The sequence below is a fragment of the Aeromonas sp. R2-2 genome (genome assembly GCF_040908355.1).
Lineage (GTDB): Bacteria > Pseudomonadota > Gammaproteobacteria > Enterobacterales > Aeromonadaceae > Aeromonas > Aeromonas veronii.
Window position 1 is genome coordinate 1 of the sequence record NZ_JBFODQ010000022.1, and the last position, 56,900, is coordinate 56,900.

Below are 56,900 nucleotides of genomic sequence, written 5' to 3' on the forward strand. Positions count from 1 at the left end.
CCATAACAAGAGGGAGGCCCGTTGGCCTCCCTCTTCTCATTTGCATGCCGACCGGCGGATTAGCGTTTGCGCCAGACGGTGAGCTGGGCCACCGTGTGCTGGTATTTGCGGGCGGTCTCGCGGATGACGAAGGGCACATCCCGCGGCGGGCAGTGCTCCTCGAATTCGGCCGCCAGCAGCCGTTGCAGCGCCTGATAGGTGGTGAGCGCCTCGCCGTTTTCACGAATGCCGCCGAGCCAGTTGGCGGGCGGGGTATATTCCGCCAGCCAGGTATAGGGGCTGGTGAGCACCAGCAGGCCACCGCTGCGCAGCCGGGGTGCTATGTCCCGCAGGAAGCGGGCGGGCTCTCGCAGCCGGTCGATGAGGTTGGAGGCGAGCACCAGATCGTAGTGGTCATATTTGGGCTTGAGGTTGCAGGCATCCCCCTGACTGAAGTGGATGCGCTCAGCCTGACTTGCCCCCAGCCCGTGGCTCGACAGGCGTGCCTCGCAATACTCCACCAGTTCACCCTCCAGCGGAATGGCGTAGCGGAAGCTGTCCTGGCTGGCGAGGGCCAGCGCCACATCGATGAAGCGGGCCGAGTAGTCGACCCCGTCCACATGCTGGAAGTGGCGAGCCAGTTCGAAGCTGGCGCGGCCGGTGGCACAGCCGATATCCAGTGCCCGCTGGTGGTTGCTGCACAGCTCGCCAGCAAGATCAGCAAGCGTCTTGGCGTAGTTGGCGACCCCGAAGTGGCTGGGGCCGTACTGGAAGTCGAGGTACTGAGCGACGAGCGTGTCGGTTTCATAGGGATTCACGATAACGGGTTCCTGATAACGGGAGACCAGATAGCGGAAACCCGCATGCTGGAAGAAGTGACGCCGGAAGGCGTAACGGGATGATTTGAGCGCTTCGTTGCCCGTGCTGATCCAGCTGCCCCCCTTGATCAGGGTGTGCTTGCCATCAAAGGTGGGGGTAGAGAAGTCGTCGTAGAGCGGGTGGATTTTAAAGCCGTCGAAACCGTCGATGGCGGTGCTGGTCCACTGCCAGACATTGCCCACCAGATCAAAGAACTCCCCTTGCGGGCAGGCATCCACCGGGCAGGAGGAGGCGAAGCGGGTCAGATTGATATTGCCGGGGACCTGTGTCCAGTCCGGCTGATCGCCGGGTAGCTGCTCGCGCAGCAGCATCCACTCCGCCTCGCTCGGCAGCTGGATGGGGAGTCCGGTCCGGGCCGCCTTCCAGCGACAGAAGGCAGCCGCTTCCAGCTGGTTGACCTCGACTGGCCAGTCCCAGGGCATGGCGACCTGCTCGGTCATCAGCCGCAGCTGCAGTTGTTCGGGTTTGGCGGGGTCGCCGACCCAGAAGGTGGGCATCTGCGCCTTGGCGTACTGGCACCAGCCCCATCCCTCCTCATCCCACCACTGTTGCTGGCCGTAGCCGCCCGCCTGGACGAAGGCGAGGTACTCGGCATTGCTCACCAGCATGCGGCTGGCCTGAAATGGGGCCAGCTCGATCTGGCGCTCGCCATATTCGTTGTCCCAGCCGTAGGTGGCGTCCTGCTTGCCAAGGCGCACCTTGCCGCCGGCCACCGGCAGCAGGCTGTTGGCGGGCACCTGGTCAATGCGGTGGCGGGCTTCGGGGCAGGCGGGCCAATAAGGCTGCGGCCGCACCCAGGCGAGCGGCAACTGGCGGATCAGCACGCTGGAGGTCTCGAGGTGGATGCGCTCGTGCTCTATCCCCATCAAGATGACCCAGGCCGGGCTCTGCCAGTCGATGGGCAGAGTGAGCGGCATCTGGCGAATAAAATCGCACACCAGCGAACGGACTTTGGCCCGATAGCTGCGTAGCTCGCTGACTTTGGGCCAGTCGTAGTGGGTCTCGTCCAGATCGTCCCAGCTCATCTCGTCCACCCCGATGGCGACCATGGCCTCGATGCGGGCATCCAGCCGCTGGTCGATCAGGCGCGCCGCCAGCAGTTTGTTGATGAAGAAGGCGGCGGTGTGGCCGTAGTAGAAGATGAGCGGATGGCGCAGCGGGATCGCCTTGTTGAACCAGGCCCGCTCATCGGCCAGACAGTCGAACAGTGAGTCGTAGAGATCGAAGGTCTGGCAGAAGTAGGCGAGCAGCTCGCGCCGTTTCTGCTCGGGGTCGCTGCCGGTCAGCAACGGGGTGCGAGTCGGCTCCGGCAGACCGGTGGCAGTGGAATAGAGAGGGCTTGCTTGGGTCACGCTCTGACTCCTTGTTGGCAGTGAAAACTGACAAGACAGTGGTAATGACATTACCGCAATGGAGAGCTTGGTACGCACGAAGTACCACTATTGGCTCAACAGACCGGCAGGGCAATCCAAAACTTCCACGGCTTGTCAGCATAGTGACCGGCAGGACGACCCGCCAATCAGCCACAATCATATCCGTTCGAGAATGGTTATTTTCACCAAAATATGGTCTAAATGGCTTTCTTAATTCTTCGGTTTGTTCTGGGTGAAATAGTTATTTCCTTTTGAATCATTAGGTTAATTTTTGGCTCACTCTTTGCAGAGCATGAAAACCAATTGGCCCGGGATGGCCAACACATAAGGAGGAGAGTAGCGATGAAATGGATGATGGTTGTCATGTTGATGGCAGGGCTCAGTGGTTGTAACTGGCTGGATCAGACCAGAGTGACCGGAACGGGGGCTGTGGTCGAGCGCCAGCAGGCGCTCGGTGATGGGGTGACCCGGGTGCTGGCGGGTGTACCTGCCACCCTCCATCTGGTAGCGGGGGAGCCGCGCGGAATCCTGATCAAGGGGCAGGAGAACCTGCTGCCCTATCTGGAGCTGACCGAGAGCGGCGACAAGCTGGAGATCGAAGTGAAGGAGGGTTACCGGCTCGATCCTACCGAGCCGCTGGAGCTGACCATCACCTTGCCTGTGCTGAACGAACTGGCATTGGCCGGGACCGGCAACGGCAATCTGAGCGGCTTCAAGGGCGATGAGCTAGTGCTGTCGGTGGCTGGTACCGGTGACATCGTCGCCAGTCAGCTGGAGCTGAAACGGCTGGAAGGGAATATCGCTGGCACCGGCAGTCTGGAGCTGGGCAGCGGTTCGGCACAGGCCATCGAGCTGAACATTGCCGGCTCTGGTGATGTGCTCGGGAGCGAGATGCGCGGCAACGAGGTAGAGGTCAATATCGCCGGCAGCGGTGATGTGGCGGTACGGGCGCAGGAGACGCTGAAAGTCGGCATCGCCGGTTCAGGCAACATCGCCTACTGGGGCGATCCCAAGGTGGAGCAGCAGATCGCAGGCTCCGGCGGAGTGACCCGAGCGGGCAGCTGAAGCCAACCGATCACCACAACTGAAACAGGCCCGTCACGGGCCTGTGTTGATCAGAGGTGGCGGGCGTGAAAGCGTAGGTGCGCCTCGATAAAGCTCGCCACGAAGTAGTAGCTGTGGTCATAGCCCTTGTGGCGGTTGAGCTCCAGCGGCCACTCCTTGCTGGCGGCAACTTCGGCCAGCGCATCGATATGCAACTGCCCGGCTAGGAAGGGATCATCCAGCCCCACATCTACCAGGGTTGGTAGCGGCGTGACCGGCTGGTGGCGCAGCAGCTGGCAGGCATCCCACTCCTGCCACAACAGCGGATTGCTGCCGAGGTAGGCGCCGAGCGCCTTCTGGCCCCAGGGGCACCGGCTTGGATGGCAGATCGGGCTGAAGGCCGAGACCGAGCGGTAGCGACCCGGCTCCCGCAGCGCGGCGATCAGCGCACCGTGACCGCCCATGGAGTGGCCGCTGATGGCGCGGCGGGTCGAGACCGGGAAGTGGGTCTCTATCAAGTCTGGCAGCTCGCGGGTAACGTAGTCATACATCTGGTAGTGTGCCTGCCAGGGGCTCTGGCTGGCATTGACGTAAAAACCGGCTCCCATGCCGAGGTCATAACCGGGGTCGTCCGCTACGCCGTCGCCGCGGGGGCTGGTGTCCGGCGCCACCAGGGCGATGCCAAGCTCGGCGGCGATACGCTGGGCGCCCGCCTTCTGCATAAAGTTCTCATCGGTGCAGGTGAGGCCGCTGAGCCAGTAGAGCACGGGCACCTTCTGGCCGGTGAGGGCCTGAGGCGGCAGATAGATGGCAAAATTCATCTCGCAGCCGAGCACGCTGGCGCTGTGGCGATAGCGCTTGTGCCAGCCGCCGAAGCTCTTGTTGCTGCTGATAATCTCCAGATTCATCGAAGGACTCCTTTACCCCGCCCACGATGGCGGGCGGGGCGATCATGCTCAGTAGTGGATGACGGTGCGGATGCTCTTGCCTTCATGCATCAGATCGAATGCCTCGTTGATCTGCTCAAGCCCCATGGTGTGAGTGATGAAGTCATCGAGGCGGAACTCGCCCTGCATGTAGCGCTGCACATAGCTCGGCAGTTCGCTGCGACCGCGTACCCCGCCGAAGGCGCTGCCGCGCCAGACCCGGCCGGTCACCAGCTGGAACGGACGGGTGCTGATCTCCTGACCCGCTCCGGCGACGCCGATAATGACCGACTCGCCCCAGCCCTTGTGGCAGCACTCCAGCGCCGCACGCATCACCTTGACGTTGCCGATGCACTCGAAGGAGAAGTCGACGCCGCCATCGGTCAGCTCGACGATCACCTCCTGAATCGGTTTGTCGTAATCGTTCGGGTTGATGCAGTCGGTGGCGCCCAGCTTGCGGGCCAGTTCGAACTTGCTCTCGTTGATGTCGATGGCGATGATGCGACCGGCCTTGGCCAGACGGGCGCCGATCACTGCCGAGAGGCCGATGCCACCCAGCCCGAAGATGGCGACACTCTCACCCTCTTTCACCTTGGCGGTGTTCATCACTGCGCCGATGCCGGTGGTGACGCCGCAGCCGAGCAGGCAGACCTCTTCCAGCGGGGCGGCCGGGTCCACCCTGGCGATGGAGATCTCCGGCAGTACCGTGTATTCGCTGAAGGTGGAGGTGCCCATGTAGTGATAGATGGGCTGGCCATCTTTCGAGAAGCGGGTGGTGCCGTCCGGCATCAGCCCCTTGCCCTGAGTGGCGCGGATCTTCTGGCACAGGTTGGTCTTGCCGGATTTGCAGAACTTGCACTCGCCGCACTCGGGGGTGTAGAGCGGGATCACGTGATCGCCCACCTTGACGCTGGTGACGCCTTCGCCGACGGATTCGACGATGCCGCCCCCCTCGTGGCCGAGGATGCAGGGGAAGACCCCTTCCGGATCTTCACCGGAGAGGGTGAAGGCATCGGTGTGACAGACGCCGGTCGCGACGATGCGCACCCGCACCTCGCCCGCTTGCGGCGGCATGACTTCTACTTCTTCGATGGAGAGGGGCTGACCCGGGCCCCAGGCGATGGCGGCTTTACACTTGATGCTTTGAACCTGTGCCATGAATGACATCCTTCTTGTTGAGCAGGGTGAACAGAGATGAGTTCGGGCATTCAGTGTAGTTTCCCGCAGATTTGGTGATAATGAGGGCAAATCTCAAATCACTTTTACACACAGGTAATAATGTTCGGCTGGGAAGGGATCTGTGAATTTGTCAGCGTGGCGGAGCAGGGGGGCTTTACCCCGGCTGCGCGCAAGCTGGGAGTGTCGGTGGCGCAAGTCAGCCGTCAGGTGGCACAGCTGGAGGATCGGCTGCAGGCCAAGTTGCTGCTGCGCACCACCCGTCAGGTGCGGCTCACCGAGCTTGGCGAGATCTACTATCGCCACTGCCGCCAGCTGCTGGACAACCTCTACGAGGCGGAGCTGGCGGTGGGGCGCCATCAGGCGGTGCCGCAAGGGTCGCTGCGCATCACGGCCCCCGTCTCCTACGGCGAGAGCCGTATCGCCCCGCTGGTGAATGACTTTATGGTGCGCTTTCCCCAGTTGGAGGTGACCCTCAACCTCACCAACCAGCTGCTGGATCTGGTGCATGAAGGCTACGATCTGGCGCTGCGGCTTGGCCACCTCAAGGATTCGACGCTGGTGGCGCGCAAGCTGGCGCAGCGGGTGCCCTATGTCTGCGCCTCACCGGCCTACACCGCCCGCCACGGCATGCCCAACAGCCTCTCCGAGCTGACCCGCCACACCTGCCTGGTGGGCAACAGCGACGAGTGGCACTTCACCCTGGATGGCCGCCCCCACAGCGTGCGGGTGCGCGGCCTGTTGCAGTGCAACAGCGGCCATGCCCTGCTGGACGCGGCGCTCAAGGGGATCGGCATCATCCAGCTGCCGGACTACTACGTGAGCGACCATCTGGCCCGAGGGGAGCTGATCGAGTTGCTGCCTGAACTGCGGGCCCCGGCGGAGGGAATCTGGGCCCTCTATCCCCACAACCGCCACCTCTCCCCCAAGGTGCGGCTGCTGGTGGACTATCTGGCCGAGCGGCTGAGCGACCCTCACCAACCGGCGCTGGTGATGCCGATAGGCTAGGGCTCTCCCCAGCCGTTGACTCACCGGCGGCGGGCGACAGGTGCGATGGCCTGAAAATAAAAGAGCCCTTGAGGAATCAAGGGCTCTTTTGCAGGTAACAACCGGATAGTCAGCGACCCATCATTCGATGTTCTGGATTTGCTCGCGCATCTGCTCGATGAGGACTTTCAGCTCGACTGCGGACTGGGTCACTTCGGCGTTGATGGACTTGGAGCCCAAGGTGTTCGACTCGCGGTTGAACTCCTGCATCATGAAGTCGAGACGACGGCCACAGGCGCCACCCTTTTTCATGATCTTGTTGGTTTCGCTGATGTGCATCTCCAGACGATCCAGCTCTTCGGCCACGTCGATCTTCTGGGCCAGCAGCACGATCTCCTGCTCGATACGGGCCGGATCCAGCTCCACCTTGGCTTCGGCCAGACGGTCGGTGAGCTTCTGGCGCTGCCACTCGATGATCTGCGGCAGGTGGACGCGCACCTTCTTCACTTCCACCTGAATACCGGCCAGACGCTGTTCGATCAGGGCTTTGAGGTTGGCCCCTTCGCTGGCGCGGGAGGCGAGGAAATCTTCCATGGTCTGGTCAAAACCGCCGAGCAGCTCGGTGGCGACCGCGTCCATGTCCTGCTCGGCGGCAGCCATGACGCCCGGCCAACGCAGTACGTCGACCGGATTGAGCTGGCCCTGACCCGCCTCTTTCATTACCCAGCTGGCGCTGTCGATGATCAGCTTGGCCAGCTCTTCATTGATATGGAGCTGGCTGGCTGCGGCCTGAGCGGCCTCGAAGCGCAGGTTGCACTCCACCTTGCCGCGCTGCAGTTTGGCGCGGAAACGCTCACGCAAAACCGGCTCCAGGCTGCGCAGTTGCTCCGGCAGGCGAATGTAGGTTTCCAGATAGCGCTGGTTTACCGAACGAATTTCCCAAACGGCTGTGCCCCAGTCGCCCTTGAATTCCTTGCGGGCGTAGGCGGTCATGCTGTGAATCATTGATTGTTCCGGGCTTGATGAAGTGTGCGGTCAGTATACTCAGCCCGGCCCTGCTCGTCAGCCGATGCCGTGGTTTTAGCGGCTGATATTTGGGGCGGGATCACTTATAATCCCCCGCCAATTTGAGCCAGCCCAGAGGTCCGTTCCATGTCACGTCCAAGCGATCGCAGTGCCGCGCAACTTCGCCCGGTTACCATTACCCGCAATTTCACCAAACATGCAGAAGGCTCAGTGCTGGTGGAGTTCGGTAACACTCGCGTGCTCTGCACCGCCAGCGTTGACACCAGCGTGCCGCGCTTCCTGAAAGGGAAGAACCAGGGCTGGGTGACTGCCGAATACGGCATGCTGCCGCGCTCCACCCACTCCCGGATGAACCGTGAAGCGGCCTCCGGCAAGCAGAGTGGCCGTACTCTGGAGATCTCCCGTTTGATCGCCCGCTCCCTGCGCGCGGCGGTAGACCTGACTGCGCTGGGCGAGCACTCCATCACAGTTGACTGTGACGTGCTGCAAGCCGATGGCGGCACCCGCACCGCCTCCATTACCGGTGCCTGCGTGGCGCTGGTGGATGCGCTGAACTGGATGGTCGAGAAGGGCATGATCAAGCAGAGCCCGCTCAAGCAGATGATCGCCGCCGTCTCCGTCGGCATGTATCAGGGCGAAGCCATCTGCGATCTGGAGTACATCGAAGACTCCGCCGCCGAGACCGACATGAACGTGGTGATGACCGAAGATGGTCGCATCATCGAGGTGCAGGGCACCGCGGAAGCCGAGCCCTTCACCCATGAGGAGCTGCTGGAGATGCTGGCGCTCGCCAAGGGCGGCATCGCCGACATCATTGCGCTGCAGAAGCAGTCGCTCTCCTGATTTTAAAAACGCGGCATTGACCGCGTTTTTTTATACCCCCACACAAGACAACGACAAGCCAAGCAAGGAGCCAGAATGAAAGCCTACCAGCGTCAATTTATCGAGTTCGCCCTGGAGAAACAGGTCCTCAAATTCGGTGAATTTACCCTGAAATCCGGTCGTAAAAGCCCCTACTTCTTCAACGCCGGTCTGTTCAACAGCGGCCGCGATCTGGCCCGTCTCGGCCGCTTCTATGCCGCCGCTCTGATGGATGCCGGTATCGAGTTCGATGTGCTGTTTGGCCCGGCCTACAAGGGGATCCCCATCGCCTCCGCTACCGCGGTGCAGCTGGTGGAGCTGCACGATGTGGACGTGCCCTGGTGCTTCAACCGCAAGGAGGCCAAGGATCACGGCGAGGGTGGCAATCTGGTGGGCAGCCCGCTCAAGGGGCGCATCATGCTGGTGGATGACGTCATCACCGCCGGTACCGCCATCCGCGAATCCATGGATCTGATCCAGGCCAACGGCGCCTCGCTGGCGGGCGTGCTGATCGCGCTGGACCGTCAGGAGAAGGGCAAGGGCGAGCTCTCCGCCATTCAGGAAGTGGAGCGTGACTACGGCGCCCACATCATCGCCATCATCCAGATGAGCGACCTGATCCAGTATCTGGAAGAGAAGCAGGCCGAGCAGCCGGAGCTGGCGGCGCAATTGGCTGCCATGAAGGCTTACCGCGCCCAGTACGGTATCTGAGCTCCGCTCACACCGCGCAATAGCTGAATGCGGCGCCCGTTTGCTCTCTGGCAGCAAACGGGCGCCGTTTTTTTCATCTGCAAAAAGTGGATCATGTGGCTTGAGCTTGCCCTTACAGTAAAGGTTAGGGTTTGCCAGTCGGCGTTTTGTGGTGCCGACGGGTTCCGGGGAGGAACAACATGACCACTCATCTTCAATCACCCATTCATCTGCAGTTGCCGCTCAGCGGCATGAGCTGCGCCAACTGCGCAGGCCGCATCGCGACCGCCCTCAACAAGCTTGAAGGGGTCGAGGCCACAGTCAACTTCGCGCTGGAGCAGGCGGCCATCGAGTTGGCCAGCCCCGACCGTCTGCCAGTGGTGCTCGACAGCATCAAGAGTCAGGGTTACGACTACGGCAGCGAGACCTTTTTGTTTCAAATTACCGGTATGACTTGTGCAGGTTGTTCGGCTCGACTGAACAAGATGCTGGCCGCGCTGCCCGGCGTTATCTCGGCCGAGGTCAATTTCTCCATCGAACAGGCCCGGATCGTGCTGGTCCCCGGGATGCAGACCCCGGCCGCTTTGCGCGAGCAGATCGAGGCGCTCGGCTTTGGCGCCCAGCAGGCGCAAGGCTCGGCCAGCGGCCGCCGCCAGCAGTTGCTGGAGCGGGAAGCGCAGGAGGCCGCCACTGCCCGTCAGGCGCAAACCCGGGTCATCGTCTCGGCTTTGCTCACCCTGCCGCTGCTGGTGGGGATGCTGGCCATGGCCGGACTGTTCCCCTGGCATCTTCCCGCCTGGTTGGAGCTGCTGCTCGCCACCCCGGTGCAGTTCTGGATCGGGGCCCGCTTTTATCGCGGCGCCTGGCTTGCCATCAAGAACCGCGCAGCCAATATGGATGTGCTGGTGGCAACCGGTACCAGCGCCGCCTACTTCTACAGCCTCTATCTGCTGCTGACGTTGGGGATGGCCGCCAGCGGCAAGCTCTATTTCGAGGCGAGCGCCATCATCATTACCCTGATTTCTCTCGGCAAGTTGTTGGAGGCAAGAGCCAGACGCAGCACCCAGTCCGCCATTCGCGAACTGATGGCGCTGCGGCCGGAAACCGCCACCGTCTGGCGTGGCGAGAGCTGGCAGAGCGTCGCCATCGACGAGGTGCTGCGCGGTGATCGGCTGCGGGTGCTGGTGGGAGAACGGGTGCCGGTGGATGGCAAAATCGTGAGTGGCGCCAGCGAACTGGACGAGTCGATCCTCACCGGCGAGAGCCTGCCTGTGCCGCGCAGTGCGGGCGACAAGGTGCTGGGCGGAGCCATCAACCGCTCCGGCGTGCTGGAGATCGAAGCCACTACCGTGGGAGAAGATTCCAGCCTCAGCAAGATCATCGCACTGGTGGAGAGTGCCCAGATGGGCAAGGCACCGCTGCAGCAGCTGGTGGACAAGGTCTCCGCCGTGTTCGTGCCGGTGGTGATGACCATCGCCCTGTTCACCCTGCTGGTGTGGTACGCCATCAGCAACGACTTCGGTCAGGCCCTGCTGGCGGCTGTGGCGGTGCTGGTGATCGCCTGCCCTTGCGCGCTGGGGCTGGCAACGCCGGCGGCCATCGTCACCGGTACCGGAGTGGCGGCGCGCCACGGCATTCTGATCAAGGATGTGGATACCCTGCAGAAGGCCCACGCCATCAAGGCGCTGATCTTCGACAAGACCGGCACGCTCACTCAAGGCAAGCCGGTTCTGGCCAGCTGGAGCGGCAACGACGAGCAGCTGCGCCTCGCCGCCGCCCTGCAGCAGGCGAGCGAACACCCGCTGGCGCTGGCGATGCGCGAGGCGGTCGGCAGCGGGGTGGCACTGCCTCAGCCCGACGCGGTCGAGGTGCGGGTCGGTGCCGGTATAGTGGGTCAAGTGGAGGGTCACAGGGTCGCTATCGGCAATGGTTCCCTGCTAGCCCAGCTCGGCATTAAACCGCCGCAACAGGATGAACAAGTCGCCGATGGGGCGACCCGGGTTTGGGTGGCCATCGACGGCGTGGTGGCCGGCATCGGGGCGCTGGCCGATACCCTGCGCCCCGAGAGTCCGGAAGCCATCGCCACCCTGCGCCAGCGCGGCATCGCCAGCTGGCTGGTGAGTGGTGATGCACCGGCGCCGGTGGCCCATATTGCAGCCAAGCTGGGGCTGGACGGGGCCTTTGACTCCGTGCTGCCAGCGGGCAAGGTGGAGAAAGTGGAGGCGCTGCGGGCGCAAACCCGCGGGCTGGTGGCCATGGTGGGGGACGGGGTGAACGATGCCCCGGCACTGGCGGCGGCGGACGTCGGTATCGCCATGGGCTCCGGCTCCGATGTGGCGATGGAGACCGCCTCCATCACCCTGATGCGATCTGACCCGCGGTTGGTGGCCGATGCCATCGATATCTCGGCGGCGACCTGGCGCACCATACAGCAGAATCTGTTCTGGGCCTTCGTGTTCAACATCATCGGTATTCCGCTGGCGGCACTGGGCTACCTCAGCCCCGAGCTGGCGGGGGCGGCCATGGCCCTGAGCAGCATTACCGTTTTGAGCAATTCCCTGTTATTGAAACGCTGGCAGCCCAGGGCGGCGCACGGGCCAGCATCCAACCCGATCAGTAAGGAGGCATAAATGAACATCAGCAAGGTTGCCAAGGCCACTGGGCTGACCGCCAAGACCATCCGTTATTACGAGAGCATTGGCCTCATCACAGCCCCGGTACGCAGTGACAACGGCTATCGCAGTTACACCGAGGGGGCGTTGCGGGAGTTGCGTTTCGTCAAGCGGGCGCGGGAGACCGGCTTCAATCTGGAGGAGTGTCAGGAGCTGCTGGCGCTCTATCGGGACGAGCACAGAACCAGCGCCCAGGTGAAGAAGCTGGCGCAGGAGAAGATCGTCGATCTGCGCGCTCGCATCGCCGGGCTGCAGGCCATGCTTACCTCCCTGGAAGGGTTGGTTTGCTGCTGCCACGGGGATGAAAATCCCGAGTGCCCGATCCTCGACGAATTGGAGAAGGGGTGAGCAAGGACTCACCTGCCAGCGCAGAAGAAATCGATATTGATTGATTAACTTCTTAATAAGCGGCGCTTTATTGTTGCGGGTCAGGGGGTAATGGTAGACTGCTCGGCTCTTGTACAGGAGTACTCAGTTGACCCAGAGTGTGACACGCCAGGTTAAGCAGGCCATCATGGCCCAGCTCTATACCCATGCATCGTTCAGCCTCCCCTGTTTGGGCGTGTTGGCATTTGGCTGGAGTCTGCTGTTTCACGACTATCTACCCGCCATCGAAGCGCTCGGTTGGCTGGCAGGCACTTTCCTGTGGCTGCTGGGTCGGGGCTGGCACCTGCGCTGGCGCCGAGCCCGCCTGCACCAGACGCCGTTGCCGGTGTTGGAGCGGGAGCTCTTTATCGGAGCCACCATCACCTCCATCATCTGGGCCCTCGGGGTGCTGCTCTATATGGACAAGCTGCCCGATACCTACCGGGCCGCCATGATGATGCTCTCCAGCCTCATTCTTACCGGCAGCGCCATCATGCTGTTTGGCAGCCGCCGTACCCTCTATGGTTCCGCCCTGCCGCTGGGCATGGCGATGCTGTTCGAGCTGGGCAATGGCAACGAGCAGGAGCGGATCGTCTCCTGCATGCTGGCGGGCTATCTGTTTGTCTTTCTGCCAACTCTGTTGCGCCGGATGCGGCGAGATCAGATCGCCTCGCTCCACCACCGTTTCTCCAACGCCGAACTGGTGGCCGAACTGAAGGCGGTCTCCGAGCATTTGCGTCTCACCTCCCGCCTCGACGGCCTGACCGGCATCGCCAACCGCGCCCATCTCGACGACTCTCTGGAGCGGGCCTGGCGGCGCTGCCATCGCGCCCGGGCGCCGTTGTCGCTGGTGCTGGTGGATGTGGATTACTTCAAGCAGTTCAACGATCTTTACGGCCATCAGCTGGGGGATGACTGCCTGCAACAGGTGGCGGGGCTGCTGGCCGAGGTGGAGCGGCGCGAGGACGATCTGGCGGCCCGGTACGGGGGTGAAGAGTTTGCCTTGCTGCTGCCCTGCACCGGCATGCAGGGGGCATTGCAGGTGGCGGACAATGTGCGGCAGGCACTCAAGGAGCTGGCCATCCCGCACCAGAAGTCACTGGTCTCCGGTCGGGTCACATGTAGTTTTGGTGTTGCGACACTGATACCGGACAACAGCATGAAAATCGCCGATTTGATCCAAAAAGCGGATGCGGCACTCTATCAGGCCAAGCATAATGGGCGGGATCGAATCGAAGTAGCCTTGATGGGTAAGGTTGCCTGAATTTAACGTGACAGATTAAAGAGGTTGTCTATGCAATGTCATCGTATCGAAGAGCTGCTGGAGTTGTTGCAGCCTGCCTGGATCAAGGAACAGGATCTCAGCCTGGTGCAGTTTGTTGCCAAACTGGCCCAAGAAGCGGGATTTGAAGGGCCTCTGTCCGAGCTGACCGACGACATGCTGATCTATCACCTCAAGATGCGGGAATCCGACAAGCAGGCGATGATCCCCGGTCTGGCCAAGGATCATGTGCCCGATTTCAAAGAGGCACTGCTCAAGGCTCGCGGAATCAAGTGAATCTTTAGCGGAAGCGCATCACCTCGTGGTGATGCGCTTTTTTGTTGCCGAAAATTGCGATCCAACCCCAATATTAGATACATCTAATCCACACAATTAGCATGCTGTTTAAGATATAATCCGCTCCATAACAAATAAGGGAGCGATGTCTTGCAATGGCCGACCACGATAAAATCGATATCAAGGACGTCACCGACAAGGGCGTAACCGGGACCTTCAACCCCAATACGTTCAAAGCCAGCGACGACAGATTCAACCCGGGCAACCGCATCTATGTGCGGGCCCAGAAAGGGTATTGGCAGCGGATGCGCAAGGCCATGGGCTGGTTCTTTGTGGCGCTGTTCGTGCTGCTGCCCTGGCTGCGTTACGACGGGCGACAGGCGGTGCTGTTCGACCTCGGTCACCAGCAGTTCCATATCTTTGGCGCCACCATCTGGCCGCAGGATCTGACCCTGCTCGCCTGGCTCTTCATGATCGCCGCCTTCGGACTCTTCTTTATTACCACCTTCCTCGGTCGGGTCTGGTGTGGCTATCTCTGCCCGCAGACGGTCTGGACCTTCATGTTCATCTGGTTTGAAGAGAAGCTGGAAGGGCCCGCCAACAAGCGGCGCAAGCTGGACGAGGCGCCCTGGAGCGGCGAGAAGCTGGCTCGCAAGGGAGCCAAGCATCTGGCCTGGCTGGCGATCTCGCTGGTGACCGGCCTGACCTTCGTTGCCTACTTCCAGGATGTAACTGAACTGGTGCCGGACCTCTTCACCCTGCAGGCCAGCGGATGGGTGCTGTTCTGGGTGATCTTCTTCACCATCATCACCTACGGCAACGCTGGCTGGATGCGTGCCATCATGTGTATCCACATGTGCCCCTATGCCCGCTTCCAGTCCGCCATGTTCGACAAGGACACCTTCATCGTCGGTTATGACACCAAGCGTGGCGAGACCCGTGGCGCCCGTTCCCGCAAGGCGGATCCCAAGGCGATGGGGCTGGGTGACTGTATCGACTGCGATCTCTGCGTGCAGGTCTGCCCGACCGGTATCGATATCCGCGACGGCCTGCAGTACGAGTGCATCAACTGCGGTGCCTGCGTCGATGCCTGCGACCAGACCATGGAGCGGATGGGCTACCCGAAAGGGCTCATCAGTTACACCACAGAGCACAAGCTGGCCAACGACTCCACCCATGTGGCGCGGCCCAAGTTGATCGGTTACGGGCTGGTGATGGCGGTGATGCTGGGGGTATTTGTCTACAACGCCATGTCCATCATGCCGATGGGGCTCGATATCCTGCGGGATCGCAACCAGCTGTTCCGCGAAAACAGCGAGGGGCTTATCGAGAACACCTACACCCTCAAGATCCTCAACAAGACCCTGCAGTCCCAGACCTACCAACTGGATGTGGAGGGCTTGCCCGAGTATCAGTGGTTCGGCCCCCGTGAAGTGACCCTGAAGGCGGGCGAGATCTACACCCTGCCGGTCAGTCTGGCGGTCGATCCCTACAACCTGAAACGGCCGGCGCTGGATATCCAGTTCGTGCTGAAACGGGAAGGGGCGGCGCCCGATGACAGCAAGGGCAACCTGCGCCAGGGCAGCAAGTTTATCAGCCGGTTGTAACTGCGTGTGGCTGCGGGCCGGGCGTGACACCAGTCCGGTCACCAGCGAGCACGGCAATGGCGGGTAGTAGTGATAGAATGGGGCGCAACGGCGCCCCTTTCTTATGGTGGATGACATGCGTTTCAACTATTCCGACCTCAATCCCGACCTCATCATGGATGCGCTCGATCTCAGTGGCCTGCGGCTCGACTCCGGCCTTATCGAGCTCAACAGCTACGAAAACCGGGTCTATCAGTTTCAGGATGAGGATCGTCGCCGCTATGTGGTGAAGTTCTACCGTCCCGGCCGCTGGAGCCGGGCCCAGATCCTCGAAGAGCACGAGTTTGCCACCCGTCTCGCGGAGGCTGAGATCCCGGTCGCCGCACCGCTCGCCTTCGCGGGCGAGACCCTGCTGGAGCACGAGGGCTACCCCTTTGCCATCTGGCAGAGCGTCGGTGGCCGCCAGTTCGAGGTGGATAATCTCGACCAGCTTGAGTGGGTGGGGCGTTTCCTCGGCCGCATTCATCAGATCGGTGCCAGCAAGCCGTTCCACCATCGGGTGCGACTCGATGTGGAGAGCATGCTGCATGAACCGCGTCAGCTGCTGGCGTCTGGCGAATGGCTGCCAAGCGGGCTGGCGAAGCAATTCTTCGGGGTGCTGGACGAGCTGATCAAGCATGTCAGCGACGCCATGACCCTGGATGTGGCGCAGATCTCCCTGCATGGCGATTGCCACCCGGGCAACATCCTGTGGCGCGATGGCCCCATGTTTGTCGACCTCGATGATTGCCGCACCGGCCCCGCGATTCAGGATCTCTGGATGATGCTGAGCGGCGAGCGCCACGAGCAGCAGATCCAGCTCGACACTCTGCTGGCGGGCTACGAGGAGTTTATGGAGTTCGACTCACGGGAGCTGGCGCTGATCGAGCCGCTGCGGGCGATGCGCATCGTTCACTACATGGCGTGGCTGGCGCGGCGCTGGGAAGATCCCGCCTTCCCCCGTCACTTCCCTTGGTTCAATACCGATCACTACTGGCGTCAACAGATAGCGACACTGCACGATCAGCTGGAGGCGCTGAAGGCACCGCCGTTAACCCTGATGCCAAACTGGTGAAATAGAAGGGATCTTGCGCGGCAAGGGGGACTCGATCTCCGGCCCTGACCATTGACGTCAGCATGGCGAAACAATAGGCTTGGCACTGCTTCGGTTCGCCGGGCGTGCCTCACAGTGATCCCTTAACAGGAAACATCATGAAAAAAGTTCTATTTTTCCTTGCTGCCATGCTGATGATCCCCATGGTTCACGCCGCCCCCGAGTTCAAGGAAGGCGTCAACTACGATGTGGTCAAACAGACTGGCAGTGCCCAGCCGGAAGTGATGGAGTTTTTCTCCTACTACTGCCCGCACTGCGCCACCTTCGAACCGATCGTTGAACAGTTGAAGGCCGGGTTGCCTGAGGGTGTGCCCCTCAAGAAGAACCCGGTTGCTTTCCTCGGTCGCGAGATGGGCCCCGAGATGCAGCGTGCCTATGCCGTTGCCAGCCTGCTCAATGCCGAAGCCAAGCTGACTCCGGCTATCTTCACCAAGATCCACACCCAACGTCAGCCGCCGATGAGCCGTGACGATGTGAAGAAGATCTTCGTGGACAACGGCGTACCGGCTGAAGAGTTCGACGGTGCCGTCGACAGCTTCGCCGTCTCCGGCATGGTCTCCCAGTTCGATCGCAACACCGAGAGCTACAACATTCGCGGTGTACCGGCCTTCCTGGTGAACGGCAAGTACATGGTGAAGATTGAATCCATCACCTCTCAAGAGCAGTTCAACAAGCTGGTGCAGTTCCTGCTGGCCAAGAAAGACTGATACCTTTTGAGTTGATTAAAAAAGCCCGCCGGTGTGAACCGGCGGGCTTTTTGTTTTCTGATTGTCGGGAAGATCAGACCCCGACGTGGAACGCCTGTTTGAGGTTGCGGATAAACTCCGCATCCCGGCAGAGAGTCTTGCCCGGGCTGTCGGAGATCTTGGCAACCGGGCCGCCATTGCACTCGATCAGCTTGAAGACGATGTTCATCGGGTTGACACCGGGCAGATCGCAGGTGAGCTTGGTGCCGATGCCGAAACTGGTGTTGATGCGGCCACGGAAGTGGCGGAACAGCTGCACCGCCTTGTCGAGGTTGAGCCCGTCGGAGAAGACCAGGGTCTTGTCGGTGGGGTCGATGCCGAGCCGCTGATAGTGGCTGATCGCCTTCTCGCCCCACACCACGGGATCGCCAGAGTCGTGGCGCAAGCCCTGATAGCTGCTGGCCAGCTCGAAGTCGAAGTCCCGCAGGAAGGCATCCATGGTGATGCAGTCGGTCAGGGCGATACCGAGATGGTCGGTGAACTCGTCCAGCCAACTGGTGAGGGCGGCACGCTGACTGTGCTCCAGCGGGAAGCCGAGCTGCTGGTGCGCCTGGAACCACTCATGGGCCTGGGTGCCGACCGCGGGCAGCTTGTACTTCTGGGCCAGCATATAGTTGCTGGTGCCGCGAAACGCCGGCAGCCGCTCCTTGAGGCGACCCACTACCGCATCCTGTACCGCGTGGGAGAAGCGGCGGCGGGTGCCGAAGTCGATGAGGTTGAACTCGCTCATCTCGTCGCGGCTCAGCTCCTTCTCCAGCTTGTCGATCTTCTGATCGAGTCGATCCAGCGCATGGCTGACGCCGAACTGGGGGTAGCGGAAGCGGTTGCGCATCTCGCTGATGATGGCGAGCACCGGGATCTCCCACAGGATCACATCCTGCCAGGGGCCCTCGACCCGCACATTGATGCGGCCATCCTGCTCGAACACCTTGAGCAGGGAGGCGTCGAGCGGCTTGCGGCGCAGGTGGTCGAGGTAGTCAGGGGTGAAGAAGGGACGCTCGGCCAGAAAATCGAGCTCAGGCCTGGTCAGTCGCAGGGATCCGGCGAGGCGCAGTTGCTCCTCGATCTGCCCCATCATGGGCAGCAGATCCTCTTCATTGCGGCTGTGAAACTCGGCCACCACCTCGGCATCCGGATAGCGATGGAACACCGCCTGCTGCATATGCAGCTTGTAGGCGTCGGTGTCGAGCAGGCTGGTGAGGATTGGAGGCATATCAGGCTCCTCGCAGACTGGTGAGCACGATGGAGCTCCCCTGCCGCATATGTAACGTGCAGGCGTCGGTGTCGAGCAGGCTGGTAAGAATCGGTGGCATATCAGGCGTCCAGCAGGCGTTGTACATCGATCAGGGTCTGGGCCAGTTCGGCGCCAGCCTCGATCATCTGGGTGTGGGCGCTGGCAACCGTCGCGGGTGCAATGCCACGGCAGGCATCGAGATGGACGATTACCCGGAAACCGGCGCGGCGCAGTTGCAGCACGCTGGTTTTGACACAGTAGTCGGTGGCAAGGCCGCCGACCAGTACGGTATCGACCTGGCGGGCTTGCAGGAATTCGATGAGTCCGGTGCTGCGCCGTTCAGCCAGGTCGTGGAAGCAGGTGCCGTAGGGATGCAGATCAGGCTCGACCCCCTTCCAGACGAAGAAGTCATAGTCGATGGGAGCGGGCAGGCCGTCTAGCAGCTCGAAGCCTTTGCTACCCGGTACGCAGTGCACCGGCCAAGTGAGGTCGGCGTTGGGCAGATCCAGCGGCAACAGCATGCCTGCGGGGTCAGAAACGGCCCAGTCAGCATTGGCAGGGTGAGAGTCTTTGCTGCCGATCCGCAGCGTGGCGAGGGTGGCCTGAGCGTTTAGCGCAGCCACAATATCATCACCGCCCGCGACGGGCAGTTCGTTCGGGCAGAGGGGGGTAAAGCCCTTCTGCGCATCAATATCCAGGCTGGCGACGGTTCCCATGATTGGCTCCTGCACATACTATTCGTGTGATATTATCTACCAAACATTAATGGAAGGCGAGCAGGGCGATCGGCATGCTGAGAATGAGTCTGGATATGGTGGTGCTGCGGTTGCATGAGGAGCGGCTCGAGCTGCTGCTCGAGACCCGCGATCGCCCCCCCTTTGCCCACTGCTGGCAACTGCCGGCGCTGCGCATCGACGAGACCCGGGATCGGGATCTGGATGCCGCCCAGCGCCGCCTGCTGGCGGAGTGGGGGCTCGGTCACTGCTACAGCGAGCAGGTCTGCACCCTTGGCAATCTGGAGCGGGATCCCCGCGGCTGGTCCACGACCTTGGTCTATCTCTGCCTGGTGGATCCGGAAGTGGAAGCGATCCATGGCTGCTGGCATCCGCTCGCCAACCTGCCGGGGCTGAGCCTCGCCTTCGACCATGTCCAGCTTATCGCCAAGGGGCTGGAGCGGCTGCGGATCAAGAGCCGCTACAGCACCCTGCCGCTGCAACTGCTGGGGCCCGAGTTCACCCTCTCCGAGGTGCAGCGCGCCTTCGAAATCATCCTGCAGACCCCCATGAATACGGCGGCATTTCGCAAGCGGATCCATCGCGCCGACATTCTGGTAGACACCGGCCGCAAGCGCACCGGCAAACAGCGCCCCGCCATCCTCTACCGGCTGGAGAGCCCCTGCTGCGTGATGTTCGATCAGGTGATGCACGGAGCGGAAGCGTGAGTGAGGCCGGCGTGCACAAGGTGCTGGTGAGTGCCTGCTTGCTCGGTCAGCCGGTGCGTTACGACGGTCAAAGCAAGGGGATTGTCAGCGACTGGCTGAGTGCGCTGGGTGCCGAGGGGCGGGCGCTGGCCTTCTGCCCCGAAGTGGCGGGCGGTCTGCCGACCCCGCGCCCTCCTGCCGAGCGGCAGGGCGAGCGTGTAGTGACGGCGAGCGGGCTGGATGTGACTGAAGAGTTTGATCGCGGCGCCGAGCTGGCGTTGGCTATTTGTCAGGCGCAGGGCATTCGCTTCGCCCTGCTGAAAGAGGGGAGCCCCTCATGTGGCAGCGGCCGTATCTATAACGGCCGCTTTGAAGGTGTTTCTGTGGCGGGCGAGGGCAAGACCACTGCCCTGCTGCGCCGCCACGGGATTGTGGTCTTTTCCGAAGATCAGTTGGCCGAGTTGGCTTCTGCGCTCTCTTTGGATTCCTCCCCGGATTTGGCGGCAACCGGCAGCGGCGCCTGACCGCTCTGCCACCCCTCCAGCACCTCGTCCTTCTCCTGCCAGCGCTGGTTTAGCCACTCCTGAAAACCGCGCTTGAACTGCTTGTCGTTGAAGTAATCTCCTATCAGCTGCTCATTCACCGGCAGCTCCTCAATCCGCACCTGAATGCGTTTTACCCGCCCCATCAGGAAGTCCTTGAACGGGGTCTCGGCGTTGTCCGGATAGCGGATGGTGACGTTGATCAGGCTGTCGAACTGTTCGCCCATGGCGGCCAGTGTGAAGGCCAGCCCCGCCGCCTTGGGCGGCATCAGGTGACGATAGCGGGAGCGGGCCGCATCCCGTTTCTGCTCGGTGAAGCGGGTTCCTTCCACGAAGTTGATGACGGTAGTGGGGATGTGGCGAAACTTCTCGCAGGCGTTGCGGGTGGTCTCGATATCCTTGCCGCGCAGGTGCGGGTTCTTCAGCAAAAACTCCCGTGAGTAGCGACGCATAAAGGGCATATCGAGCCCCCAGCAGGCGAGCCCCAGCAGCGGGATGTAGATGAGCTCGTGCTTCATGAAGAACTTGGGCACCGGCAGCCTATCCCGGAACAGGTGGCCGAGCACCACGATATCGGTCCAGCTCATATGGTTGCTGATGATGAGATACCAGCCATCCTTGCGCAGCTTGGTATTGTCCTCCACCTGCCAGTCAATACGGGTGGTGAGGCGGATCACCAGCGCATTGCAGGCCAGCCACAGTCTCATGAAGCGGTTGTTGAGCCGGCTGCAGGCACGGCCAAAGGCCGGGATCGGCAGTACTAGTTTGGCCAGCGACACCAGCAGGATCAGGCTGGCGCACAAGGCGGTGAAAAGGATGGTCAGGCCCGCGCTGATGATCAGCACCAGCGGGCCGGGAAGCAGGGATAGCATGAATGTTTACTGCGCCTTGGTTGCCAGCAGTTGGCTCAGGGTCTGGTCCTTTTCGTGCCAGATCCCGTTCAACCACTGTTGAAACTCTTGTTGGAACTCGGGGTCATTGAAGTAATCCCCCACCAGCTTGCGGTCGATCGGCAAATAGCGGACCTGAACCTTGATTTGCCCGACCCGGCCACACATGAAGTCCCAGTAGCTGGGGATGCCGTCCGGATAGGCGATGGTGACATCCACCAGTTGATGCAACTGATCACCCATGGCGGCCAGAGTAAAGGCGATGCCCCCCGCTTTCGGGTGGAGCAGGTGACGATAGGGCGAACCCTGCTTCTGATGTTTGCCCTTGGTGAAGCGGGTGCCTTCGACGAAGTTCATCACACTCACCGGAATGTGGCGGAACCTGGCACAGGCTTTACGGGTTGTTTCTATGTCTTTTCCCTTCAGATGGGGATGCTTTTCCAGAAATTTCCTGGAATATCGCCGCATGAAGGGGAAGTCGAGCGCCCACCATGCCAGACCGAGAAAAGGTACCCAAATCAGCTCTTTCTTGAGGAAAAACTTCAGGAAGGGGATTTTTTGGTTAAAAACCCGCTGCAGTACCAGTATGTCGACCCAGGATTGATGGTTGGCAATCACCATATACCACTCATTCCGGCGCCCTTTGTCCACTCCGACCACCTCGAAAGGAGTTTTGATGATGGTTTTCTGGATCAGATTGTTGAAACCGATCCAGCAGCTGGCACAGCCATCCAGCAGCCAGTTGCAGAGGGTGCGCCACCCCTTGAGGGGGAGCAGGAGCTTGAGCAGACCCAGCGAGAAGATGGGGACAAACCAGAAGAGGGTGTTGAAAAAATAGAGCAGGGTGGAGAGGCTGCCGCGCAGTCGCTCTGTCAGCTTGTTGGGCATGAGTTGGGTCCGTCTTGCTGTCGATAAAGGGCCATCAAGTGGTCAGATCTGTGGCCATAATATCAGCCGATTGCCTGCGAGACCATTCAGAGCCTTTACGGGGTTGGACTCACCCTTTCCCTTCTGTCAGCTGCTGCGCAGTCGCGACAGCAGCCTGTCCATGGCCCGGTAGCCGAGCGCCTCGATAAGATGCTCCTTGCCGATGGCGGGTTGCCCGGCCAGATCGGCGATGGTGCGTGACACCCGCAGGATGCGATGCCAGGCCCGGATGCTGAGCCCCAGCTTCTGGATGGCGTTCTCCAAAAATTCGGCATCTTGCGGTGATAGTCGGCAAATATCCTCTATCTCGCGACTATCCAGCAGGTTGTTGAGCTTGCCGTTGCGGCTCAGCATACGCTCTCGTGCCACCAGCACCCGATCGCGGATCTGCTGGCTAGACTCCCCTCGCTCCGCCTTGCCGGTGAGGCTCCCCTTGGGCAGCAGCGGTACCTCAACTGTCAGGTCGAAGCGGTCGAGAAAGGGACCGGAGAGCTTGCCGAGGTAGCGAAGGATCTGATCCGGGCTGGAGCGGGTCTGGCCGTCGCCATAGTGGCCGCAGGGGCTGGGATTCATGGCACCGACCAGCTGGAAGCGGGCGGGAAAATCCACCTGCCGGGCGGCCCGGCTGATGGTGATGTGGCCCGTCTCCAGCGGCTCGCGCAGGGAGTCGAGCACCTTGCGCTCGAACTCGGGCAATTCATCCAAAAACAGCACCCCGTTGTGGGCCAGCGAAATTTCGCCGGGCCGCGGGTGGCTGCCACCGCCCACCAGCGCCACCGCTGAGGCACTGTGGTGGGGCGTGCGATAGGGTCTGTGGTGCCAGTGACCGGCGCGCGGGGTGAGGCCACCGATGGAGTGGATTGCGGCGGTCTGCTGCGCCTCCTGCTCGCTCAGCGGCGGCAAGATGCCGGGCAATCGGCTCGCCAGCATGCTCTTGCCGGTGCCGGGCGGGCCGATGAACAGCAGGTTGTGGCTGCCGGCGGCGGCGATCTCCAGCGCCCGCTTGGCCTGTGACTGGCCGATCACATCCTGCAGGTCCGGCACATTGGGCAGGCTCTCCGCGCTTTGGGGATCCGGCAGCGGCAGTTCGTACTGGCCTGCCAGCCAAGCTGTGACGGCCAGCAGCTGATGGGCGGTGCGCACTTCGGCATCCTGAATGAGGGACGCTTCGGGGCCGTTCTCCCGCGGTACCAGCAGAGTGCGCCCCGCATCCCGGCAGGCGAGCACGGCGGGCAGCACCCCGAGCACGGGGCGAATTTCGCCGGTCAGGGCCAACTCCCCCAAAAATTCATGATCGAGCAGGTATTTTGCCGGTATCTGCTTGGAAGCAGCGAGAATGCCGATGGCGATGGCCAGATCAAAACGGCCCCCCTCCTTGGGTAGATCGGCGGGAGCCAGATTGACTGTGATGTGCTTGCTCGGGAACTCGAAATTGCCGTTGAGCAGGGCGCTGCGCACCCGGTCTCGCGACTCCTTCACCGAGGTTTCCGGCAGGCCGACCATGTTGAAGGCAGGCAGGCCGTTGGAGAGGTGAACTTCCACTGTAACTTGCGGGGCCGCGATCCCGAGGCTGGCACGGCTATAAACCACAGCTAATGACATAAATCCCGTCCTTGAGTTGATATATGTTCTGACTAACTGCTTGTTGTTGGTTTTTTATTCCAGAGTTCCGGCTGAGGAATAGCCAAAATCAGTGGGTTGTCACAGAAAAAAGGCTTGCCCAATAAAAATCACCGTGCTAGTTCTAATAGCCATTCGCGGTAGAAACCGCCCCAATTTCACAGGATTTCCGGTTGTAACTATGAACATGGCCTCCCGTTTCGTCAGCATTATTGTGGTCCTAGTGGTGATTATTATCTCACCGCTCGGGGCTCGTTTAGCTGCACGGAACAAGGGATAGACCCACCACCGGACAGAACGAAACAAGCGACCCCCGAGCCTCACAGCCCGGGGGTTTTTTTTCGACCAAAGGACAGGATTTTCCACATGAACGGCGCGCAGTTTTTGGTACAGGCTCTCAAGAAACAGGGTGTGACCCAGGTGTTTGGTTACCCGGGCGGGGCCATCATGCCGGTCTACGATGCCCTGTATGACGGTGGTCTGTCCCATCAGCTCTGCCGCCACGAGCAGGGCGCCGCCATGGCTGCGGTGGGCTACGCCCGCGCCTCTGGTCAGGTGGGCGTCTGCATCGCCACCTCCGGCCCCGGCGCCACCAATCTGGTGACCGGTCTGGCGGAGGCGCTGCTCGATTCGGTGCCGCTGGTGGCCATCAGCGGTCAGGTGCCCTGTTCCGCTATCGGTACCGATGCGTTTCAGGAGGTCGACGTGCTCGGCATGTCCCTCTCCTGCACCAAGCACTCCTTCATGGTGACCGATGCCGCCGATCTGGGGCGCGTGCTGGCAGAAGCTTTCGCCATCGCCACCGAAGGGCGCCCCGGCCCTGTGCTGATCGATCTCCCCAAGGATGTGCAACTGGCCGCGGTGCCTGCCCAGAGCCCGCTGTTTGCAGTGGAAGAGCCGGAGGTGCTCAACCCCTCGGATCTGGCCGCGGCCCGCACCCTGCTGGCTGCCGCCGAGCGTCCGGTGCTTTACGTCGGTGGCGGAGTGGGCATGGCCAATGCCGAGCAGCAGTTGCGCGACTTTGCTGCCGCAACCGGCATGCCAGCAGTCACCACCCTCAAGGGGATCGGCGCGCTCGACCCCGATAGCCCCGTTTATCTGGGCATGCTCGGCATGCACGGCACCAAGGCGGCCAACTATGCGGTGCAGCAGTGCGACTTGCTGCTGGTGGTGGGTGCCCGTTTCGATGATCGGGTGACCGGCAAGCTGGAGGAGTTTGCCCCCGAGGCCAAGGTGATCCATCTCGATGTGGATGCCGCCGAGTTCGGCAAGCGCCGCGCCGCCGAGGTGGGTATCACCACGGATCTCAAGCAGGTGCTACCACGCCTTGCAATGCCCCTTTCCATCGACCCATGGCGTGAACACTGCGCCGCCATGGCCCGCGAATATGCGTTTCGCTACGATCACCCAGGTCAGGCCATCTATGCCCCGGCCCTGCTCAAGCAGCTCTCTGCCCGGCTGCCGGAGAGCAGCGTGGTCGCCTGCGACGTGGGTCAGCATCAGATGTGGGTAGCCCAGCACATGCGCTTCACCAGTCCGCGCAACCACCTCTCCAGTGCCGGTCTCGGCACCATGGGCTTTGGTCTGCCCGCCGCTATCGGCGCCAAGATGTCGCGCCCGGAGGATGAAGTGGTGCTGGTGAGCGGTGATGGCTCTTTCATGATGAACGTGCAGGAGCTCGGCACCATCCGCCGCGCCCAGCTCAAGGTGAAGATGGTGCTGCTGGATAACCAGCGCCTCGGCATGGTGCGCCAGTGGCAGGAGCTGTTTTTCGACGGCCGCTATAGCGAGACCATCCTCTCCGACAACCCCGATTTCGTCGCCTTGGCTGCCGCCTTTGGCATTCCGGGCGAGACCATCACATGCAAGGAGCAGATAGCCGGCGCCCTCGATCGCCTGCTGGCAAGCGAGAGTGCCTACCTGCTGCATGTGGCCATTTCAGAGGAAGAAAACGTCTGGCCCCTGGTTCCGCCGGGAGTCGCCAACCACCAGATGATGGAGCAACGCCCATGAACCCGCACACCCTTGCACAGCCAGCATTTGCACAACACACCCTGCATATCCACGCCCAGCCGAGACCCGAAGTGATGGAGCGGGTGCTGCGGGTGGTGCGTCACCGTGGCTTCGCTCTCTGCGCCCTCAACATGGAGCAGGATTGCCAACAGCTGCGGATCACGGTTACTGTCGAGTCGGTGCGTCCCATCCAGCAGTTGTGGAGCCAGCTGGTGAAGCTGGTGGACGTTTCCCGGGTCGATGCACTGGAACAGCAACCCCGGATCAGAGCTTAAGGAGCCAAGCCAATGTCACAGCCTTCCCAATCCGCCACTCACTCGCAATACATCTGGTTCAACGGCAAACTGGTGCCCTGGCAGGAAGCCCAGGTGCACGTGATGAGCCACGCCCTGCACTACGGCTCCTCGGTGTTCGAGGGGGTGCGTGCCTACGATACCCCCAAAGGCACCTGTATTTTCCGCTTGCAGGAGCACACCCGCCGCCTGTTCGACTCCGCCAAGATCTACTGGATGGACGTCCCCTACAGCGAGTCCGAAGTGAATGAAGCCTGCCGCACCGTGGTGCGCGAGAACGGCCTGAAGAGCGGCTACCTGCGCCCGCTGGCCTTTGTCGGCAACGTGGGGCTGGGGCTGCATCCGCCGCTGGATGCCAAGGCTGATCTGATGGTGGCAGCCCTGCCTTGGGGCGCTTATCTGGGGGAAGAGGGGCTGAAAAACGGGGTGGATGTCTGTGTCACCTCCTGGAATCGGCTCGCTCCCAACACCATTCCCACCGGCGCCAAGGCGGGCGGCAACTATTTGTCATCCCAGCTGATCAGCCGCGAGGCCAAGCGCAACGGCTTCGCCGAGGGGCTGGCGCTGGATGTGAACGGCTACCTGAGCGAAGGCGCGGGGGAGAACCTGTTCCTAGTGAAGAACGGCGTACTGTTCACCCCGCCCGCTACCGCCGCCATCCTGCCCGGCATCACCCGCGACACCATCATGACGCTGGCCCGCGATCTCGGTTATGAGGTGCGCGAGCAGGCACTGCCCCGTGAGGCGCTCTATGTTGCAGACGAGATCTTCATGACCGGCACCGCCGCCGAGGTGACCCCGGTGCGCTCCGTCGATCGGATGAAGGTGGGCGCTGGCAGCCGTGGCCCGGTGACCGAGCAGCTGCAGAATGCCTTCTTCGGCCTGTTCAATGGCCAGACCGAAGACAAGTGGGGCTGGCTGACGCCCGTCAACGACTGATAAGAGAGGGGAGGCGTCATGCCTCCCCGAGTCGCTTCCGGTGAGGGTGCCTGGCGGTGCCTTCACCAGGATCGATTCCGATCCACTCGTATCATCACTGCATAACGCATCGAGCCCATATGGGCATTCAGGGAGTAGAGACATGCCGAAGTTGAGATCCGCCACCACCACCCACGGACGTAACATGGCCGGGGCCCGCGCCCTGTGGCGTGCCACCGGAATGACCGATCAGGATTTCGGCAAACCCATCATCGCCGTGGTCAACTCCTTCACCCAGTTCGTGCCGGGCCACGTCCACCTCAAGGATCTGGGCCAGCTGGTGGCACGCGAGATCGAAGCCGCGGGTGGCGTTGCCAAGGAGTTCAACACCATCGCTGTGGATGACGGCATCGCCATGGGCCATGGCGGCATGCTCTACTCCCTGCCGTCGCGCGAGCTGATCGCCGACTCGGTGGAGTACATGGTCAACGCCCACTGCGCCGACGCCATGGTCTGCATCTCCAACTGCGACAAGATCACCCCGGGGATGCTGATGGCGGCCCTGCGCATCAACATCCCGGTCATTTTTGTCTCCGGCGGCCCGATGGAAGCGGGCAAGACCAAGCTCTCCGACCAGATCATCAAGCTGGATCTGGTGGATGCCATGATCCAGGGCGCCGATCCCAAGGTGTCGGACGCCCAGAGCGAACAGGTGGAGCGCAGCGCCTGCCCCACCTGCGGTTCCTGTTCCGGCATGTTTACCGCCAACTCCATGAACTGCCTGACCGAGGCGCTGGGTCTCTCCCAGCCGGGTAACGGCTCCATGCTGGCGACCCACGCCGATCGTGAGCAGCTGTTCAAGCTGGCGGGCCAGCGCATCGTGACTTTGGCCAAGCGCTGGTATGAGCAGGATGACGAGACCGCCCTGCCGCGCAATATCGCCACCAAGGCGGCGTTCGAGAACGCCATGGCGCTCGATATCGCCATGGGCGGCTCCACCAATACCGTGCTGCACCTGCTGGCGGCGGCGCAGGAGGCGGGCGTCGACTTCACCATGGCCGATATCGACCGCATGTCGCGCAAGGTGCCACAGCTCTGCAAGGTGGCACCCTCCACCCAGAAGTACCATATGGAAGATGTACACCGCGCCGGCGGCGTGGTCGCCATTCTGGGTCAGCTGGAAAAAGCGGGTCTGGTGCATGGAGATACCCGTACCGTGCTGGGTTGCTCCCTCGTCGAACAGCTCAATGAGTATGACGTCAGCCGCCAGCCGAGTCAGGAGGTGGTGGACTTCTACCGCGCTGGCCCGGCCGGGATCCGCACCACCAAGGCGTTCAGTCAGGATTGCCGCTGGCCGGAGCTGGATCTGGACCGCGCCGAAGGCTGCATCCGCTCGCTGGACAACGCTTACAGCCAGGAGGGCGGCCTCGCCGTGCTTTCCGGCAACCTCGCGGTCAACGGCGCCATCGTCAAGACTGCCGGGGTGGATGAGGAGAACCTCACTTTCCGTGGCCCGGCCCGGGTATTCGAGAGTCAGGAGAGCGCGGTGAGCGGTATCCTCGACGGCACAGTGAAAGCGGGCGAAGTAGTGGTGATCCGCTATGAAGGGCCAAAAGGGGGCCCCGGCATGCAGGAGATGCTCTACCCCACTACCTATTTGAAATCCATGGGATTGGGCAAGGCGTGCGCCCTGATCACCGACGGCCGCTTCTCCGGCGGTACCTCGGGCCTCTCCATCGGCCACGTCTCGCCGGAAGCAGCCTCTGGCGGCACCATAGGTCTGGTGGAGGATGGCGACATCATCAGCATCAATATCCCGGCCCGCAGCATGGTGCTGGAGGTGGCCGACAGCGTGCTGGCCGCCCGCCGCGTCGCCGTGGAAGCCCGTGGCTGGAAGCCGCTCGATCGTCAGCGTCAGGTCTCCTTTGCCCTGCGCGCCTACGCCATGTTCGCCACCAGTGCCGACAAGGGCGCGGTTCGCGATCGCTCGATGCTGGGGGAATAAATCATGGTCTCTGCGGCGGATTATCTACGCAAGGTGTTGCTCTCCCCCGTCTATGAGGCGGCGCGGGTGACCCCCCTGCAAACCCTGAAGAAACTTTCCGAGCGGCTCGGCAACCATGTCAGCCTGAAGCGGGAGGATCTGCAACCGGTCCACTCCTTCAAGCTGCGCGGCGCCTATCACAAGATCGCCACCCTGACCGAGGAGCAGAAGGCGCGCGGCGTTATCGCCGCCTCTGCTGGCAACCACGCACAGGGGGTCGCCCTGTCGGCCGCCAAGCTCGGCATCAAGGCGATCATCGTGATGCCCAAGACCACGCCGGATATCAAGATCGACGCGGTGCGCCGGCAGGGCGGCAACGTCATGCTGTTTGGCAACAGTTTCGACGAGGCCTACGGCGAGAGCCGCCGCCTCTCCGAGCTGGAGGGTTACACCCTGATCCCGCCGTTTGACGACGTCGAGGTGATCGCCGGGCAGGGTACCATCGGCAAGGAGTTGCTGGAGCAGGATACCCACCTCACTCACGTCTTTGTGCCGGTGGGCGGCGGTGGGTTGGCCGCCGGGGTGGCGGTCTATATCAAGCAACTGCTGCCGGATGTGAAGGTGATCGGGGTGGAGGCTGAAGGGTCTGCCTGTCTCAAGGCCGCGCTGGCGGCCGGCGAGCCGGTCAATCTGGAGCGGGTCTCGCTGTTTGCGGACGGGGTGGCGGTCAAGCGCATCGGCGAGGAGACCTTCCGCCTGTGCAACCAGTATCTGGACGAGGTGGTGACCGTCTCCAACGACCAGATCTGCGCCGCACTGAAAGACATCTTCGACGACTGCCGCGCCATCGCCGAGCCGTCGGGCGCCCTCTCGCTGGCGGGCCTCAAGGCCTACAGCGAGCGGGAGCAGGTCAAAGGGGGGCGGATGGCGGCCATTCTCTCCGGCGCCAACGTTAACTTCCACAGCCTGCGCTACGTGTCGGAGCGCTGCGAGATCGGCGAGAAGCGCGAGGGCATGCTGGCGGTGACCATCCCCGAGCGCAAGGGGGCCTTCCTCGACTTCTGTCGTCAGCTTGGCCCCCGCATGGTGACCGAGTTCAACTATCGCTACGCCGATGCCGAACAGGCGTCGCTGTTCGTTTCGGTGCGCCTCACCGGCGGTGACGAAGAGCTCGGCCAGATCATCGATCAGCTCGGTGGCAACGGCTATCCAGTGGTCAACATGACCGAGAGCGAGCTGGCCAAGAATCATGTGCGCTACATGATTGGCGGCCGCCCGGCCCGGCCCCTTGGTGAGCGTCTCTACAGCTTCAAGTTTCCGGAGCAGCCTGGCGCCCTGATGCGCTTCCTCGAGACACTGGGTTGTCGCTGGAACATCAGCCTGTTCCACTACCGTAACCACGGTGCCGACTACGGCCGCGTGCTCTGCGCCTTCGAGCTGCCGGATGAAGACGTGGCAGCCTTCCACGACTACCTGCGCGAGATTGGCTACGGCTGGAAAGAGGTGAGCGACGACCCCGCCTACCGGCTGTTTCTGGCCAGTTGAGCAAGGGGGGCTTCAACAACTCATCAGGAGGGAGGCGTTATGCCTCCCTTTTCTATTGCTGCGTGTGGATAGGTCCACTCCGTACGACGCAACGTCATGGTTTAACTGACAAAACAGTGTGAATAGGTACACAGGTGATTTTTACGCCTGATATTGCTGGCAAGCTCACACTCCTGATGGCTTGGTCATTTGAGGCTGCGTTCGGATGGGATACCCTGAATAGCGGAGAGGCCGCCTGACGGCTTCACACAGGGAAAGTGCGCACTCAGGCGCCCATAACGACTTATTGCAGAGGCGAAAATATGAATAAATCCATGCTTGCCGTATTGGTCAGTGGTTTGCTGGCGGCCGGAGCCGTGCAGGCTGCCGCTCAGGACAATACCTGGTATGTCGGTGGCAAGGCAGGTTGGTCCAATTACTATGGCGTTGACCACAACCAGTATGCCGAGTCGATTGCCCAGACGTTGGGTAATACCAGCGAGAACACGGATGATCTGGGTCTGGGCCTGTTCGCCGGTTACCAGCTCAACCCCAACCTGGGTTTCGAGCTGGGTTATGACTGGCTTGGCAAATACGACACCACTTCGGGCACTGGCGCCAATACCCTCAAGACCGAAGCCAAGAGCCAGATGATTCAGGCCACCATGAAGATCAGCTTCCCGGCAACGAACGTGCTCGATCTTTATGGCCGACTGGGCGGCGCCTATGCCTGGACGGATAGCGAGATCAGCTTCGCCAATAGCAGCGAGACCGGCAAAAAGCATGGCGCCGCCTTCGTTGGTGCGCTGGGTGCCGAATACGCCATCGATCGTGACTGGGCCGCCCGTCTGGAGTACCAGTACACCACGCCGCTGGGGGATGCCTCTCTCGATCGCTCCGGCATCGAGATGGATAACGGCCTGATTTCGTTCGGGATGCTCTATCGCTTCGGTCAGCAAGGTGGCGAGGTCGTAGCACCGGCGCCCGCTCCGGCCGCCGAACCGGCACCTGTAGCCGTGGTTGAGCCCAAAACCTTCAGTCTGAGTTCCGATGTGCTGTTCGAGTTCAACAAGGCGACCCTGAAGCCGGCTGCCAATCAGGCGCTCGATGCCCTGTTCAGCCAGATTGTGGCGGCCAATCCGAAAGATGGCGTCGCAACTGTCATCGGTTATACCGACCGCATCGGCTCCGACAACTACAACCTGGCCCTCTCCGAGAAGCGTGCCCAGAGCGTGGCCAGCTATCTGGTATCCAAAGGCTTGTATGCCGACAAGGTTCGGGTCGAGGGGCGTGGCAAGGCCAATCCGGTCACTGGCAACAGCTGTGCCAGCCGCTCCAAGCAGGAGCTGATCGCCTGTCTGGCACCGGATCGCCGGGTAGAAATCCATCTGGAAGGGGTCTCCCAGCCTGTCCAATAAGCAGAGCAACGGGATCGATAAATGTAAAAACGGGAGGCTTGGCCTCCCGTTTCTTATGGGGTGTTTACGATGTTGAGCCTCAGAGCCCGAACCGCGGGCGCAGGCGAATGCCGATGAGGCTGCCAGCGAGGGCCATCAGCATCCAGACCCAGCCGTGCAGGCTGCCGGAGGCGGTGCCGTCGAAGAAGCCGCCGAGGTTGCAGGCGCTGTACATGGCGCCCATCCCCATCAGCAGGCCGCCGAGGATGGATGCCAGACTGTTGCCGATCCGCATCGGGGCGAAGTTGCCGCCACCGCTGATGCAGCGCGCCAGCATGGCCCCCAGAATGCCGAGCCAGAACATGCCGACCATGGGGTTGATGAAGAGCGGCTGGGCCAGCTTGGGGTTGCCCTCGAACAGGCCGAACAGAGAGGCGCCGCGCAGCGCCATGTCATAGACAGCGCCGGTGATGGTCCAGGCCGAGCCGTGCAGGGCGACGACAGTGGAGTTGAGTATGGCGATGATGATGCCACCGGTCAGCACGGTGAAGCGGCCATCGCGCCAGAACAGGTTGCCGCCGCTGAAGAGGGGCTTGAGTTCGCCAGTACGCTTGAGTTCGCTGTTGCGAAACAGCAGGAACAGCGCGGCGACCAGCGCCAGGTTGAGCAGCATGCCGCTCCAGATATTGCCGGTCAAATCCTTGGCCAGCACCACATGGCTGGAGAAGGTGGCCTCCAGTTCGGGGCGGAACTGGTTGCTGATGAGGGTGCCGATGCCGTAGCAGATCAGCACCAGCCAGAAGCGGGGTTGCCCCTCGCCGCAGCAATAAAGAGTGCCGGTGGCACAGACGCCTGCCAGCTGCATGCCGATGCCGAACAGGAAGGCACCGACGATGAAAGGAATGCCGATAGCCATCACGTTACCCACCATGGCGTCGCCAAACAGGGCGTGGCTAAAGGAGAGGAAGGTGGTGAACAGCAGAATTTCGATGGCGATGGTGAGCAGGTGAACCCGCACATAGTAGCTGTTGCGCTTGGTCAGCATCTCACGCCAACCGAAGACGATGCCGAAGCGGCTGAAGGAGAGGGTGAAGCCGAAGCCAAATCCGATCAGGGCCATCAAAGCCCATTTCATACCAAAGGTGTTGCCGAGCCAGAGTAACGCTCCCCCCGCGATTGCCACGATGGGGAGCGACCATTTTCGATTCATGCCAGTTGATCCTTGTAGTTGGTTATTGGAGGGGCGGATCCTATTCCCTCAGGGAGTCCAATGCTACCCATTTAACCAGTGCAGAGAAAAAGGGGAGCGCTGACTCCCGTCAGTGTCGGGGATCAATGGCGGGTGGTATCGAGATGGAAGTGGTGAGTCTGTCTGGTCAGGATGCGGGCGTGCTGGGCGACCATGGTCGCCTCTTCGGCGGCCTGACTGGCGCTCTGGTTGGCCTCGGCCGCCAACCGCGACATCTCGCCGACCTGATGGTGGATCCCCTGCACCAGCCGGGTCTCATCGCTCATCAACTGGTCGACCTGAGCGATGCGTTGGTTGATCTCCTCGCAACTCTGCGCGATCCGGGCGACGCTCTGGCGCGCTGTCATCGTGTGAGTGACCGCCTGTTCGACCCGGGCCAGCTCGGTATCCATCTCGCTGGCGGCGCGCAGGCTGACATCCTGGATCTTGCCGATGATGGTGTTGATCTCGGTGGTGGCGCTGCCTGTTCGGGTCGCCAGCGAGCGTACTTCATCGGCCACCACGGCAAAACCGCGTCCCTGTTCGCCTGCCCGCGCCGCTTCAATGGCGGCGTTCAGCGCCAGCAGATTGGTCTGCTCCGCAATATCGTGAATAGCGCCCGCCAGCCCGGCAATCTGCTGCGAGAGGCCGGCCAGATCCGAAATGGTATGGGAGACCTGCTTCACTCCCGTGACTTGCTCCCCGATCACCTGTTCCACGGTGTGGATGGCGAGTGTCGCCTCTTGTGCCCGCTCTGCTGACTGCAGGGTTTGCTCCCCTACCTGATGCAGCTGGCTACCCGCTTGTTCAATGGAGTGGGTGAGCTGCTCGATGGCCTGTTCGATATGGTGGGCCGCCCCGACCTGTGCCTGACTGTCATCGGTGTGCCGTTGTGCCATGGCGGTCAGGCTGGTGGCGCGATCATCCAGCGTACTGGCGCTGCGCTGCAGGGACTCCACCAGGGTTGCCAGCTGGTCACGCATGGCCCCGATCTGGCGGATCAGCTCGCCGATGGCATCAAGGCCCGGCTCCGGCATGGGGCGGTTCAACTCCCCTTCGGCGATGGCGGCGGTGGCCTTGCCTGCGGCCAGCAGTCGCTGTTGGGTGGGGCGTCCCAGCCAGAAGATGAGCCCGGCCCCCAGCAGTGCAGCGCACAACAGCAGGCCGTAGCAGAGTCGGGTTGTGTTGGCGAGATGGGCCATCTGCTCGGCGGCATACTCGTTACCGCGGATGACGGTGGCGTCCACCCCTAGCCGGTGGGCGTTATAGAGGGTGTGCAGGCGTGCTGCAAGCGCGCCCGCCTGCGCCAGATCCCCCGCCTTGATGGCGGGGACAAACTTGTCGTTGAGCAACTGCCAGAACAGTTCCCCCTGCACTTTTTGCTCCCCCAGCAGCAGCTCCCTGAGGGGCTCGTTCAGGTTGCTCTCTTGCCAGAAGCGGTTACGGCTCTCGAACTCTTGCTGAAGCCGGGTGAGGGTTTGCAGCAGGTGCTCCCGCTCCTCCGGTTTGGCATGGAGCAGGGTGTAGACCTGCAACTGGGATTCGATGAGGTAGAGGGGCGGCGGCAGAATATCGGCTACCACATCCTTCCCCTGTCCCATCTGATCGGCTGCGCTCCGGACCGAATAAAGCCCGAAAAAGCTGATGGAGATCAGCGTGATAATGACCATGATCCCCAGAATCTGGCCAAAAAGCAGGGATCTGTCGTGAATGTGCTTGAGCATGTTGCCTCCATTCGGCTCCGTTCCATGGATAGCATAGCTCTCTGGCGGGATGGTGCGACTCGGGTGTGGTCTGTTGATGGTCAGTCGGCTCTGGAGAAGGGGAAGTCGCAGTCAGAAGGCCGCTGGTGGCACAAAAAAGAACCCCGGCCTATGAGCCGGGGTCGATGGTGGTGAGGCGGTGTCAGGTCCTGCTTGGCGCGGCTTTGCCGCTGCGCAGCCCATCCAGACTGAACAGTACCAGCGCGCTCCAGATGCAGGCGAAGGTGAGCAGTTTGTCCATCGCCAGCGCTTCCCCATAGAGGGTGACTGCGAGGATAAACATCAGGCTGGGGCCTATGTACTGGAAGAAGCCCAGGGTGGAGAGCTTGAGCCTGGTTGCGGCGGCGGTGAAGCAAAGCAGGGGGGCCGTGGTGACGGCGCCTGCGGCGATCAGCAGCAGGTTGAGGTGCCAGTCATTCTGGGTGAGATGGCTGGTGGGACTGTCGGCAAAGCCCCACAGATAGATGGCCGCTGGCGGCAGCATGATCATGGTTTCGATCAGCAGACCGGTGAGGGCATCGAGGGCCAGTTTTTTGCGCACCAGCCCATAGATGGCGAAACTCGACGCCAGCACCAGCGCAATCCAGGGCAAGGAGCCAAAGGCGATAAGCTGGATCGCCACCCCGGCAAAGGCCAGCGCCACCGCCCACCACTGCAGGCGGCGCAGCTTCTCGCTCAGAAACACCATTCCCAACAGTACGTTGAACAGCGGGTTGATGTAGTAGCCGAGGCTGGCATCCAGCATATGGCCGTTGTTGATGGCCCAGATGAACAGCAGCCAGTTGCCGCCGACGGTAACCGAGGTAAACGCCAAGGTGAGCAACACTTTTGGCTGGCGCAGCACCGCCTGCACCTTGTGCCACTGGCGCCCTGCCAGGGTCAGTACCATCAGCAGCACGCAGGACCAGATCATCCGGTGGGTCAGGATCTCGGCGGCCGGAACGGCAGAGATGGTCTTGAAATAGATGGGGGCTATGCCCCAAAGGGTATAGGCGCACAGGGCGTAGATGACGCCCTGACGCTGGATCTGTTGCGGCATGCGGATGACCTTTACTGAAGCGTTGGATGCGGGAAAACATCGCAAAAAATCAGTGTAGCGATCCTTTTGCGGGGAAAGAAGCGAATAAACGAAGTTTGAGGGGAAGGAAGCGAGTGGCTGGCCGGTCAACCTTTACCGCGGCGGATCTTGTCGACGTCCATCAACAACCACAACATCAGGGCGATGGCGGAGATCCAGGGGCCCCAGGTCACGTAGGCCTCGCCGTGCCCCAGCACGAAGAACAGCAGGGGCAAACCGATCACCAGAAAAAGTACGCTTCCCAGAAAAAATAGCATTTTTGTCTTTATATTTAACATGTTGGCTTTTTTATCATTATAAGGATTGAGCCCGGTGATGGAAGGCCAAAAATGCAAAAGGGGGATTTCTCCCCCTTTTTGATCCGATAGTGCTGCTTTGTCGTGTTATTCCAGCTGAATCCAGGTGCTTTTCAGCTCGGTGTACTTCTCCAGCGCATGAAGTGACTTGTCGCGACCGTTACCGGACTGTTTGAAGCCGCCAAATGGCATGGTCATGTCACCACCGTCCCAGTTGTTGACGAACACGGTACCGGCGCGCAGGGCGCGCGAGCCTTTCACCGCCTTGTTGAGATCCGCCGTCCAGATCGCCGCCGCCAGCCCGTAGTCGGTGTCATTGCCCAGCGCGATAGCCTCCTCCAGCGTATCGAAGCCGGTCACCGCCAGTACAGGGCCGAAGATCTCCTCGCGGAAGATGCGCATCTTCGGGGTCACGTCGTCAAAGATGGTGGGTTCGATATAGAAGCCGCCACTCTCCATATTGGTGCGGTTGCCACCCAGCAGCAGTTTGGCCCCCTCCTGCTTGCCAATCTCGATATATCGCAGCACCTGCTCCATCTGGATGTGATCCACCATGGCGCCGATGCGGGTCGCAGGGTCGAGCGGGTTGGCCGAGATCCACTCGCGGGCATGGGCCAGCAGTCGCTCCATAAATTGCGGTTTGATGCTGTTTTGTACCAGCAGGCGGGAGGCGGCGGTGCACACCTCGCCCTGGTTGTAGAAGATGGCGCCAGCGGCGCTCTTGGCCGCGGCGTCCAGATCCGGCGCATCCGCCAGTATGATGTTGGGGCTCTTGCCGCCGCACTCCATAAAGGCGCGCTTGAGGTTGGACTTGCCGGAGCACTCCACCAGATGTTTGCCGATCTTGGTGGAGCCGGTGAAGGTGATGCAGTCCACATCCATATGCATGGCCAGCGCCTCGCCCACGGTATGGCCAAAGCCCGGCAGCACGTTGAACACACCGTCCGGAATACCCGCCTCCTTGGCCAGACCTGCGATACGCAGGGCGGTCAGGGGGGATTTTTCGGAAGGCTTGAGAATGACCGAGTTGCCGGTAGCGAGCGCCGGGCCGAGCTTCCAGCAGGCCATCACCAGCGGGAAGTTCCACGGCACGATGGCTGCAACCACCCCGAGCGCTTCGCGGGTCACCAGCGCCAGTGCTGACTCCTCCACCGGGGCGACCTGATCGTAGATCTTGTCGATCGCTTCGGCGTTCCAGGCGATGCAGTTGGCGGCGGCGGGAGCGTCATAGCTCATGGCATCGCCGATGGGTTTGCCCATATCCAGCGACTCCAGCAGCGCCAGCTCAACCTTGTTGAGGCGCATCAGCTCGGCGAAGCGCTGCATGATCTGCTTGCGCTGTTTCGGTGGCAGGCCGCTCCAACGCTTGTCGTTGAAGGCGTCACGGGCAGCCTGTACCGCCAGTTCGGCATCGGCGGCATCGCACGCTGCTACCTTGGTCAGCAGCTTGCCGTTGGCCGGGTTGATGCAATCGAAGGTGGCGCCATTGACGGCATCCCGATAGCTGCCGTTGATAAAGGCTTGCGAGGGCAGGGTCAGATGGGCGGCCTTGTGTTGCCACTGGGCCAGGGTCAGGTCACTCATGTTCACTCCTTGAACCGGCAAAAGTCAGATTCCGCGTATCAATATGCTAAACATCCTGCCGCTTGTAAATCCATCTTGTAACAATTCATTAAACATTGCCCCCTGCCGACACGCGCCTGAATGTCAGAAACTGGCGGGGGTGTTGGCCGAAATCAGCACGCACTCCTGCTCGCCGCTATTGCGAAAACGGTGGGGGGTGCGGCTGTCGAAGTAGTAGCCATCCCCGGCGCCCAGCAGGTAGATCTGCTCGCCCACGGTCACTTCAACTTCGCCCTTGATGACAATGCCGCACTCTTCACCCTCGTGGCTCAGCATGTCGTCGCCGGTGTCGGCGCCAGGTGGCAGCACCTCCTGCAACATGCCGATGGCGCGGTTGGCTCGGCTGTGCCCGACCAGCCGGTAGCTGATGGGATGGGTGCCGAGATCCGGCATATCGGCGGCGCGGAAGATCACTTCGGTGCCCATTTCAGTCTCTTCGGTGAAGAAGCTGGCCAGCGACATGGGGATGCCTTCCAGCACCTTGCGCAGGGAGGCGACAGAGGGGCTCACCTGATTTTTCTCGATTTGGGAGATAAATCCGTTGGTCACACCGGAGCGCTTGGCCAGCTCGCGCTGGGAGAGGGCTGCCTTGGTGCGAACCGCCTTGAGGCGGTGACCGATATCCATCTATAGACACTCCTTGACTGTTTACTATTATTAAAATTGTGTTAAATATCTTATACCACCCTGCTGATGCGTCTAGCTAGGGGTGGCACCAGACAGGGCGATAATGGGCCCTTTTTTATGGATTCAGGTGTTTAATTTAATAGGCATTGGCCGACAGTTGCTAAACACCTTAAGGATGAGGTGACCATGAAACCGATCAGCGACATCAATACGCCCTCCGACATGTCCGCCTTCTGGATGCCGTTCACCGCCAACCAGCAGTTCAAGGCGGCGCCGCGCATCCTGAAGTCGGCAGAGGGGATGTATTATCACTCAGAGGATGGCCGCAAGATACTGGATGGCACAGCCGGACTCTGGTGTTGCAACGCGGGCCATGGTCGGCGCGAGATTGCCGAGGCGGTCTCCCAGCAGATTTCCCACCTCGATTTTGCCCCTACTTTCCAGATGGGCCACCCGCTGCCGTTCGAGCTGGCCAACAAGCTGGTGGAGATCGCTCCCAAGGGGTTTGGCCACATCTTCTACACCAACTCCGGCTCCGAGTCGGTCGATACCGCGCTCAAAATCGCGCTGGCTTGGCAGCGGGCTCGCGGTCAGGGCACCCGTACCCGGCTGATTGGCCGCGAGCGTGGCTATCACGGGGTCGGTTTTGGCGGTATCTCGGTGGGGGGCATTCCCGGCAACCGCAAGTGGTTCGGCTCCCTGCTGACCGGGGTGGATCATCTGCCCCATACCCTCAACATCGCCAAAAACGCCTTCACCAAAGGGTTGCCCGAGGAGGATGTGGCGCTGGCCGACGAGCTGGAGAAGATCGTCTTTCTGCACGATGCCAGCAATATCGCGGCGGTGATCGTCGAGCCCATCGCTGGCAGTACCGGCGTGCTGATGCCCCCCAAAGGCTACCTCAAGCGGCTGCGGGAGATCTGCACCAAACACGGCATCCTGCTGATTTTTGACGAGGTGATCACCGGTTTCGGCCGCCTCGGTTCCCCCTTCGCCGCGCAGGAGTTCGATGTCATCCCCGACATGATCACCTGCGCCAAGGGGCTGACCAACGGCGCTATCCCCATGGGCGCGGTGCTGGTGCAGAAGCACATTTATGACGACATGATGGCGGCAGGCAAGGGGGCCATCGAGCTGTTCCACGGCTACACCTACTCCGGTCATCCTGTGGCTGCGGCTGCGGGTCTGGCGACCCTCGAAATCTATCGCAACGAGAACCTGCTCAGCCGCGCCGCCGATCTGGCGGGCTACTGGGAGGAGGCGGCCCATTCGCTGAAGGGCTGCAAGCATGTGAAGGATGTACGCAACTACGGGCTGGTGGCGGGTATCGAGCTGGAATCGATGCCGGATGCACCGGGCAAACGCGCCTACGAGGTGTTCGTGCGCTGCTTCGAGAAGGGGGCATTGATCCGGGTGACCGGCGATATCATCGCCCTGTCGCCACCCCTTATCATCGAGCGCAGTCAGATCGACGATCTCTTCACCCTGCTGCAGGATGCCCTGCAGGCACAACCCTAACCCATTTGATGGCCCCGCACTGGCGGGGCCTTGCGTTGGTTTGCTCAGCGCATTTACCACATCAGTTATCACGGAGGATACATGACATACAGGGTCAGCAACTTCATCAACGGCCAGCCGCAGGAGAGTCGCAGCGAGCGCCAGGGGGCCATCTTCAATCCCGCCTGCGGCAAGCAGCAGGGGAGTGTGGGGCTTTCCAGCGCCGCCGAGTGTCAGGAGGCGATCGCCATCGCCGAGCGCGCCTTTGCCGACTGGTCGCAAACCCCCCCGCTGGTGCGGGCCCGGGTCTTTTTCCGCTTCAAGGAGTTGATGGAGCAGCACAGGGACGAGCTTGCCCAGCTCATCAGCCGCGAACACGGCAAGGTCTTCTCCGATGCGCAGGGAGAGTTGACCCGCGGGCTGGAGGTGGTGGAGTTTGCCTGCGGCATTCCCCATCTGCTCAAGGGGGAGCACTCTCTCAACGTCGGCCGCGGGGTGGACAGCTACTCCATGATGCAGCCGGTGGGGGTCTGCGCCGGTATCACCCCGTTCAACTTCCCGGCCATGGTGCCGCTCTGGATGTTCCCGGTCGCCATCGCCTGCGGCAACACCTTTATCCTCAAACCCTCCGAGAAGGATCCCTCCCTCTCGTTGCGGATGGCCGAGCTGCTCAAGGAGGCCGGTCTGCCGGATGGCGTGCTCAACGTGGTGAACGGTGACAAGGAGGTGGTAGATGTGCTGCTGACCGACCCGCGAGTAGGTGCCGTGTCATTTGTCGGTTCCACCCCCATCGCCCAGTACATCTATGCCACCGCCTCGGCTCACGGCAAACGGGTACAGGCGTTGGGCGGCGCCAAGAACCACATGGTGGTGATGCCGGATGCGGACCTCGATCAGGCGGTCTCCGCCCTGATGGGGGCTGCTTATGGGGCGGCGGGTGAGCGCTGCATGGCTATTTCGGTGGCCGTGGTGGTGGGGGACGAGACCGCCGATGCGCTGGTGGCCAAGCTGACGCCGCTGGTGGAAAAACTGCGGGTGGGCCCGGGGCTGGGCCAGAGCCCGGAGAACGAAATGGGGCCGCTCATCAGCAAGGAGCATCTGGCCAAGGTGCGCGGCTACGTGGATCAGGGGGTGGCCGAAGGGGCAGTGTTGCGGGTCGATGGCCGCACGCTGAGCCACGACGAGGGTTACTTCATCGGTGGCTGCCTGTTTGACGAGGTGACCCCCGAGATGCGCATCTACCGCGAGGAGATCTTCGGCCCTGTGCTCTCCATCGTACGGATACCGGACTACGAGACGGCACTTCGCCTTATCAACGAACACGAGTACGGCAACGGTACCGCCATCTTTACCTGTGATGGCGACACCGCGCGGGACTTCACGGCGCGGGTGCAGGTCGGTATGGTAGGGGTGAACGTTCCCATTCCGGTGCCGATGGCGTTTCACAGCTTTGGCGGCTGGAAGCGCTCCATCTTCGGGCCGCTCAACATGCACGGGCCGGACGGTGTTCGCTTCTATACCCGGATGAAGACGGTGACGGCGCGCTGGCCCCAGAGCCTGCGCAGTGGTGCCGAGTTCTCCATGCCGACCATGAAGTGACGCGCTGGCGCGTGCTCATGGCCTAACCTCTTGCCCCCGCCGGTCAATGATTGGCGGGGGCGAACTCTGTAAAGGAACAACAGATGCGATTGGGAATTCTCGATTGTGACCGGCTCGATCCCGATCTGGCGGATCGTTTTGGCCCCGTTTACTCCGAGATGTTTATCAGGGGCTTTGCGGCCCTGGCCCCCGAACTGGAATTTCGGGTCTGGTCGGCTCTCGATGGGGAGCTGCCGGAGGATCTGCACGAGTGCGATGCCTGGCTCATCACCGGCTCGCGCCACGATGCTTACAGCGATATTCCCTGGATTCAGGCACTGCGGGCGTGGATCCGCCAGGCGCACGATGCCGACGTCAAGCTGGCAGGTGTCTGCTTCGGTCATCAGGTGATCGCCCAGGCGCTCGGTGGCGAGGTGGTGAAGTCTACCAAGGGGTGGGGGCTGGGTGTGTCGGTGCACCCCATGCTGGTAGATGAGCCCTGGATGGCGCCAGCGCGGGATCATATCCGCATTCTGGCCAGCCATCAGGATCAGGTGGCGCTGCTGCCCCCCGGAGCAACCCGGCTGGCGGGCAACGATTTTTGTCCCAACTTCATGTTCCTGCAGGGGAACAACATAGTGGCCATTCAGGGACATCCGGAATTTTCGGTGGAGTATAACCGGGCGCTGATCGAGCGGCGCCGTGGCCTGTTGCCAGACGAGCGCTACCAGAGCAGCCTCTCCTCGCTGGAGGGGGAGGTGGATTCGGCGACCATGATGCAGTGGCTGCTGCAGTTTCTGGGGATCCTGCCGCTGCGGGCTGGCGCGGCCTGAACCCGGTTTGTCAGCCACCCCTTCGGATGCTAGATTTTGTAGCAAAATGAAGGATCAAGCGCTGAGATGTCGGGATCGGATGGTACACTGGCCGCCCATGTGGCGGCCTGTTTGTCAGGCTTGATTGCCTTCCCGGCCTGAGCCAAAGCTGTCTGAGCCAAACCAGTGTGAGAGTGTGACGCCTTGAAACTACAGCAATTGAAGTATTTGATCGCGATCCGGGACCACAACCTCAATGTGTCCGTGGCTTCCGATGCGCTCTTCACCAGTCAGCCGGGGGTCAGCAAACAGATTGGCCTGCTGGAGAGCGAGCTGGGGGTGCGGATCTTCGAGCGCCGTGGCAAGCATTTGCACCGCATCACCCCGGTGGGGGAAGAGATCATCAAGTGTGCCGAGGCGATGCTCAACATCGAGAGCAAGATCAAGGCGATCTCCCGCGAGTATCTGGATCCGACCGTGGGCACCCTCAATATTCACACCACCCACACGATTGCCCGCTATCTGCTGCCCAAATCGGTTACCTACTTCACCAAGAAGTACCCCAAGATCTCGTTCCACCTCCATCCGGTGATGTCGGCGAGCAAGGAGCAGATCAGCAAGGGTTACTCCGATTTCTCCATCGTTGCCCACGAGATTGGCTTCGACAAGGAGCTGATCGCGCTGCCCGCCTACCTCTGGACTCTCTCGCTGGTGGTGCCGCAGGATCACCCGCTGGCCAAGGTGAAGAAGCCGACCCTGGAGCAGCTCTGCCACTACCCGATCCTCAGCTACGAGAGTGGCGCCACTGGCCGTCAGGTGCAGGACGAGGTGTTTCAGGCGGCGGGGCTGACCCCGAGTTACTACATGACGGTAATGGATGCCGGAGTGATCAAGCGCTACGTGGAGCTGGGTTTTGGCATCGGCATCATCTCCTCGCTGGTGGCCAACGACACCGACAGCCCCGGGCTGGTCTCCATCAATCTGGAGCACCTGTTCAAGCCCTGCCCGGCGCAGATCTGTTTCAGCAAGAGCATCCTGCTGCAGAACTACATGTATGACTTCATCAGCTCCTTCTCGCCCCACCTCACCAAGGAGGTGATCCAGAGTGTGATGCAGCAGCCGAGTCAGGCGCGCATCGACGAGCTGCTGGCCGGGGTAGAGCTGCCCATCTATTGATCCCGATCGGATTCCCGATCGCTGCCGGTTGTCTCTTCTGTCAGGCTGGGCTCTACTCGGGGTTCAGCCTGTCTCTTTTGGGCTATCTCCATCGTCCGAGGTCTCTATGTCCCGCATTCTGCTGCTTGCCAATCTCAACTGTGATCATGTGCTCTCCCTCTCCGAACCGCTGGTGGCGGGGGCCCGGCTGCAATATGTGGATCAGGGGCGCAGGCTCGGCGGTGGCGCGGCCAACACCGGCATCGGGCTGGTGTGGGCGGGCCACGAGGTGACCATTGCTTCCCGTATCGGGCTGGACGAGACCGGCGACTGGCTGCTGGAGCAGGCGGCCGGTTACGGGCTGGATTGCAGCCATGTGGAGCGCTTTGGCGGCGAGACTGGCGAGCTGCTCATTTTGGTGGACTCCACCGGCGAGCGCACCATACTGCGCCGCCCGCGGCGCCCCGATCTGCCCGGCGATCTGCCGCTGGAGGGGATCGATTGCCTCTATGTGAACTATCCCGGCACCGCCATCATCAGTTACATGCGCCAGATGCTCGGCAAGAGCTTCGTGGTAGCCCAGTATCCCAAGGGCGGCCAAGCGCGCCGCCCCTGCCATGTGTTGGTGGCCTCCCGCTCCGATCTCGGCGAGGTGAGCGACCCCTGGCAGCATGCCCGCCAGCTGGCGGGGGAGCAGCTCGAATGGCTGGTGTTGACCGAAGGCAAAGCGGGGGCGGTAGCCATCCACGGCGATGAGCAGATCCGGGTCGCCGCCCGGCCAGTATCTGTGGTCGATACCACGGGGGCGGGGGATGCCTTCGCCGGCGGATTGATCCATGGTCTGGCGCGGGGCATGGCCATCAAGGATGCGTTGCAGTGTGCGGTGGACTGGGGCGCATTTGCCGTAGCCTCCGAGAGCTCCATTCCCTCGGTCGCGCTGAAAAACTGGCTGAAACAACCCCACTGAACCACCTTGCTGGCGGTCGATTGAGGGTCGGTTCGCGGGCCATATGGCTACTCGTAGAGGGGGCTTAGCGAGGGGGACGGTTCGGGAGATTTACCCGCCATAAAGCGGGTAAACGCCGGGCTAACCCGGCAAGTTTGCGATCAATCAAAGAAAGTGTCGATTTATGTGCATCTTCATCGACACCCGGTTGTGCTGCTCTTAACCTGTCACTCCGCAACTCAGATTAAGAGACAGGCCTCCTCTGGCGAGCCAATGGGCAAACAGAGGCAAACCGGTTGTCTCCTGCCTCTTAGCTCAATGTTGTCGTCCTGATTCCTGGCTTGTAGTAAGAGGCAAGTGCGACCATGCAACTGACACGATTTACCGACTACGCCCTGCGTACCCTGACTTTCCTGGCGGTTCAGCCGGGGGATCGTCTGTCGACCATTACCGAAGTGGCCGATACCTTCGGCATCTCTCGCAACCACGTGGTCAAAATTGTGCACCAGCTTGGCATCAAGGGGTACATCGAGACGGTACGCGGCAAGCACGGTGGCATCCGCCTCGGTCGCTCTGCAGTCTCTATCAACCTGCGGGATGTGGTGATGGACATGGAACATGTGCTCTGTCCGGTCGACTGCAAGCGCGAAAACTGCCGTCTCTCCGGTGGCTGCCGCATTCAGGGCATTCTGCGCCGCGCCATGAACGCCTTCCTCGAAGTGCTGGGTGAGTACACTCTGGCTGATGCGGTGCGCGATCCCAATCGTCTCTGCCACCTGCTGGGTATCGAGCAAGAGACTATTGTGACCATGGCCTGACGGGGCGTGGAATATCGAACAAGATGTGAAAGGGGCCTGATGGCCCCTTTTGCTTTTGTAAGCAGGTGGTTTTTAGCGACTGCCCGGCTGGCGGATCAGGGTGATGGCGCCATGCAGACAGGCGAGGCCGCAGGCACCGCAGCCATTGCAGGCATCCATATTGACGTTGATGCCGTCGGCGGTGGCCTTGATCGCCTGCTGGGGACAGGCATCTTCACAGAGCAGGCAGTAGAAGCCCTGCCGTGCCTGACAACTCTCTTCAATCTGTACCCGGGTCTGCACCTGCCGACCCAGTTGCAGGTCGAGGGCGCCGGTGGGACAGGCTCTGGCGCAGCTGCCGCAGTAGCTGCACTGGCCGCAGGCGAGATCGAGCACCGGGGTGCCGGCAATCGGGCTCCCCTCGTACTCTTCCTGGGTGGCCGGTTTGAGCAGACCGCGCGGGCAGGCTTTGAAACACTCGCCACAGCGGGTGCAGAGGGAGAGATACTGGGACTCCTCGATGGCCCACGGCGGGCGCGCTTCATGGCAAACCACGGCGGGCTTGCGGGAAGCTTGCCAACCTTGTGTCAGCCAACGGAGGAAATAGTGAGTCATGCTCGCCCCTGATACCTATTAGGGGTTAATTTTATCGAAGTTTCGGGAAGCAGGCCAGAGAATCGCGGCCGTCAGGATCGCAAGCGCAGTTGCCCTTGTGTAAGCTAGGCGGGTCTTTTTACGTGGTTGAATGAAAACATATGTGGCTATTTCTCTGGCGTGCGTCCCTGCTCTATGTCTTTCCCCTGCTGATGTGGGCCTACTGCCGCATCAAGGATATCGAGTTCGCCGAGCTCGATACCGGCGTCAACACCCACAAGTGGGTGGTGCTGGCCGCCTACCTCATCTACGTGGTGCTCTGGATCCTGGTTAACCGCTATCTCGAACTCTTCCTGCGTCAGCGGAGCCGTAAATGATCGAGCCCGGGCTCTGGGTCATCCTGCTGCCAGCCGCCCTGCTGGCACTCGGAACAGGCTGGCTGATTGGCCGGCGCAGCAGCACGGCGCAGGCTCATGAGCTGCTGCTGGCACAGGAGCGTTATCTGGCGCTGCAGGAGCGTTTTGACGAGTTGCAGGATGAGCGTCAACAGGGGCAGCAGAAGCTGGATCAGCAGCAGACCCTGCTCATCAAACTCACCGCCCGTCTCAAGGATGCGGAAGCGACCCTGCGCAGCGAGCGGCTGGCCGCCGCCGAGAAGCTGCAACTGCAACAGGAGGCGGAGCAGCGCCTCAGCCAGCAGTTCGAGAACCTTGCCAACCGAATCTTCGAGCAAAACTCCGGCAACTTCCGTGAACTCAACCAGAACAGCCTCGATCTGCTGCTCACTCCGCTCAAGGAGCAGCTGGAGGGCTTCCGCCGCCAAGTGGGGGAGACCCACGCGCAGGAAACGGCCCAGCGCCACAGTCTCAAGTTCGAGCTGGAGCGCCTCGCCGAGCTCAATGCCCGTATGACCGAAGAGGCCGCGGCCCTGACCCGCGCCCTCAAGGGCGACAGCAAGCAGCAGGGCAACTGGGGTGAAGTGGTGCTGGCGCGGATCCTCAGCGAGTGCGGCCTGCGTGAGGGCCACGAGTACCACACCCAGGTCAATATCGAGGTGGAGAAGGGCAAGCGCTACCAGCCCGACGTGATCGTCCACCTGCCACAAGAGAAAGACATCATCATCGACGCCAAGGTGTCGCTGACCGCCTACGAGCGCTGGTACAACGCTGATGAAGAGCTGGAGAAGGCGGTGGCGCTCAAGGAGCACGTCGCCTCGGTGCGCAACCATATCCGCGAGCTGGGTCGCAAGGATTACCAGCAGTTGCCCGGGGTGCGTACTCTCGACTATGTGCTGATGTTCGTGGCGGTGGAGCCCGCCTTCCTCACCGCGATGGAGGCAGATCCCTCGCTGGTGCGTTACGGTCTCGACAACAACATCCTGCTGGTGAGCCCCACCAATCTGATGGTGGCGCTGCGCACCATCGAGAACCTGTGGCGCTACGAGCGGCAGAACCAGAATGCCCGCCAGATTGCCGAACGGGCCGGTCGCCTCTACGAAAAGCTGCGGCTGTTTGTTGAGGAGATGCAGCAGATGGGCGGCAGCCTGCACAAGGCGCAGGAGAGCTACGACAAGGCGATGGGACGGCTGGTCAACGGCCGTGGCAACCTGATTGCGCAGGTCGAGCGTTTCCGCGAGTTGGGGGTCGAAGTGACCAAGAGCCTGCCCGAGCCGCTGGTTGAGCGGGCACTGGAGCGTGAGTAGCATTTTACGTGGTCAAAAGGTTTGGATTTACATTGGAAGTAATTAAATTAGTTTTTTGGGTATGTATTCTAGACACTTGGTGTTTATTCTACATTAAACGGTATTGTTAGAATGTTCTTGGGATGTTATGGAAAGCAAAAAACATATTTTTTTTATGGGGTTGATTTCTGTTCTGGTTTTGATTTTATCTAATCAGATTACGGGCCAAATACCAGTTAATAATGGTGCAGGATGGGATGGTTATGAGTATTTAAAATTACTAATTCAATGGCGAGAGTCCGGTCTTGTGCCATCGGATCCATATCGCATGAGTCGAGTTTTTGGATTTTTACCTCTTGTCGTTTCAGAGTTTATATGGACTTTGAGCATAGACGGGTTGATTGTTTTACAGACGGCAATCAATATTGTAGGGATAGGTGTAGCGATTTGTTTTTTCATGGATTATTTATTAAAATGTGGCTCTACGTTAAAAGGAGCTTACAAATATACCATTTCATTATTACTGGCGTGGCCGGTGTTGGTTATGCCCACTTACTATCCGATTCTCAGTGACCATCTTGCAATCATCCTGAGCTGCATTTGTCTCTGGTGCCATATTGAATCAAGATATAAAACCCTTGCTGCTATTTGTGTCATATCCCCTGTTGTCATGCCTGGGTATTTTCTAGTACCTTTTATCCTGTTGTGCATAACGCCTAAATTACAACCTTCAGAATCGTTCATTTATATTTCTGTATCCTCAAAATGGCGACGATTTATTTTTTTCACACTAGCTGTGTTGATGGTGTATTTTGTATTATCTTGGATGTTGAGTATAGATAATGAAGACTTATTGCATGAGGGGTTATTCCTGATACCGTCACTAGTGGAATGGCGATATATGAGTGCAGCTTATGTTGTGATTTTTATGATCTGTGTTGCATGGTTATGGACTCTTCAGCTTCAAGAGGGTTATCTTCTGTCTAGAATTTCACTAAAGCTATTCGTTTTGGGATTGATATCCATAGGGTTCGGACACTCGATGCTTTATTTTTTCTTGGACTGGGACAATGGATTCAAGGGACCCCCTTTTTTGGAAAACATATTTTCTCAGGCTCTTAATGCCCCTTTTAAGCCATTGGTGGCGCATTTTTTCTTGTTTGGACCTGCATTTATTGGTGCATTTTTATTTCTTTTTAAAAAAGAAAGTATGCTAGAAATATCTTATCCCGTAAAATGTTGCTTACTCGCATTTTTACCATTGTTTGTTATTTGTTCTGAAAGTAGACAATGGGTTTCAACTTTGCCACTATTCTTTGCATTTCTCGCCCAAAATTGTTTTTGTGAAAAGAGAGCAAACTTAATAATTATATTTTCTATGTTACTTGCTGTGCCATTGTTTTGGTTATCTGATTATGTAACTAAAGCAATGAAATTAGGTCTATGGCTAGATTCTCTGGAATGGCAAATTTACTTTGGCCGCCAAGGACCATGGATGTCTCAGACAATGTATGCATATTCATTCATAATGATGATATTGTTTATCTTCTTATGGCTTCTTATAAAAACAAAAAAGATACAATGAGTTTTTAATGGCTGCAAATATATGTTTTTATGGATTTTATAATATCCAGGGCGTTGTGATGAATTTATATTAAATCTCAACGGACGATAAATTTAATAGCTATGGCTTTCCCAATAACTAATCTAGTCATAGTTTGCACTGCCCCAAAATAGCATAATATTTGGGTTTTTTTTACAGATGGAGTAATAGTCCTACAGCTAACAAACAAAGTTGAAAGTATGGCCATTCACAAAATAGCATAGATAATATATAGGATTTGATAGCCGTAATTAGATGATAATACTAGTGAAGTAGGACATGAAATACATGAACCATTAAAATTTGTTTTTTACAAATGCGATTCTAGTCATAATATATGTCATGGGTAGTGATAGGATAGTTACCAATACTGGGGCCAGATATATTGGCATGCCAAGAGTGTCAATCCACAGCCAGATTATGACCATCCCAAATAAATATTGAGTTATATAAATAAAAGGGATTGTTAGTATTGTGAGTATGCCATTATGCTCTTTAAAAATAAATTTCCTACCCATGAAGTAAGAAATTAAGATGCCGCAGATGTAACTAATAGTGTAACTCCAAGTATAAGATAGTTGAGTTAGAAGTATCAAATAAATGAGATAGCTTATGGCGGTGTTCGTGCTACCCGCGATAATAAAGCGAATAAACGTGCTTTTTTTTATGTTTTTCAATAGCATTTCAATAGCCATTTAATTTTTCTTTAAATATTCTAGAGAGAAGTTAGAATTATTGCTAGTTACGCAGTGACGTAAACAGCTTTTATCTATTATTTTTGCTGATTGTTGTTGACAACAGCGAAGATATTTGTGGCTTTTATATCTCTATCTTATTTAAGTTAAAGAAACATTCTCCTACTTATAAGTCAACAATACTATTCCTCACTAACAGAGGGCCAGCCAGGGTATGCTAGAGAGCTTAAATATTATAATGTTTTTATTGTTTTGTATCGCATATAAATGGAATGTAACATTTTCAATTCTTATTGAATGTCATTTTTTTCATAGGAATCGCTAGTGGGCGCGATTTGGTATTTTCATATGTTCGCCAAGCATAGGAACCAATAATACCAAGTCCGAGAAGGTTAATACTGCCAAGTAAGGTGATGCTAAATAGTGTCATAGCATATCCAGGTATATCGATTAAACCTGCAATCCTAGCAAAAATCACGCTTGTCCCATAAAGAACTGATAACGTAGAGCCGACAGCCCCTATACGGATAAGAAGTCTAATTGGTAAGTCTGTGAATGAAAAAACACTGTCCATTAGATAATTTAGCTTTTTCTTTATAGTCCAAGCAGATTTACCGTACGCTCTTGCAACTCTTGTATAATTTACAGTCTTACGTCGAAAGCCTAACCAAAATATTTGTGCAATTAATGAGCTGTGTCTTTCCTCAAGGGTTAAAAGATTATCACGAAACTCTTTGTTACAACCGAAGACATCTACACCACCTATAGGCATTTCTGGCACAATGTAGCGTCTATAAAAGTGCCAGAAAATATTTGCTGAAAATTTAGAAAAAAAAGGATCTTGCCTATTTTCTCGTACACCTACAACAACATCTATGGGCTCTGACTTCAATATTTCATTGATGGTGAGAATCAGGCTTGGAGGCTCTTGTAAATCTGCAGCCATTACAGCAAAGGTGTCACCTTTTCCATGTGACAAACCAGTTCTTATTGCCATAAAAGAGCCAAAATTTTTAGAGAGCAATATTAACTGTGAATGAAAATTCTGCTTAGGAAGTTGCTCTTGCAGAAGATCATATGAGTGATCCGGGCTGCCATCAACAACAAAAATCACTTCTAGTTCTCCTTGAAGCTTGGTATCAAGATTTCTTACCGCATCTATAAGTGATGGCAATGATGCTTCGTTTAGGTAGACTGGAATAATAAGTGAAAGCATATGGTCCTCCAGTGTTAGGTTGGGATAAGTCTATTGTCATGTGACTCGTTTAAAAATTTTGCGAACTCATTTTCTGTACCTCATATGAGATCTTGCGGAATCAACATACAGCCCGAGCGTAGATATTACAGTCTCAACATCAGGGTTGCAGTAGTATATCCCTATTGGATGCCATTATCAGTTCGGCTTTCTCGCTATCGCTCAGGAAGGCCAGGGTCAGGCCGTTCTGCTGGGCGGTGCGGATTTCGCTGGCGGTCATGCCAGCGGCCGGAGCGGCCACCTCATATTCGTGCGGCAAGTCGATCCCTTCCACCGCCGGGTCATCGGTGTTGAGGCAGGCCAGCACACCGGCGGCCAGGAACTGGCGGATCGGGTGTTCGGTCAAGCTCGCCACTGTGGTGGTTTGGACGTTGGAGGTGAGACAGGATTCGATGCCGATGCGGTGTTCGGCCAGATAGGCCATCAGGGCCGGATCCTGAATCGCTTTGACGCCGTGGCCGATACGCTCGGCGCCCAGCTCGCGAATGGCCTGCCACATGCTCTCGGGGCCAGCGGCTTCACCGGCGTGTACGGTGACGCGCATGCCTGCATCGCGCACCTTGCGGAAGTGGTCGACAAAGAGTTCGCCCGGGAAGCCCAGTTCGTCACCGGCCAGATCGATGGCGACCAGCTTGTCGCGGTGAGCCAAGCAGGCGGCCAGCTCCTGATTGCACTGCTCGGTGCCGAAGGTGCGGCTCATGATGCCGATCAGGTTGGTCTTGATACCGAAATCGCGGCTGCCAGCGGCCACGCCGTCGATAATGGCTTCCACCACGCCCTGCGGGTGCAGCTTGTGGGCCATGGCCATATAGGCCGGGCTGAAGCGCAGTTCAGCATAGTCGATACCGGCGCGCAGCAGATCTTCCACGTTCTCGTAGGCGACCCGGCGGCAGGCGTCATAGTCAGCCAGCACGGCCACGCCCCAATCCAGCTTCTTCAAAAAGGCAACCAGACTCGGCTCGTTCTCGACGATCTGTACGTGGGGGCGAAGCGCTTCCAGCTCGAATGCGGGCAGCTGGATATTGTGTTGGCGACCCAGCTCGAGGATGGTTTGCGGGCGGATGTTGCCGTCCAGATGGCGGTGCAGGTCGGTCAGGGGGAGAGATCTGTCAATCATGGGGGCGCCCTCGTCGAGTCAGGTTTGAAAGCCTGCCATTCTAGGCGGGGCTTTCAAAAAAGATACCCCGTTTATGGTTAAACGGGGTTCTGGCAGGCGGTGATTTGTCAGGGCGTGATGGGAATCGTTTTTCCCCGGGACTCAGGAGAGATCGAGTTCCTTCAGCTTGCGGGTGAGGGTGTTGCGACCCCAGCCAAGCAGGCGCGCCGCCTCCTGCTTGTGGCCGTGGGTGTGTTCCAGTGCCGTCTCCAGCATGATCCGCTCGAACTGGGGCATGGCATCGGCCAGGATGTCTGTCTCTCCCAGCGCCAACTTGCTGGCCACCCACTCTTGCAACTGTTGCTGCCAGCAACCGGGCAACGCCGGTTGGCCCGGTTCGGCGTTGTGGGTGATGGGGGTGAGCAGCTCGGCAGGCAGGTCGCCGACCAGAACCTCCTGCCCCGAGGCCATCACGGTAAGCCAGCGGCAGACGTTCTCCAGCTGGCGCACGTTGCCCGGCCAGGGCAGGCGGCTGATATAGGCTTGGGTATCCGGGTGCAGGCTCTTGGCCTCGACGTTCAGCTCTTTGGCTGCGCGCAGCAGGAAGTGACGGGCCAGCTGGGGGATATCCTCACGGCGCTCCTTGAGGGCGGGGATGTGGATTCGGATGACGTTGAGGCGGTGGAACAGATCCTCGCGAAACTCGCCATCGGCGACCCGTTTCTCCAGATTCTGGTGGGTGGCGGCGATGATCCGTACATCCACCTGCACCGGCTGATGGCCGCCGACCCGGTAGAACTGGCCATCGGCCAGCACCCGCAGCAGTCGGGTCTGCACATCCAGCGGCATATCGCCGATCTCGTCGAGAAACAGGGTACCGCCGTCGGCCTGCTCGAAGCGGCCGTGGCGGATGTTGTTGGCGCCGGTAAAGGCCCCCTTCTCGTGACCGAACAGCTCGGATTCGATGAGATCTTTGGGGATGGCCGCCATGTTGAGGGCGATAAAGTTCTTGTGAGCACGCGGGCTGTGCTTGTGCAGCGCATGGGCGACCAGCTCCTTGCCGGTACCGCTCTGGCCGTTGATCAGCACCGAGATGCTGGAGCGTGACAGGCGGCCGATGGCACGGAACACCTCCTGCATCGCCGGCGCCTCACCGATGATCTCCGGTGTGGCTGTCGCCTCTTGCTGGCGAGACTTGCGCTTGGTGCGTTGCTCCTTGAGGTGATTCTCGGCGCGGCGCACCAGGGTCACCGCCTCGTCGATGTCGAACGGCTTGGGCAGGTACTCGAAGGCGCCGCGCTGGTAGGCGTTGACCGCGCTGTCGAGATCCGAATGGGCGGTCATGATGATGATGGGCAGATCGGCCTGACGGCGGTGGATCTGCTCCAGCAGGCTCAGGCCGTCGATGCCCGGCATCCGGATATCGGAGAGGATCACATCGGGCGAGCGCAGCTCAAGGGCGTGCAGCAGGGCTTCGCCATCGGCAAAGCTCTCGCAGTTGAAGCCTTCGCTGCCGAGAGTGCGCTCCAGCACCCAGCGGATAGAACTGTCGTCATCGACGATCCACACTTTTGCGGTCATGGGGTTCCCTTACTTGCGAAGCGGTAGAAAAATGGTGAATTCGGTGTGACCCGGCCAGCTGATGCAGTCAATTCGCCCCTTGTGCTGGTCGATCAGGTTCTGGGCGATGGAGAGGCCGAGCCCGGTTCCCCCCTCCTTACCGGTGATCATGGGATAGAACAGGGTGTCGCGAATGGCATCGGGAATGCCGGGGCCGTTGTCGATGATCTTGATCTCCGCTGCCAGCCGGTAACGCTGGCCGTGGATGGTGATCTGGAACGCGGTGCGGGTCTTGATACGGATAAGCCCGGTCTGATCCCCCAGCGCTTCGGCCGCGTTGCGCACTATGTTGAGAAACGCCTGCTGCAGCTGATCCGGCTCCATCTCGAATTCGGGGATGCTGGGATCGTAATCCCGTTCGATGCGAACAGAGGGAGGGAGTTCGAGCTCCACCAGTCGGCGTACCTGCTCCAGCACCGAATGGACATTGTGCATCTGATGACGGCCGGGGCGCTGGGGGCCGAGCAGGCGATCGACCAGTACCCGCAGCCTGTCAGCCTGTTCGATGATGATGCCGGTATATTCGCGCAGGGCCGGATCCGGCAGCTCTTTTTGCAGCAGCTGCGCCGCGCCGCGCAGGCCGCCGAGGGGATTCTTGATTTCGTGGGCCAGCCCGCGCACCAGCTCCTTGGCCGCCAGCTGCTGGGCATGTTGCTGCTGCTCCTGACTGATCTTCTTCTGCTGGTCGATCTTGCGCAGCTCCACCACCAGCAGACGCTGTTCGTGGTCGGCCATCGGGGTGGCGCTCAGCTCCACCAGTCGCGGTTCTCCTTCCACCACCAGAGTCACTTCGCTGTCGGTAAAGCCCTGCCCTGAAACGAGGCACTGCTTGAGTCGCTGCAAATCGAGGGATATATGTTCCAGCAGATGGGGCAGTTCGATGCCGATCAGCCTGCGTTCACTGAGAGAGAGCAGCTGTTCAGCCGCCGGGTTGACGAATTGGATGCAGAGCCGCTCATCCATCAGGATCACGGCGGTCAGCAAATTATCCAAGAGTGTTTTGGCGTTGTCCGAGCGGGTTGGCACAGGTTTCTCCCTAAAACGGTGCTGTGCACCTGCAATGCACCGATATGGTGCATTGAGTTTACCCGCATCGGTGCGCTATATCACCCCTAGTTGGCTTTGGGGGTGGGTTTGGGAGCCGGATCCACGCTTGCTCTATGCAGGTAAAAGGTGACTGGAGTGGATTTAGCAAGGATCGTACCGTCTTTGGCGAGCAGTTCTAGCTGGGCCTCGTGGGCGCCGCGATCGACGTTTTCGACCCGGATCGAGAGGCTGTTGCTGACAAGGGGAGCCGCTTTGCCATCCAGGGTCAGGCGCACATCATACTGGGTCGGAGGTTTGGGGCTGATGGTGCCCTGAAAGACGATGTTGCCTGTGTTGTCGCGCAGGGTGCTGCCCTGTTCCGGGGAGAGCAGTTCGATGGTCAGCTTGGCCGCCTCTTTCTCTTTCTTGGCATCGGCGCCAGTCAGGCTGTTGAAGTTATCCACCTGCACCGATCTGGGGGCGCTGCTGCCCAGCAGCGGGGCGACCCGCAGATCGACCTCTTTGGCGTTTTTGCCGGGTGGTGGCGCATCCGAGTAGTGGGTGATGCCATTGCCATCGACCCAGGAGTAGACCTTGGCCGCGTCCGCACCGAACGAGGTCAGCAACAGGAGGCCGAGCACCCCTATGCCATGCTTGTTGTTCATCCATCTCTCCTTGACGGTATTTTGCTTAATCCTATCAGAGAAAAAACCCGCCAGATGGCGGGTTTTGTCACGATTAAGCAAGCTGACCAGATTTAAACGGCCAGTCTGCTGAGACTTAGACGGAGTAGTACAGTTCGAACTCCAGCGGGTGCGGGGTCATGCGCACACGGTCAACATCCTGCTGTTTCAGTTCCAGATAGGAGTTGATGAAGTCATCGCTGAACACGCCGCCGCGGGTCAGGAACTCGCGGTCAGCATCCAGAGCGGCCAGGGCTTCGTCCAGAGAACCGGCAACGGTCGGCACTTCAGCAGCTTCTTCCGGCGGCAGGTCATACAAGTTCTTGTCCATGGCATCGCCCGGATGGATCTTGTTGATGATACCGTCCAGACCGGCCATCAGCTGGGCTGCGAAGGCCAGGTAGGGGTTGGCAGCCGGATCCGGGAAGCGCACTTCGATACGACGGGCTTTCGGGCTCGGTACCACCGGGATACGGATGGAGGCAGAGCGGTTGCGGGCAGAGTAAGCCAGCATGACCGGTGCTTCATAACCCGGAACCAGACGTTTGTAGGAGTTGGTGGTCGGGTTGGCGAAGGCGTTGATGGCCTTGGCGTGCTTGATAATACCGCCGATGTAGTGCAGAGCCATCTCGGACAGACCGCCGTACAGGTCACCAGCGAACAGGTTGACGCCGTTCTTGGCCAGAGACTGGTGGCAGTGCATGCCGGAGCCGTTGTCACCGAACATGGGTTTCGGCATGAAGGTCACGGTCTTGTTGTAGGCGTGGGCCACGTTGTGGATCACGTACTTCAGTACCTGCACTTCGTCAGCTTTCAGCGTAAGAGTGTTGAAGCGGGTAGCGATTTCGTTCTGACCGGCAGTGGCCACTTCGTGGTGGTGAGCTTCAACGACCTGGCCCATCTCTTCCAGCACCAGACACATGGCGGCGCGGATATCCTGGGAAGAGTCGACCGGTGCAACCGGGAAGTAACCGCCTTTCACGAACGGACGGTGACCCTTGTTGCCATGCTCATAGGCAGTGCCGGAGTTCCATGCGGCTTCTTCAGATTCGATTTTCACGAAGCTGTGGCCCATGGTGTTGGAGAAGGTGATGTTGTCGAACATGAAGAATTCCGGCTCCGGCCCGAACAGCACGGTGTCAGCGATGCCGCTGGACTTCAGGAAATCTTCTGCACGCTTGGCGATGGAGCGCGGATCGCGGTCGTAGCCCTGCATGGTGGCAGGCTCCAGCACGTCACAAACGATGTTCAGGGTGGTCTCTTCGGTGAACGGGTCCAGCTTGGCGGAGGCTGCGTCCGGCATCAGTACCATGTCGGATTCGTTGATGCCCTTCCAGCCGCCGATGGAGGAACCATCGAACATCTTGCCGTCTTCGAAGAAATCTTCATCAACCTGGTGAGCAGGGATGGATACATGCTGCTCTTTACCCTTGGTGTCGGTAAAGCGCAGATCAACAAACTTG

At 59.9% G+C, this 56,900-nt stretch carries 51 protein-coding genes (1 of these 51 running past the window's edge); 28 read left to right on the forward strand and 23 right to left on the reverse strand.

The annotated features are described in order from the left end of the window. Nucleotides 1-59: 59 nt before the first annotated feature. A complete protein-coding gene (ovoA, locus tag AB5Z09_RS03370; protein ID WP_368194646.1) occupies nucleotides 60-2,210 on the reverse strand; it encodes a 5-histidylcysteine sulfoxide synthase in 2,151 nt (716 codons plus the stop codon). Between the two features lie 363 nt (nucleotides 2,211-2,573). On the opposite strand from ovoA, the gene AB5Z09_RS03375 reads away from it, so the two are divergent. After that, complete coding sequence (locus AB5Z09_RS03375) at nucleotides 2,574-3,296, forward strand: head GIN domain-containing protein (protein WP_368194647.1); 723 nt, start codon at nucleotides 2,574-2,576, stop codon at nucleotides 3,294-3,296. 50 nt (nucleotides 3,297-3,346) lie between these two features. On the opposite strand, the gene fghA is transcribed toward AB5Z09_RS03375, so the two are convergent. Both fghA and AB5Z09_RS03385 read right to left on the reverse strand, forming a co-directional pair. After that, nucleotides 3,347-4,183: an S-formylglutathione hydrolase gene (fghA, locus tag AB5Z09_RS03380; protein WP_368194648.1), complete on the reverse strand. Its 837-nt coding sequence runs from the start codon at nucleotides 4,181-4,183 to the stop codon at nucleotides 3,347-3,349. Nucleotides 4,184-4,231: 48 nt separating this feature from the next. After that, a complete protein-coding gene (locus tag AB5Z09_RS03385; protein WP_368194649.1) occupies nucleotides 4,232-5,359 on the reverse strand; it encodes an S-(hydroxymethyl)glutathione dehydrogenase/class III alcohol dehydrogenase in 1,128 nt (375 codons plus the stop codon). A 120-nt stretch (nucleotides 5,360-5,479) separates the two neighbouring features. Here AB5Z09_RS03385 and AB5Z09_RS03390 point away from each other — a divergent pair, with 120 nt between their 5' ends. Beyond that, nucleotides 5,480-6,385, forward strand: coding sequence for a LysR substrate-binding domain-containing protein (locus tag AB5Z09_RS03390; protein ID WP_019446199.1), 906 nt, complete (start codon nucleotides 5,480-5,482; stop codon nucleotides 6,383-6,385). Between the two features lie 120 nt (nucleotides 6,386-6,505). Here the strand turns inward: AB5Z09_RS03390 and AB5Z09_RS03395 are convergent, their stop codons facing one another. Then, nucleotides 6,506-7,369, reverse strand: a complete 864-nt coding sequence (locus tag AB5Z09_RS03395; protein WP_005342032.1) for a YicC/YloC family endoribonuclease — start codon at nucleotides 7,367-7,369, stop codon at nucleotides 6,506-6,508. A 147-nt stretch (nucleotides 7,370-7,516) separates the two neighbouring features. On the opposite strand from AB5Z09_RS03395, the gene rph reads away from it, so the two are divergent. From rph to AB5Z09_RS03440, 9 genes are all read left to right on the forward strand, one after another. Next, a complete protein-coding gene (rph, locus tag AB5Z09_RS03400) occupies nucleotides 7,517-8,233 on the forward strand; it encodes a ribonuclease PH (protein ID WP_005339589.1) in 717 nt (238 codons plus the stop codon). Between the two features lie 75 nt (nucleotides 8,234-8,308). Beyond that, a complete protein-coding gene (pyrE, locus tag AB5Z09_RS03405) occupies nucleotides 8,309-8,962 on the forward strand; it encodes an orotate phosphoribosyltransferase (protein WP_324017252.1) in 654 nt (217 codons plus the stop codon). 179 nt (nucleotides 8,963-9,141) lie between these two features. Beyond that, a complete protein-coding gene (locus tag AB5Z09_RS03410) occupies nucleotides 9,142-11,571 on the forward strand; it encodes a heavy metal translocating P-type ATPase (RefSeq protein ID WP_368194650.1) in 2,430 nt (809 codons plus the stop codon). Beyond that, on the forward strand, nucleotides 11,572-11,961 hold the full coding sequence (gene cueR, locus AB5Z09_RS03415; RefSeq protein ID WP_005356117.1) for a Cu(I)-responsive transcriptional regulator: 390 nt from the start codon (nucleotides 11,572-11,574) through the stop codon (nucleotides 11,959-11,961). Nucleotides 11,962-12,088: 127 nt separating this feature from the next. Next, the gene (locus AB5Z09_RS03420; protein WP_005339596.1) at nucleotides 12,089-13,243 is read left to right on the forward strand and encodes a GGDEF domain-containing protein; all 1,155 of its coding nucleotides are present in this window, start codon (nucleotides 12,089-12,091) and stop codon (nucleotides 13,241-13,243) included. Between the two features lie 30 nt (nucleotides 13,244-13,273). Next, entirely contained in the window at nucleotides 13,274-13,537 is a 264-nt protein-coding gene (locus AB5Z09_RS03425) for a YihD family protein (RefSeq protein WP_005339598.1), read from the forward strand. Between the two features lie 155 nt (nucleotides 13,538-13,692). Beyond that, complete coding sequence (gene ccoG, locus AB5Z09_RS03430; protein ID WP_005357450.1) at nucleotides 13,693-15,144, forward strand: cytochrome c oxidase accessory protein CcoG; 1,452 nt, start codon at nucleotides 13,693-13,695, stop codon at nucleotides 15,142-15,144. A 103-nt stretch (nucleotides 15,145-15,247) separates the two neighbouring features. Continuing rightward, a complete protein-coding gene (locus AB5Z09_RS03435; RefSeq protein WP_058058952.1) occupies nucleotides 15,248-16,237 on the forward strand; it encodes a serine/threonine protein kinase in 990 nt (329 codons plus the stop codon). Nucleotides 16,238-16,374: 137 nt separating this feature from the next. Beyond that, entirely contained in the window at nucleotides 16,375-16,983 is a 609-nt protein-coding gene (locus AB5Z09_RS03440; RefSeq protein WP_005339604.1) for a thiol:disulfide interchange protein DsbA/DsbL, read from the forward strand. Between the two features lie 73 nt (nucleotides 16,984-17,056). Here the strand turns inward: AB5Z09_RS03440 and pncB are convergent, their stop codons facing one another. Beyond that, on the reverse strand, nucleotides 17,057-18,235 hold the full coding sequence (gene pncB / locus AB5Z09_RS03445) for a nicotinate phosphoribosyltransferase (protein WP_302246843.1): 1,179 nt from the start codon (nucleotides 18,233-18,235) through the stop codon (nucleotides 17,057-17,059). Nucleotides 18,236-18,336: 101 nt separating this feature from the next. Further along, entirely contained in the window at nucleotides 18,337-18,972 is a 636-nt protein-coding gene (locus AB5Z09_RS03450; RefSeq protein ID WP_005356142.1) for a nicotinamidase, read from the reverse strand. A 74-nt stretch (nucleotides 18,973-19,046) separates the two neighbouring features. On the opposite strand from AB5Z09_RS03450, the gene AB5Z09_RS03455 reads away from it, so the two are divergent. Both AB5Z09_RS03455 and AB5Z09_RS03460 read left to right on the forward strand, forming a co-directional pair. Beyond that, nucleotides 19,047-19,697 carry a DNA mismatch repair protein MutT gene (locus AB5Z09_RS03455; RefSeq protein WP_005339607.1) on the forward strand — a complete coding sequence of 217 codons (651 nt, stop codon included), beginning with the start codon at nucleotides 19,047-19,049 and terminating at the stop codon, nucleotides 19,695-19,697. Then, a complete protein-coding gene (locus AB5Z09_RS03460) occupies nucleotides 19,694-20,200 on the forward strand; it encodes a DUF523 domain-containing protein (RefSeq protein ID WP_368194651.1) in 507 nt (168 codons plus the stop codon). Before AB5Z09_RS03455 ends, AB5Z09_RS03460 begins: the two co-directional genes overlap by 4 nt. Here AB5Z09_RS03460 and AB5Z09_RS03465 read toward each other — a convergent pair. From AB5Z09_RS03465 to AB5Z09_RS03475, 3 genes are all read right to left on the reverse strand, one after another. Next, complete coding sequence (locus tag AB5Z09_RS03465; protein WP_319919240.1) at nucleotides 20,125-21,090, reverse strand: acyltransferase; 966 nt, start codon at nucleotides 21,088-21,090, stop codon at nucleotides 20,125-20,127. The two genes, AB5Z09_RS03460 and AB5Z09_RS03465, sit on opposite strands and share 76 nt — an antisense overlap. A gap of 6 nt (nucleotides 21,091-21,096) precedes the next feature. Next, nucleotides 21,097-21,996, reverse strand: coding sequence for an acyltransferase (locus AB5Z09_RS03470; RefSeq protein ID WP_005339610.1), 900 nt, complete (start codon nucleotides 21,994-21,996; stop codon nucleotides 21,097-21,099). A gap of 126 nt (nucleotides 21,997-22,122) precedes the next feature. After that, nucleotides 22,123-23,637, reverse strand: coding sequence for a YifB family Mg chelatase-like AAA ATPase (locus AB5Z09_RS03475; protein WP_227341746.1), 1,515 nt, complete (start codon nucleotides 23,635-23,637; stop codon nucleotides 22,123-22,125). 384 nt (nucleotides 23,638-24,021) lie between these two features. Here AB5Z09_RS03475 and ilvG point away from each other — a divergent pair, with 384 nt between their 5' ends. The 6 genes from ilvG (at nucleotide 24,022) to ompA (ending at nucleotide 31,805) form a co-directional block, all read left to right on the forward strand. Then, nucleotides 24,022-25,668 (forward strand): acetolactate synthase 2 catalytic subunit, encoded by a 1,647-nt coding sequence (gene ilvG, locus AB5Z09_RS03480; protein WP_368194652.1) that lies wholly within the window; start codon nucleotides 24,022-24,024, stop codon nucleotides 25,666-25,668. Next, on the forward strand, nucleotides 25,665-25,943 hold the full coding sequence (ilvM, locus tag AB5Z09_RS03485; protein WP_005339613.1) for an acetolactate synthase 2 small subunit: 279 nt from the start codon (nucleotides 25,665-25,667) through the stop codon (nucleotides 25,941-25,943). The genes ilvG and ilvM overlap by 4 nt, the downstream gene beginning before the upstream one ends. Before the next feature lie 12 nt (nucleotides 25,944-25,955). Further along, nucleotides 25,956-26,900, forward strand: coding sequence for a branched-chain amino acid transaminase (locus AB5Z09_RS03490; protein WP_368194653.1), 945 nt, complete (start codon nucleotides 25,956-25,958; stop codon nucleotides 26,898-26,900). Between the two features lie 142 nt (nucleotides 26,901-27,042). Next, complete coding sequence (gene ilvD / locus AB5Z09_RS03495) at nucleotides 27,043-28,884, forward strand: dihydroxy-acid dehydratase (RefSeq protein ID WP_227272539.1); 1,842 nt, start codon at nucleotides 27,043-27,045, stop codon at nucleotides 28,882-28,884. A gap of 3 nt (nucleotides 28,885-28,887) precedes the next feature. After that, nucleotides 28,888-30,408, forward strand: a complete 1,521-nt coding sequence (gene ilvA / locus AB5Z09_RS03500; RefSeq protein WP_167570662.1) for a threonine ammonia-lyase, biosynthetic — start codon at nucleotides 28,888-28,890, stop codon at nucleotides 30,406-30,408. Nucleotides 30,409-30,710: 302 nt separating this feature from the next. After that, a complete protein-coding gene (ompA, locus tag AB5Z09_RS03505) occupies nucleotides 30,711-31,805 on the forward strand; it encodes a porin OmpA (RefSeq protein ID WP_064337571.1) in 1,095 nt (364 codons plus the stop codon). Nucleotides 31,806-31,884: 79 nt separating this feature from the next. Here ompA and AB5Z09_RS03510 read toward each other — a convergent pair whose 3' ends face one another. From AB5Z09_RS03510 to AB5Z09_RS03535, 6 genes are all read right to left on the reverse strand, one after another. Then, complete coding sequence (locus tag AB5Z09_RS03510) at nucleotides 31,885-32,994, reverse strand: YeeE/YedE thiosulfate transporter family protein (RefSeq protein ID WP_368194654.1); 1,110 nt, start codon at nucleotides 32,992-32,994, stop codon at nucleotides 31,885-31,887. A 122-nt stretch (nucleotides 32,995-33,116) separates the two neighbouring features. After that, the gene (locus tag AB5Z09_RS03515) at nucleotides 33,117-34,736 is read right to left on the reverse strand and encodes a methyl-accepting chemotaxis protein (protein WP_368194655.1); all 1,620 of its coding nucleotides are present in this window, start codon (nucleotides 34,734-34,736) and stop codon (nucleotides 33,117-33,119) included. Nucleotides 34,737-34,917: 181 nt separating this feature from the next. Then, on the reverse strand, nucleotides 34,918-35,814 hold the full coding sequence (gene rarD / locus AB5Z09_RS03520) for an EamA family transporter RarD (protein ID WP_005356175.1): 897 nt from the start codon (nucleotides 35,812-35,814) through the stop codon (nucleotides 34,918-34,920). A 125-nt stretch (nucleotides 35,815-35,939) separates the two neighbouring features. Continuing rightward, the gene (locus tag AB5Z09_RS03525; RefSeq protein ID WP_005341999.1) at nucleotides 35,940-36,110 is read right to left on the reverse strand and encodes a hypothetical protein; all 171 of its coding nucleotides are present in this window, start codon (nucleotides 36,108-36,110) and stop codon (nucleotides 35,940-35,942) included. Nucleotides 36,111-36,236: 126 nt separating this feature from the next. After that, nucleotides 36,237-37,733, reverse strand: a complete 1,497-nt coding sequence (locus AB5Z09_RS03530; RefSeq protein WP_139494402.1) for an aldehyde dehydrogenase — start codon at nucleotides 37,731-37,733, stop codon at nucleotides 36,237-36,239. Nucleotides 37,734-37,856: 123 nt separating this feature from the next. Further along, nucleotides 37,857-38,399, reverse strand: coding sequence for a cupin domain-containing protein (locus tag AB5Z09_RS03535; RefSeq protein WP_005339643.1), 543 nt, complete (start codon nucleotides 38,397-38,399; stop codon nucleotides 37,857-37,859). Nucleotides 38,400-38,585: 186 nt separating this feature from the next. Here AB5Z09_RS03535 and AB5Z09_RS03540 point away from each other — a divergent pair, with 186 nt between their 5' ends. The 6 genes from AB5Z09_RS03540 to AB5Z09_RS03565 all read left to right on the forward strand — a co-directional run bounded on the left by AB5Z09_RS03540 (nucleotide 38,586) and on the right by AB5Z09_RS03565 (nucleotide 45,205). Continuing rightward, on the forward strand, nucleotides 38,586-39,917 hold the full coding sequence (locus tag AB5Z09_RS03540; protein ID WP_071913730.1) for an aspartate aminotransferase family protein: 1,332 nt from the start codon (nucleotides 38,586-38,588) through the stop codon (nucleotides 39,915-39,917). 81 nt (nucleotides 39,918-39,998) lie between these two features. Beyond that, a complete protein-coding gene (locus AB5Z09_RS03545) occupies nucleotides 39,999-41,495 on the forward strand; it encodes a CoA-acylating methylmalonate-semialdehyde dehydrogenase (RefSeq protein ID WP_368194656.1) in 1,497 nt (498 codons plus the stop codon). 83 nt (nucleotides 41,496-41,578) lie between these two features. Continuing rightward, complete coding sequence (locus AB5Z09_RS03550; RefSeq protein ID WP_150390114.1) at nucleotides 41,579-42,307, forward strand: glutamine amidotransferase; 729 nt, start codon at nucleotides 41,579-41,581, stop codon at nucleotides 42,305-42,307. A gap of 183 nt (nucleotides 42,308-42,490) precedes the next feature. Then, entirely contained in the window at nucleotides 42,491-43,462 is a 972-nt protein-coding gene (locus tag AB5Z09_RS03555) for a LysR substrate-binding domain-containing protein (RefSeq protein ID WP_005339651.1), read from the forward strand. Nucleotides 43,463-43,568: 106 nt separating this feature from the next. Then, nucleotides 43,569-44,408: a PfkB family carbohydrate kinase gene (locus AB5Z09_RS03560; RefSeq protein ID WP_042079777.1), complete on the forward strand. Its 840-nt coding sequence runs from the start codon at nucleotides 43,569-43,571 to the stop codon at nucleotides 44,406-44,408. Nucleotides 44,409-44,752: 344 nt separating this feature from the next. Continuing rightward, nucleotides 44,753-45,205 (forward strand): Rrf2 family transcriptional regulator, encoded by a 453-nt coding sequence (locus AB5Z09_RS03565; RefSeq protein ID WP_005339654.1) that lies wholly within the window; start codon nucleotides 44,753-44,755, stop codon nucleotides 45,203-45,205. A 72-nt stretch (nucleotides 45,206-45,277) separates the two neighbouring features. Here the strand turns inward: AB5Z09_RS03565 and AB5Z09_RS03570 are convergent, their stop codons facing one another. Then, nucleotides 45,278-45,799: a ferredoxin-type protein NapF gene (locus tag AB5Z09_RS03570; RefSeq protein WP_005339657.1), complete on the reverse strand. Its 522-nt coding sequence runs from the start codon at nucleotides 45,797-45,799 to the stop codon at nucleotides 45,278-45,280. 140 nt (nucleotides 45,800-45,939) lie between these two features. Here AB5Z09_RS03570 and AB5Z09_RS03575 point away from each other — a divergent pair, with 140 nt between their 5' ends. From AB5Z09_RS03575 to AB5Z09_RS03585, 3 genes are all read left to right on the forward strand, one after another. Next, nucleotides 45,940-46,155: a hypothetical protein gene (locus tag AB5Z09_RS03575; RefSeq protein ID WP_005339659.1), complete on the forward strand. Its 216-nt coding sequence runs from the start codon at nucleotides 45,940-45,942 to the stop codon at nucleotides 46,153-46,155. Further along, the gene (rmuC, locus tag AB5Z09_RS03580; protein ID WP_368194657.1) at nucleotides 46,152-47,480 is read left to right on the forward strand and encodes a DNA recombination protein RmuC; all 1,329 of its coding nucleotides are present in this window, start codon (nucleotides 46,152-46,154) and stop codon (nucleotides 47,478-47,480) included. The genes AB5Z09_RS03575 and rmuC overlap by 4 nt, the downstream gene beginning before the upstream one ends. Nucleotides 47,481-47,607: 127 nt before the next feature. After that, nucleotides 47,608-49,044: a hypothetical protein gene (locus AB5Z09_RS03585; protein WP_368194658.1), complete on the forward strand. Its 1,437-nt coding sequence runs from the start codon at nucleotides 47,608-47,610 to the stop codon at nucleotides 49,042-49,044. Between the two features lie 314 nt (nucleotides 49,045-49,358). On the opposite strand, the gene AB5Z09_RS03590 is transcribed toward AB5Z09_RS03585, so the two are convergent. The 7 genes from AB5Z09_RS03590 to glnA form a co-directional block, all read right to left on the reverse strand. Further along, a complete protein-coding gene (locus tag AB5Z09_RS03590) occupies nucleotides 49,359-49,757 on the reverse strand; it encodes a GtrA family protein (RefSeq protein WP_368194659.1) in 399 nt (132 codons plus the stop codon). A 283-nt stretch (nucleotides 49,758-50,040) separates the two neighbouring features. Beyond that, a complete protein-coding gene (locus AB5Z09_RS03595) occupies nucleotides 50,041-50,973 on the reverse strand; it encodes a glycosyltransferase family 2 protein (protein ID WP_368194660.1) in 933 nt (310 codons plus the stop codon). Between the two features lie 139 nt (nucleotides 50,974-51,112). Further along, complete coding sequence (add, locus tag AB5Z09_RS03600) at nucleotides 51,113-52,129, reverse strand: adenosine deaminase (RefSeq protein ID WP_368194661.1); 1,017 nt, start codon at nucleotides 52,127-52,129, stop codon at nucleotides 51,113-51,115. Between the two features lie 141 nt (nucleotides 52,130-52,270). Next, a complete protein-coding gene (gene glnG / locus AB5Z09_RS03605) occupies nucleotides 52,271-53,689 on the reverse strand; it encodes a nitrogen regulation protein NR(I) (RefSeq protein WP_005339666.1) in 1,419 nt (472 codons plus the stop codon). Between the two features lie 9 nt (nucleotides 53,690-53,698). Next, nucleotides 53,699-54,754: a nitrogen regulation protein NR(II) gene (glnL, locus tag AB5Z09_RS03610; RefSeq protein ID WP_005356202.1), complete on the reverse strand. Its 1,056-nt coding sequence runs from the start codon at nucleotides 54,752-54,754 to the stop codon at nucleotides 53,699-53,701. Nucleotides 54,755-54,840: 86 nt separating this feature from the next. After that, the gene (locus AB5Z09_RS03615) at nucleotides 54,841-55,419 is read right to left on the reverse strand and encodes a DUF4124 domain-containing protein (protein ID WP_368194662.1); all 579 of its coding nucleotides are present in this window, start codon (nucleotides 55,417-55,419) and stop codon (nucleotides 54,841-54,843) included. 115 nt (nucleotides 55,420-55,534) lie between these two features. After that, nucleotides 55,535-56,900 carry the 3' portion of a glutamate--ammonia ligase gene (glnA, locus tag AB5Z09_RS03620; protein WP_005339672.1) on the reverse strand. 44 nt of this gene lie beyond the right edge of the window, so only the last 1,366 of its 1,410 coding nucleotides appear in the window; its start codon lies beyond the right edge, outside the window; the stop codon is at nucleotides 55,535-55,537.

Excerpts from the sequence above, each read along its gene's own strand:
- ccoG (WP_005357450.1), top strand. The coding sequence starts at position 13,693 with ATGGCCGACCACGATAAAATCGATATCAAGGACGTCACCGACAAGGGC.
- AB5Z09_RS03395 (WP_005342032.1), bottom strand. The coding sequence starts at position 7,369 with ATGATTCACAGCATGACCGCCTACGCCCGCAAGGAATTCAAGGGCGAC.
- AB5Z09_RS03595 (WP_368194660.1), bottom strand. The coding sequence starts at position 50,973 with ATGCTTTCACTTATTATTCCAGTCTACCTAAACGAAGCATCATTGCCA.
- ilvD (WP_227272539.1), top strand. The coding sequence starts at position 27,043 with ATGCCGAAGTTGAGATCCGCCACCACCACCCACGGACGTAACATGGCC.
- rph (WP_005339589.1), top strand. The coding sequence starts at position 7,517 with ATGTCACGTCCAAGCGATCGCAGTGCCGCGCAACTTCGCCCGGTTACC.
- AB5Z09_RS03440 (WP_005339604.1), top strand. The coding sequence starts at position 16,375 with ATGAAAAAAGTTCTATTTTTCCTTGCTGCCATGCTGATGATCCCCATG.
- AB5Z09_RS03540 (WP_071913730.1), top strand. The coding sequence starts at position 38,586 with ATGAAACCGATCAGCGACATCAATACGCCCTCCGACATGTCCGCCTTC.
- pyrE (WP_324017252.1), top strand. The coding sequence starts at position 8,309 with ATGAAAGCCTACCAGCGTCAATTTATCGAGTTCGCCCTGGAGAAACAG.
- AB5Z09_RS03435 (WP_058058952.1), top strand. The coding sequence starts at position 15,248 with ATGGTGGATGACATGCGTTTCAACTATTCCGACCTCAATCCCGACCTC.
- add (WP_368194661.1), bottom strand. The coding sequence starts at position 52,129 with ATGATTGACAGATCTCTCCCCCTGACCGACCTGCACCGCCATCTGGAC.
- ilvM (WP_005339613.1), top strand. The coding sequence starts at position 25,665 with ATGAACCCGCACACCCTTGCACAGCCAGCATTTGCACAACACACCCTG.
- AB5Z09_RS03455 (WP_005339607.1), top strand. The coding sequence starts at position 19,047 with ATGCTGAGAATGAGTCTGGATATGGTGGTGCTGCGGTTGCATGAGGAG.
- AB5Z09_RS03475 (WP_227341746.1), bottom strand. The coding sequence starts at position 23,637 with ATGTCATTAGCTGTGGTTTATAGCCGTGCCAGCCTCGGGATCGCGGCC.
- ompA (WP_064337571.1), top strand. The coding sequence starts at position 30,711 with ATGAATAAATCCATGCTTGCCGTATTGGTCAGTGGTTTGCTGGCGGCC.
- AB5Z09_RS03515 (WP_368194655.1), bottom strand. The coding sequence starts at position 34,736 with ATGCTCAAGCACATTCACGACAGATCCCTGCTTTTTGGCCAGATTCTG.
- AB5Z09_RS03565 (WP_005339654.1), top strand. The coding sequence starts at position 44,753 with ATGCAACTGACACGATTTACCGACTACGCCCTGCGTACCCTGACTTTC.
- AB5Z09_RS03385 (WP_368194649.1), bottom strand. The coding sequence starts at position 5,359 with ATGGCACAGGTTCAAAGCATCAAGTGTAAAGCCGCCATCGCCTGGGGC.
- pncB (WP_302246843.1), bottom strand. The coding sequence starts at position 18,235 with ATGCCTCCAATCCTCACCAGCCTGCTCGACACCGACGCCTACAAGCTG.
- AB5Z09_RS03465 (WP_319919240.1), bottom strand. The coding sequence starts at position 21,090 with ATGCTATCCCTGCTTCCCGGCCCGCTGGTGCTGATCATCAGCGCGGGC.
- fghA (WP_368194648.1), bottom strand. The coding sequence starts at position 4,183 with ATGAATCTGGAGATTATCAGCAGCAACAAGAGCTTCGGCGGCTGGCAC.
- cueR (WP_005356117.1), top strand. The coding sequence starts at position 11,572 with ATGAACATCAGCAAGGTTGCCAAGGCCACTGGGCTGACCGCCAAGACC.
- AB5Z09_RS03410 (WP_368194650.1), top strand. The coding sequence starts at position 9,142 with ATGACCACTCATCTTCAATCACCCATTCATCTGCAGTTGCCGCTCAGC.
- rmuC (WP_368194657.1), top strand. The coding sequence starts at position 46,152 with ATGATCGAGCCCGGGCTCTGGGTCATCCTGCTGCCAGCCGCCCTGCTG.
- ilvG (WP_368194652.1), top strand. The coding sequence starts at position 24,022 with ATGAACGGCGCGCAGTTTTTGGTACAGGCTCTCAAGAAACAGGGTGTG.
- AB5Z09_RS03530 (WP_139494402.1), bottom strand. The coding sequence starts at position 37,733 with ATGAGTGACCTGACCCTGGCCCAGTGGCAACACAAGGCCGCCCATCTG.
- AB5Z09_RS03425 (WP_005339598.1), top strand. The coding sequence starts at position 13,274 with ATGCAATGTCATCGTATCGAAGAGCTGCTGGAGTTGTTGCAGCCTGCC.
- AB5Z09_RS03560 (WP_042079777.1), top strand. The coding sequence starts at position 43,569 with ATGTCCCGCATTCTGCTGCTTGCCAATCTCAACTGTGATCATGTGCTC.
- AB5Z09_RS03525 (WP_005341999.1), bottom strand. The coding sequence starts at position 36,110 with ATGCTATTTTTTCTGGGAAGCGTACTTTTTCTGGTGATCGGTTTGCCC.
- AB5Z09_RS03575 (WP_005339659.1), top strand. The coding sequence starts at position 45,940 with ATGTGGCTATTTCTCTGGCGTGCGTCCCTGCTCTATGTCTTTCCCCTG.
- AB5Z09_RS03550 (WP_150390114.1), top strand. The coding sequence starts at position 41,579 with ATGCGATTGGGAATTCTCGATTGTGACCGGCTCGATCCCGATCTGGCG.
- glnG (WP_005339666.1), bottom strand. The coding sequence starts at position 53,689 with ATGACCGCAAAAGTGTGGATCGTCGATGACGACAGTTCTATCCGCTGG.
- AB5Z09_RS03490 (WP_368194653.1), top strand. The coding sequence starts at position 25,956 with ATGTCACAGCCTTCCCAATCCGCCACTCACTCGCAATACATCTGGTTC.
- AB5Z09_RS03390 (WP_019446199.1), top strand. The coding sequence starts at position 5,480 with ATGTTCGGCTGGGAAGGGATCTGTGAATTTGTCAGCGTGGCGGAGCAG.
- AB5Z09_RS03585 (WP_368194658.1), top strand. The coding sequence starts at position 47,608 with ATGGAAAGCAAAAAACATATTTTTTTTATGGGGTTGATTTCTGTTCTG.
- rarD (WP_005356175.1), bottom strand. The coding sequence starts at position 35,814 with ATGCCGCAACAGATCCAGCGTCAGGGCGTCATCTACGCCCTGTGCGCC.
- AB5Z09_RS03615 (WP_368194662.1), bottom strand. The coding sequence starts at position 55,419 with ATGAACAACAAGCATGGCATAGGGGTGCTCGGCCTCCTGTTGCTGACC.
- AB5Z09_RS03450 (WP_005356142.1), bottom strand. The coding sequence starts at position 18,972 with ATGGGAACCGTCGCCAGCCTGGATATTGATGCGCAGAAGGGCTTTACC.
- AB5Z09_RS03510 (WP_368194654.1), bottom strand. The coding sequence starts at position 32,994 with ATGAATCGAAAATGGTCGCTCCCCATCGTGGCAATCGCGGGGGGAGCG.
- AB5Z09_RS03570 (WP_005339657.1), bottom strand. The coding sequence starts at position 45,799 with ATGACTCACTATTTCCTCCGTTGGCTGACACAAGGTTGGCAAGCTTCC.
- AB5Z09_RS03545 (WP_368194656.1), top strand. The coding sequence starts at position 39,999 with ATGACATACAGGGTCAGCAACTTCATCAACGGCCAGCCGCAGGAGAGT.
- AB5Z09_RS03590 (WP_368194659.1), bottom strand. The coding sequence starts at position 49,757 with ATGGCTATTGAAATGCTATTGAAAAACATAAAAAAAAGCACGTTTATT.
- AB5Z09_RS03470 (WP_005339610.1), bottom strand. The coding sequence starts at position 21,996 with ATGCCCAACAAGCTGACAGAGCGACTGCGCGGCAGCCTCTCCACCCTG.
- AB5Z09_RS03375 (WP_368194647.1), top strand. The coding sequence starts at position 2,574 with ATGAAATGGATGATGGTTGTCATGTTGATGGCAGGGCTCAGTGGTTGT.
- AB5Z09_RS03535 (WP_005339643.1), bottom strand. The coding sequence starts at position 38,399 with ATGGATATCGGTCACCGCCTCAAGGCGGTTCGCACCAAGGCAGCCCTC.
- ilvA (WP_167570662.1), top strand. The coding sequence starts at position 28,888 with ATGGTCTCTGCGGCGGATTATCTACGCAAGGTGTTGCTCTCCCCCGTC.